Below are 57,281 nucleotides of genomic sequence, written 5' to 3' on the forward strand. Positions count from 1 at the left end.
ACTCGCGAGGAAGCCACCCACGTTGACGATGCCGTTCGCGCCGCCGAGCGAGCGGATGGGGTTGAAGGTCCGCGCGAAGTCGAAGCCGATGAGCGATCCGGGTCCGCCGATGCCGACCACGACGAAGAGGACGATCACGAGCCACATCGGAGGGATGCCCGGCCAGAGCAGCAGTGCGGCCCATGCGACGCCCATGATCGCGACGATGAGCAGCACGAGGTTGCTCCGCCGGTAGGGGAAGCGGGCGGTGAGGATCCCGATGATCGGCCCGGACAACATGCCTGAAACCACGATGACGATCAGCAGCGAGGCGGCGAGCGGTTGGGAGTAGCCGAGGGCGTACACCATGAAGGGGAAGCCCCAGAGGAGGGTGAGGACCGTGCCGGAGGACTGGGTGACGAAGTGCGACCAGAACCCCAGACGGGTACCGGGCCGTCGGAGACTGACGACCACCTCCCGCACGACGTGCCCCCAGGTCTCCGGGCGCGACTGCTCCTCCGACCCCGCTGGGCGGTCCCGTACGACGATGAGCACGCCGATCAGGGCGAGGAGGACGAGGCCTGCCGCGCTGAGGAACGCCTGGGACCAGCCGTAGGCGTGTAGGACGAAGGAGAAGGGTACGGCGGAGAGGATCTGACCGATCTGGCCGATGTTCCCCACCCACTGCGACACGATCGGGACCTGCTTCGTCGGGAACCAGGAGTTCACCAGCCGCAGCACCGAGGTGAACACGGCGGCGTCGCCGAGCCCGACGAGCATGCGGCCGACGATCGCGCCACCGAGCTCGGTGGTCAGACCGAGCCAGATCTGTCCGCCCATCACGACGGCGAGGCCTCCCGCGATGAGCACCCGGGGGCCGAGACGGTCGATCAGCACGCCGACGGGCACCTGCATGACCGCGTACACGATCAGCTGGGCGACGGCCAGCGTGGACAGGGCGGCTGCATCGACCTGGAACCGCTCGGTCGCGTCCACTGCTGCGACACCGAGCGTCGAACGCTGCATGACGGTGATCAGATAGGCGAACACCCCGACGCCGAACACCCACCAGACACGTCGAGATCGCACCGAACCAGCTTAGGTGGTCGATCGATCCTCGTCGCCGTGGCGCCGGCTCGCGAGGAAGTTCTCGAGCTCCGCCGCGATCTCGTCCGCGGAGGGCAGTGCGCCGTCGATGTCGGTCAGTGGAGACCGTGGCGAATTGTCGGCCATGTACGCGTCATACCGCTCTTCGAGCGTCGCCACCAGCTTGCCCAGCTCGTGGTTCGTCGCGACCTGCTCGTCGATCTTGGCGATGAAGTCGCGCCCGTCCTCACGAAGCCGGTCGGTCGGGAAGATCAGACCGGTCGCCGCGCTCAGGCTCTCGATCGACACCACTGCGGCGGACGGGAACTCCGTGTCGGCCAGGTAGTGCGGGATCAGAAGCACGAATGCGGCGACGCTGTCACCGCGCTCGTAGAGGCGGTGTTCGAGCAGGTGCAGGACATTCGACGGCACCTGCGTGTGGGGGCGCCACACCGAGAGGGACTCGATGAGGTCGAAGCGGTTCCCGCTGACGGTGACGCCGATCGGGCGGGTGTGCGGGACGGGCATCGGGATCGCGTGCACCCACGTGGTGTCGCTGACGCGGAACCGGTCGACCAGCTGGAGGACGGCGGTGACGAACCGGTCCCAGAGGAAATCCGGTTCGAATCCGGTCAGCAGCAGGAAGGGCGAGCCGAGTTCGTCGTGGGCGAGCGACAGCGTCAGTCGCGGTGGCCGGTACTCGGTCAGGTGGTCCTGGTCGAAGGAGATGATCGGGCGCCTGGCGCGGTAGTCGAGCAGGACGTCGACGTCGAACTCAGCGACGACCGTGGTGTCGAGGACGTCGTTCAAGTAGGCGTTCAACTGGCCGACGGCACCGCCGGCGTCCGAGAACCCGGTGAGACCCGCGACGAGGTGGAGACCGGCGGGGACATCGATCTCCGGGTGCACCTCGTAGAGGTCGTCAGGCGTAGGCATGCTCCAACTCTAAAGGTGGGCAGTGCGGCCATCGGACTCAGTGCGGTCGCGGGGTGCCGCCGAGAGCGAACACCAGGTGAGGCCGTCTCCTCGCGCCGGGCCGCGTGCCTACGATGGAGACATGACGATCCCAGCACTCTCCGTCCTGTCCGCAGCCGTCGAAGGGATCGAGACCGACCTCGTCGTCCTCGCTGTCCGCAAGGGTGCAGAGGGGCCCGAGCTACTGGCACCGGCGGCGTACTCCGCCCTGCAGGAGGAACTGGCCGCCTCGGGGATCACCGGGGCGCCGGACGAGGTGCGTCGACTCCCCGATCGCTTCGGCGCGGCCGGAGGGCTCGTGCTCGTCGGACTGGGCACGGATGCCGATGCGTCGGCGTTCCGTCGTGCCGCCGGAGCCGTGACGCGTTCCGTGAGCGGTCAGCCGGCCGTGGCGTTCGCCCTCACCGAGCAGACGGCCGAAGCAGCGGAAGCCATCCTCGAGGGTGCGGCGATCGGGGCATACCGGTACACCGCGTCCCGAGGCACCGGCAGCACGCCCGCCCCCGCCTCGGCAGCCCAGGTCTCCGTGGTCATCCCCGCCGAGATCGAGACGAGCGGCGCCGAGGAGGCCGCCGAGCACGCGAGCGCGGTCGCGGAGGCGATCGCACTCGTCAAGGACCTGGTGAACGCTCCCCCGAACGAGCTCTATCCTGCGAGTTTCGCGACGGCCGCGCACGCAGCGGTGGACGGACTCGACGTCACCATCCAGGAGTGGGACGAGACGCAGCTGGCCGCCGACGGGTTCGGCGGCATTCTCGGTGTCGGACAGGGTTCGTCACGGCCGCCCCGCCTCGTCAAGCTCAGCTACTCGCCCCCTGGTGCCACGACGCATCTCGCCCTGGTCGGCAAGGGCATCACCTTCGACAGCGGCGGACTCTCCCTCAAGCCGCCGGCATCCATGGTGGGCATGAAGTACGACATGACCGGTGCGGCGACCGTCCTCGCGGTCCTCGCCGCGGCGGCGCGTCTCGGCGTGGAAACCCGCATCACCGCCTGGCTCTGCCTCGCGGAGAACCTGCCGTCCGGAACCGCCATCCGGCCGAACGACGTCCTCACCATGCGCGGCGGACGTACCGTCGAGGTCACCAACACCGACGCCGAAGGACGCCTCGTGCTCGCGGACGGTCTCGTCGCCGCCGGCGAGGAGGAGCCCGACGCGATCATCGACGTCGCGACCCTCACCGGTGCTGCCGTCGTCGCCCTCGGCAACCGCTACACCGGTGTCATGGGCGACGCCGCGTTCGTCACCGACCTGATCGCCACCGGGTCCGGCACCGACGAACTCTTCTGGCCGATGCCCTTTCCCGCCGAGCTCCGGAAGGTCCTCGACTCCGACGTCGCCGACCTCGCCAATGCGAAGCCCGGGAACACCGCGGGCGGCATGCTCGTCGCAGGGACGTTCCTGCAGGAGTTCATCGCCGAGCGCACCGACGAGGATGGCACGGCCGTCCGGATCCCCTGGGCCCATCTCGACATTGCCGGGAGCGCCATGAACGGCGACGCCCCATACGGCTTCACGGCCAAGGGCCCGACCGGTGTCGCGGTACGCACGCTCCTGGCAATGGCCGAGGAATTTAGCCGCGCGTAGTAAGGTCGATGAGGGCAGCTCGACCTGCCTCGACACCGCCGACCACACCACGACGGTTACCGATCGCCCACGAAGCACACACAAGGAGCAACGGAGTGTCCGAGCAGAATTTTGACCTGGTAGTCCTGGGAGGCGGAAGCGGCGGGTACGCCGCAGCGCTGCGTGCCTCGCAGCTGGGCCTCACCGTCGGCATGATCGAGAAGGACAAGGTCGGTGGCACCTGCTTGCACCGCGGCTGCATCCCGACCAAGGCGCTGCTGCACTCGGCCGAGGTGGCCGACGTCTCCCGCGAGTCCGAGAAGTACGGCGTCAAGACCACCTTCGAGGGCGTCGACATCCAGGGCGTGACCGCGTACCGCGAGGGCATCGTCGCGAAGAAGTACAAGGGCCTTCAGGGGCTCGTCAAGGCTCGTGGCATCACCACGATCGAGGGCGAGGGCCGTCTGGTCTCCCCGACGAGTGTGCAGGTCGGCGACGACCTCATCATCGGCAAGAACGTCATCCTCGCGACCGGTTCGTACAGCCGCTCACTGCCGGGCCTCGAGATCGGTGGCCGCGTCATCACGAGCGAGCAGGCTCTGCAGCTCGACTTCATCCCGAAGAAGGTCGCGGTCCTCGGTGGCGGCGTCATCGGCGTCGAGTTCGCGAGCGTCTGGAAGTCCTTCGGCACCGAAGTGACCATCATCGAAGCCCTGCCGCACCTCGTTCCGAACGAGGACGAGTCGATCAGCAAGGCGCTCGAGCGTGCATTCCGCAAGCGCGGCATCGACTACTCGCTCGGAGTGCGCTTCCAGAGCGTCACGCAGAACGAGGAGGGCGTGCACATCACGCTCGAAGACGGCAAGACCTTCGACGCCGAGCTGCTGCTCGTCGCCGTCGGCCGTGGTCCGTCCACCGCCGGCCTCGGCTTCGAAGAGGTGGGCGTCACGATCGACCGCGGCTTCGTCATCACGAACGACCGGCTCGAGACGAGTGTCCCCGGGCTCTACGCCGTCGGCGACATCGTCCCAGGCCTGCAGCTGGCGCACCGCGGATTCCAGCAGGGCATCTTCGTCGCAGAGGAGATCGCCGGCCTGAAGCCCGTGATCATCGAGGACGTCAACATCCCGAAGGTCACCTACTGCGACCCCGAGATCGCGTCCGTCGGCCTCAGCGAGGCGAAGGCCGCCGAGCAGTACGGCGCCGACAACATCTCGAGCTACGACTTCAACCTCGCCGGTAACGGCAAGAGTGAGATCATCGGCACGAGCGGCAACGTGAAGGTCATCCGTGTCAACGACGGCCCCGTCATCGGTGTGCACATGATCGGCGCCCGCGTCGGTGAGCTCATCGCAGAGGGACAGCTCGCCGTGAACTGGGAGGCCTACCCGGAAGACATCGCGCCGCTCATCCACGCGCACCCCACGCAGAACGAAGCGCTCGGCGAAGCATTCCTGGCGCTTGCAGGCAAGCCCCTGCACGCTCTGTGACGCGCCGCGAACACCCCCATAAGCTAGTGAATACACAACAGGTTTCAAAGGAGACAAGGTCATGAGCGAATCCGTCAGCCTTCCGGCACTCGGCGAGAGTGTCACCGAGGGTACGGTCACCCGCTGGCTGAAGAATGTCGGCGACACCGTGGAGGTCGACGAGCCGCTGCTCGAAGTGTCGACCGACAAGGTCGACACCGAGATCCCTTCACCGATCGCCGGTGTCATCGAGGCGATCCTCGTCCAGGAGGACGAGACGGTCGAAGTCGGCACCGCACTCGTCACCATCGGTGATGGTTCGGCTGCCGCCGCACCGGCCGCGGAAGAGCCCGCTCCGGCTGCCGAGCCCGAGCCGGCCGCAGCACCCGCTGCAGAGCCTGCTCCGGCTCCTGCGGCGCCGACCCCCGAGGATGCCCCTGCCGCTGCTCCAGCGCCCGCTGCTGCTGCCGCACCGGCTCCGGCTGCCGCTCCCGCTCCCGCTCCGGCTGCTGCTGCCGCACCGGCTCCGGCTGCTGCTCCGGCTCCGGCTGCCGCTCCGGCTCCGGCTGAGGCTGCCGCACAGCCGGCCGCCGGCGTCGTGAACTCGGGATACGTCACGCCGCTCGTGCGCCGTCTTGCAAACCAGCACGGCGTCGACCTGACCACCGTCACCGGTACCGGGGTCGGCGGTCGCATCCGCAAGGAGGACGTCCTCAAGGCCCAGACCACCGGTGGCGAAGCGACCGCTGCGGCTCCGGTGGTCGAGGTGTCGGCACTGCGCGGTACGAGCAAGGCCATGTCGCGTCTGCGTAAGGTCGTCGCCGAGCGCGCCGTCGCTTCGATGCAGGGCACCGCCCAGCTGACGAGCGTCGTCGAGGTCGACGTCACGAAGGTCGCCGCGCTCCGCACGGCGGTCAAGGACGAGTTCCTCGCCAAGACGGGCAACAAGCTGTCCTTCCTGCCGTTCTTCGCCCTCGCGGCCAGCGAGGCCCTCCAGACCTACCCGATCATCAACGCCACGGTTGACGGCGATCAGATCGTGTATCCGGAGACCGAGAACCTCGCGATCGCGGTCGACACGGAGCGCGGCCTGCTCACGCCGGTCATCCGCAATTCCGGCTCGAAGTCGATCGCCGAGCTCGGCGCCGAGATCGCGGATCTGGCGCAGCGCACGCGCGACAACAAGCTGCAGCCTGACGAGCTGTCCGGCGGCACCTTCACGCTGACCAACACCGGTTCGCGTGGCGCGCTGTTCGACACCCCGATCGTCTTCCTGCCGCAGTCCGCGATCCTCGGGACGGGCATCGTCACGAAGAAGCCCGTCGTCGTGACCGTCGACGGTGCAGACGCCATCGCGATCCGCTCGACCGTCTACCTGGCGTTGAGCTACGACCACCGCATCATCGACGGTGCGGACGCAGCTCGCTTCCTCGTCCAGGTCAAGAACCGTCTCGAAGCAGGCGACTTCCGCGGCTCGCTCGGGATCTGATCAGGAGCACCACACAGGACGGTCGTCTCGTCGCCCTCATCCGGCAGTGAAGACGTCCCGCAGACGCCAGCCCGTCTCGCCCCTCACCACGAGGAGCGTGACGGGCTGGCGTCGTTCGTCGCCGGGGCCACCCACGGCTCCCGTCCCGAGCGCGCTTCGGAGTACGGCGGCATCCCCCTGCCGGTCGACCAGTACCGGGTCTACGACGTCGATGGACCCGAGCGGCTCACCCGACAGCTCCTGCTCGTGGAAGGGCGAGCCGTGTTCGGCGTAGTCGAGAACACATGCTGACGCTGCTCTCCCGCCTCGGCACGCTTCACGTGCAGCCAGGAGTCCGGCTGTCGCGCCGACCGGATCGACGTCGAGATCCGGCTCCGAGGGCTGCTCCACGGTGTGCTCGGCGCCGGCGGTGGGCGGTGCCTCTGCAGGCCCGGTTGTCCCTGTTGCTGTCAGGGAGGGTTCGACGGCATCGACGGCCTCGGATGGGACGCCCTCGTCGGCGGGTGGGAGCAGGAACATCGCCCCGGTCACGAGTGTCGCCGCGGCAGCGACCGCGCCGAGGATCAGTCTCGGCCGCCTCGAGGGCAGGCTGCGCGGTGACGACGTCCCGGTCGTGCCATCAGCGGATATCGGTGCCTCCGCCCGCCGAGCCGACCGCCGCGTGAGCAATCGTGTGCCGAGTGAACGTGCTGTGCCGGGTGGACGTCGTGTGCCGGGTGGACGTCGTCGACGGTGGGGATTCGTCGCGCGGCGTGTCGTGGGGGTGCTCTCGACTGGCAGGCCAGCGCTGGCGCGGATCATGTCGGCAGGCGACTCGGCAGTGTCCGTCGCACGGTCGAGGAGGACGGGCAACGGCCTCGCCACGGCATGGATCCGTTGCTGGAGTCGATTCGCCAGCTCGTGGTCGGCCAGCACCGACACCGAATCGGTGATCCAGTCCGAGACGATCGCGGTCTCCCCCGAGCTCGTCGCGCGGAGCACACCGTCGATGAGGCGTCCGAGAGCGATCCAGTCCGAGGCGAAGGCCGGGTCTGGCTGCAACGCCCGGCCGCGCTCCCGTGGGCCCGTCTCGACGGCTGCGGCCTCGCACCAACCGGCGAGGACCGGTCTCCCGTCGTCTGCGAGCGAGACGGCCGACGCCGAGATGGCGCCGTGACGGATGTCGGCGAGGTGCGCCGCGCGCACCGCGTCCACGAGCGGGGCCAGGATCGTGACCGCCTCGCCCGGCGCGATCGTCTCACGTCGGCGCAGGAGCTCGGCTAGCGTCCCTCCGGAGAGCCGCTCGACGAGGAGACACGGCGATCCGCCGACGTCCTCGGCCACGTCGAGGAGACGGAGGATGTGCGGGTGGTCGAGCCGCGAGAGGATCGCCGCCCGGCGCCAGAGGCCTCGCTCCGCAGCATCCGATCGTGCACGCAGAAGCACCGCGTCCGGCGAGAGCGTCGAACGGCGTGCAGCAGTGCCGTCCGGGGGCGACGCGGAGTCTCCGGCGAGCACGGTGGTGAACGCGCTCCAGCGGCGTCCGGTTCCGAGTCGTCGCACGAGACGACGGCCTGCCACCTGGGTGTGCGGATCGTGAAGGTCGGGCAGAGGTTCCATGCCTTGATCCTGCGACGGTGCGACGGTGCCCGGCCTGCGCGTGAGCGCCTCTGTGGACAACTGCGGACCGACGGGGGCCTGTGGAGCAGATCCCCGCATCAGGAGGCTGTCGCACCGGCTATCCTTGGAGCATGGCTCAGAAGGACGCGCCCGCGGCGGCGCAGAAGGAACCAGGGCGCCTCAAGCAGCTCTGGCAGGTGTTCCAGCTCACTCGTCGTCACGACAAGGCTGCGCAGTGGCTGATGCTCGGCGGATTCATCCTGCCCGTGCTGATCGGCATCGCGGTCGCGCTGCTGTTCTCGGCTGGCAACGTGTTCGCGCTCGTCATGTGGATCATCGCGGGTGTCCTCGCCGGCATCCTCGCTGCCCTCTTCATCCTCACGCGGCGTGCCGACAAGGTCGTCTACACGCAGATCGAGGGACGTCCGGGGGCCGTCGGCCAGGTGCTCCGCGCCGCACCACGCTCGTGGCAGACGAGCGAGATGCCCGTCGCGGTGAACCCGAAGACGCAGGACGCCATCTACCGCGCAGTCGGTCGTGGCGGCGTCGCGCTCATCGCAGAGGGACCGCGTTCACGCACCGCTCGTCTGCTCGAGGACGAGAAGCGAAAGGTGACCCGGATCCTTCCGAACGTACCCGTCACGGTGTTCCACGTCGGACCGGACGCCGATTCGGTCCAGCTGCGTCAGCTCTCCGGCGCTCTGCGCAAGGTCAAGAAGTCCCTTACCAACCCCGAGGTCCTCGCTGTCAGCAACAGACTGTCGTCCTTCGGCACGCAGTTGCCCATCCCCAAGGGTGTCGACCCCATGAAGGTCCGCCCGCAGCGGGTGCGCTGACCACCCATACACGGAACCGCACAGCCAGCCGCGCGCACGCCGACCCGACAGCAGAACACGACGGCCGCTCTCCTCAGGGAGGGCGGCCGTCGTGTCATCCGGAGACGAGTTCTCAGCGGACCCGGAGAAGTACCGTCCCGGCAACCTTGTCGTGGAAACCGCGCTGGTCGGAATCCCAGACGAGAGCCGGGATGACCACGCAGAGGAGCACGGTGCGCAGCGCCGGACGCCACACGCCGACCCAGCCACCCGTGAGCGGCATCAGTCGCATGCCACAGAGACGATGGCCGACGCTACCGCCGATCGTCGGGATGAACACGAGCTGCATGATTGCGAAGATCACGAGGGTTGCGGTGGCATCGTAGGAGAAGAAGGCGACCGACAGCACGATCGCGAGCGCCCAGTCGATCACCAGAGCCCCGATGCGGCGGCCCACCCGCGCGACTGATCGAGGACCGACTTCGGGAAGTCCGAGTCGCTCACCGGGGAAGGCACTGGGAGGAAGCTCTCCGAACGTCCGTGGATTCTGCGGGGTGTCTGGCACTGTGCCATTCTATTCGGGCGGGGATTCTCGTAACATCCACGAAACATGGGTGTCATGGCGGGGTAACCCCCTCCCCGTAGTCTCACAGATGGCTGCGCTGTGCAGCCTCCCTGTACCAACCCCATTTGGAGCCATTCACATGTTCAGTGATTCTTCCGAAGTGCTCAAGTTCATCAAGGACACCGATGTCAAGTTCCTCGACATCCGCTTCACGGACCTTCCCGGCGTGCAGCAGCACTTCAACATCCCGGCCAACACCGTCGACGAGGAGTTCTTCACCGTCGGCCAGCTGTTCGATGGCTCGTCCATCCGTGGCTTCGCCAACATCCACGAGTCGGACATGCAGCTCATCCCGGATGTCTCCACCGCCTACGTCGACGCCTTCCGCGCTGAGCGCACCCTCATCATGGTGTTCGACATCTACAACCCCCGCAACGGCGAGATCTACTCGAAGGATCCCCGCCAGGTCGCCAAGAAGGCCGAGAAGTACCTCGCGTCGACCGGCATCGCCGACACCGCGTTCTTCGCTCCCGAGGCGGAGTTCTACATCTTCGACGACGTGCGCTACGAGGTCAACCAGCACTCGAGCTTCTACTCGGTCGACTCCGAAGAGGGCGCCTGGAACACCGGTCGCGCTGAAGAAGGCGGAAACCTCGCGAACAAGACCCCGTACAAGGGCGGCTACTTCCCGGTCAGCCCGGTCGACAAGCAGGCCGACCTCCGTGACGACATCTGCCTCAAGCTGATCGACGCGGGACTCATCCTCGAGCGCAGCCACCACGAGGTGGGCACCGGCGGCCAGGCCGAGATCAACTACCGCTTCGACACCATGGTCGCCGCGGCGGACGACATCCTGAAGTTCAAGTACATCGTGAAGAACACGGCCGAGCAGTGGGGCAAGACCGCCACGTTCATGCCGAAGCCCCTCTTCGGCGACAACGGCTCCGGCATGCACACGCACCAGTCGCTGTGGAGCGAAGGCAAGCCGCTCTTCTACGACGAGAACGGCTACGGCGGCCTGTCCGACCTTGCTCGCTGGTACATCGGCGGTCTCCTGAAGCACGCACCCGCGGTGCTCGCCTTCACGAACCCGACGGTGAACTCCTACCACCGCCTGGTCCCCGGCTTCGAGGCTCCGGTCAACCTGGTCTACTCGGCCGGTAACCGCTCCGCGTCGATCCGTATCCCGATCACGGGCACGAACCCGAAGGCCAAGCGCATCGAGTTCCGCGCACCGGACGCCTCCGGCAACCCGTACCTGGCGTTCGCCGCGCAGCTGATGGCTGGCCTCGACGGCATCAAGAACCGCATCGAGCCGCACGAGCCCGTGGACAAGGACCTGTACGAGCTTCCCCCCGAGGAGGCGAAGAACATCCCGCAGGTTCCCGCGTCCCTCGGCGAGGCGTTGACGGCACTCGAGGAGGACCACGAGTTCCTCCTCGCCGGCAACGTCTTCACCCCGGAGCTCATCGAGACCTGGATCCAGTACAAGCGCGAGCAGGAGATCAAGCCGCTCGCCCAGCGTCCGCACCCGTTCGAGTTCGAGCTGTACTACGGCGTCTGATTCGTCCACTGCACGTCGAGCCGCCCCGTCATCCGCTCCGGATGGCGGGGCGGCTCGACGTTGACCGGTGTCGGCGGCGCCGACCGTCCGGCAGCGACAGGAGATTGACACACCGAGTGGGGAGACCCTCAGCGGGCGTTCGTGGTCGAACCCGATTCCGGGGGTTCGATGCCGTAGAAGGCGTGCTCGAACACAGTCCGGGCACGGCGTGTGGCCGCCAGGTAGTCCTGTTCGAGGAGGCTCGCCGAGCCGGGAGGATACTCGAGCAGTCGTGCAACACCTTCGAGCTGCTGTCGGTCGCTCGGCAGAACGTCCTGGGTCTTGTTCAGCCAGAGGGTCATCGCCGAACGCGCCCGGGATGCCAGGATCCAAGCCTCTCTGAGGCGTTCAGCGGCTTCCGCCTCGACCAGGCCCGCGGCGACGGCCGCGTCGAGCGCGCGGAGTGTCGACGTCGTCCGCAGCTCGGGTACTCGTGCGCCATGCTCCAGCTGGAGGAGTTGCACGAACCACTCCACGTCGCTCAAGGAGCCTCGGCCGAGCTTCAGGTGGCGCGTCGGATCGGCGCCCTGCGGCAGTCGTTCGTTCTCCACCCGCGCCTTGATGCGCTTGACCTCGCGTACCGACTGCTCGCTGATCGCGACCGGATACCGAACCGCGTCCGCCACCTCCGTGAACGCGCTGATGAGCTCGGCGTCCCCGACGACGCCGGCCGCCCGCAACAGCGCTTGGGCCTCCCACGTGAGCGACCAGCGGGCGTAATAGTTGCGGTAGGAGTCGAGTGATCGGGTGATCGGACCGTTCTTGCCCTCCGGCCGGAGATCGACGTCGAGGTCGAGCGGCAGCCGAGCGTCGTCGCTCAGCCGTTTCAACTCCGCGGCGATCGATGCCGCCTGGCGCTGGGCGATCTGCGGATCGAGATCGTCGCCGGCACGGTACACGTACATGACGTCCAGGTCGGAGCCGAGGCCAAGCTCGGCACCGCCGTATCTGCCCATGGCGATGATTGCGAACTCGATGTCCACTCCGAGGCCGCCGACGCCTCTGACGGCGCCGAGCAGGCCCGTGAGTGTGGCGTTCGAGATGTCGGTCAGCGCGCTCCCGAGCCCCTGTACGTCGAGGACGCCGACCGTGGAGGACATCGCGACACGGAGCACCTCACGCCGACGGACCGCTCGGATCGCCGCCGCCGCGCTGTCACTGGAGTCGTGTCGACGAAGGAGCGCCGAGACCTCCTCGTCGAGCGCTGCACGCGAACGCGGCCGCAGGTCCTCGTCGCCGGCGAGCCAGGCCGCCGACTCCGGGATCCGGTCCATGAGTTCTCCGATGAACCGGGACCCGGAGAGCACCCTCGTGAGTCGCTCGGCTGCGCCGGACGAGTCGCGCAGCATGCGGAGGAACCAGTGCGATTCGCCGAGCGCCTCGCTGAGTCGACGGAACGCGAGCAGACCGTAGTCGGGATCGGCGCCGTCGGCGAACCAGCCGAGCATCACGGGTAGAAGATGGCGTTGGATGTTCGCCCGGCGGGAGACACCGGCCGTCAAGGCGCCGATGTGAGCGAGTGCGCCGCGCGGGTCGACGAACCCGATCGCCGCGAGTCGAGCCTCGGCCTGTCCGCTGGTGAGGCTGAGTCCGCCCTCGGGCAGCGCGGCCACCGCGGAGAGCAGCGGGCGGTAGAAGAGCCGTTCATGGAGCTGTCGGACCTCGTGCTTGGTTGTCTCCCACCGGGTCACGAGCGCCTGCGCCGTCGTCGCGAGCGTGCTCGACCGGGCGAGCGTCCGAAGCGATGGCTCATCCCTCGGCATCATGTGCGTGCGCTGCAGTCTCGTGAGCTGGAGCCGGTGCTCGAGGACACGCAGTAGGCGGTAGTCGTGGGCGAACTCCTGCGCCTCGGTCCGGCCGATGTAGCCGGCAGTCGCGAGACCGTCGAGCGCAGCGAGCGTGCCGCGCTGGTGGACGGACTCGTCCAACTGTCCGTGGACGAGTTGCAGGAGCTGGACCGTGAACTCGATGTCGCGCAGACCGCCGGGGCCGAGCTTCAGCTGGTAGTGGACATCCGCGGCCGGGATGTGCTCGGTGACCCGTTCCCGCATCCGCTGCACCGACTCGACGAAGCCCTCCCTGGAGGCACTCCCCCACACCTTCGGTTGCACGGCCTCGATGTAGCGCGCTCCGAGGTCGGCATCGCCCGCGAGCGCGCGCGCCTTGAGGAGCGCCTGGAATTCCCAGCTCTTGGCCCACCGGTCGTAGTAGACGAGGTGCGATTCGAGGGTACGCACCAGCGCTCCTGCCTTGCCCTCCGGACGGAGGTTCGCGTCGACCTCCCACAGGCTCGGCTCGAAGCCCGCCTGGCTGAGACCCCGCATGGTCAGGATCGCCAAGCGTGTCGCGATCTCGACGGCTCGCCCGTTCTCCAGCCCTCCCGCTTCGTCCGAGCCTTCTCCGACGAAGATGACGTCGACATCCGAGACGTAGTTGAGCTCGCGGGCGCCGGCCTTGCCCATCCCGATGATCGCGAACCGGGTCGCGGCGACCTCCTCACGTGGGTACACGCCGGGACCGCGCGCACCGCTCGTCTGCGTCCTCGCGACGGCGATCGAAGCCTCCAGGGCGCCGGCCGCGAGATCGGCGAGGGCGCTCGCGACGCGGTCGAGCACGGTGATGGGATCTGGTGCACACAGGTCGAAGAGGGCGACCTCGGCGAGCAGGCGTCGGTAGACGACCCGGATCGCATCCCACGCCGGTTCCTCGACGATCGCAGCGAACCCGTCGACGGCGCCGACGCTCGCGAGGAGTTCGTCCCTGGCCTCCTCCAGCGTCGGCACCCGTGTGACAGGCAGCTCGAAGACGGACAGCTGGTCCGGGTGCCGCAGGAAGAAGTCGATGAACCCCTGCGAGGCTCCGAACAGCGTCAGGAGGCGCTCGGTCCTCGCGGTGTCGGCCAGGAGGGAGGCGAGTTCATCAGGTGACCTGCGCCCGATCATGAGGGCGCCCACCAAAGCGGCATCCGGATCGGCAGCCGCGGTGAAGGACGATGCGAGTTCCGCCGGATCGACGGACACGAGCTCAGCGAGCTCGTCGAGTCGCTGCCGGGCTTCACCGAGACCGGTGAAACCGAGCTTCGCGAGCCGACTGAGGGAGACGTCCCGGACCATGACTGCCCGAGCCCTCGCCTAGAGCATCTCCAGGTTGCTCGACAGCTCGAACGGCGTCACCTGGGCGCGGTACTCATGCCACTCCTGACGCTTGTTCAGCAGCACGTAGTTGAACACCTGCTCGCCGAGCGTCTCGGCGACCAGCTCGGAGCCCTCCATGAGGCTCAGGGCGCGGTCGAGGCTCGCGGGAAGCGCGTTGTACCCGAGGGCGCGGCGCTCGGTGTCCGACAGCGTCCACACGTTGTCCTCGGCCTCTGGTGGGAGCTCATAGCCCTCCTCGATGCCCTTCAGGCCTGCGGCCAGCATGAGCGAGAATGCGAGGTAGGGGTTGGCGGCCGAATCGATCGCTCGGTATTCCACGCGAGCACTCTGGCCCTTGTTGGGCTTGTAGAGCGGGACCCGGACGAGCGCCGAGCGGTTGTTGTGGCCCCAGCAGACGAAGCTCGGAGCCTCGGCGAGCTTGTTCGGCCCGACCCCACCCCAGAGCCTCTTGTAGGAGTTCACGAACTGGTTCGTGACGGCGGTGATCTCGGGGGCGTGTGTGAGCAGACCCGCGATGAATTGGCGACCGGTCTTCGAGAGCTGGTACTGGGCACCCGCCTCGTAGAAGGCGTTGGAGTCGCCTTCGAACAGCGACATGTGCGTGTGCATACCGCTACCGGGCTGGTGCACGAGGGGCTTCGGCATGAAGGTCGCGTACACGCCTTGCTCGATGGCGACCTCCTTGACGACCGTCCGGAAGGTCATGATGTTGTCGGCCGTGGTGAGGGCGTCCGCGTAGCGCAGGTCGATCTCGTTCTGTCCTGGACCGGCCTCGTGGTGGCTGAACTCGACCGAGATGCCGAGGTCCTCGAGCATCCGGACCGAGCGACGGCGGAAGTCGTGCGCCGTGCCGCCCGGCACGTTGTCGAAATACCCGGCGGAATCGACGGGCTCGGGGCCGTTCACGCCGTACTGCGACGACTTCAGCAGGTAGAACTCGATCTCGGGGTGCGTGTAGAACGTGAAGCCCATCTCAGCGGCCTTGGCCAGCGTGCGCTTCAGGACGTTGCGCGGATCTGCGACCGCCGGCTGACCGTCGGGGGTGGTGATGTCGCAGAACATGCGCGCCGTCGGGTCGATCTCGCCCCGCCACGGCAGGATCTGGAAGGTCGTCGGATCCGGGTGGGCCAGCAGGTCGGATTCGTAGGAGCGGCTGAGCCCCTCGATCGCGGAGCCGTCGAATCCAAGGCCTTCGGCGAACGCACCCTCGACCTCGGCCGGCGCGATCGCGACGGACTTCAGCGTGCCCACGACGTCGGTGAACCACAGCCGGACGAACTTGACGCCCCGCTCCTCGATCGTGCGGAGAACGAAGTCGCGCTGCTTATCCATCTGCCCCTCTTTCTTCGGCCGGCGGCCCGGGTCCAGGCTACCGGCTCCGCGACGGTTCGCGCTCATCAGCGCGCGTCTGACTCGGCCGACCCGACGGTCACCACCAGGCGAGGACGAACACGGCCGTCCAGGCCGCGGTCGCCGCCCACAGGACCGAGAGTGCGACGATCCGGAGCCGGGACCCCCGGTGCGCGCCCTGCCAGACCGGGACGAGCCCGATGCAGCTCACGAGCAGCACGATCGAGAGCCACGGCAGAGCAGCCGGAACACCCAGCAGGTGCGTCGCCGGGCTGTAGTCGGCCGAGCGCAGCAGCGTCACCGCGCTGGCGATCGCCCAGCTCGCTCCGAACACCGGGGCGACGCCCAGCCGGAGTCCTGCCTGCACCGGGTCGTGACGCAGCGCCTGCGCGATCAGCCGGTAGGCCCAGGCGATGGACCACGCGAGGGCGACGATGCCGAACACCAGCGGGAGGGCGAGCAACAGCCACAGCCCACCGGTCCCGTCAGTACCCTGCTGGACCCACCGGGGACTCGCGGCGACATCGGCCTGCTGTACGACGCTGACCGCGGCGTCATCGACCGCGCACAGCGCTGCGCGGTATGCCGACGGTTCGGTCAACCAGCCGCGCACGGCGATCACGGCGCACCCGCTGGTCGCCGTCGGTACGGATCCGGCGCCGGGGAACGAGGCTGAGATCGCCCTCGGGAGGATCGAGGTCGCCGCACCATCGGCTGCTGCGTCCTGCTCCGGCGCACTGACGACGAACGCCGGGAGTCCGATGGGGCCGGGTGGCGGTGTCGGCGCGACGCCGAGCGATGTGCAGGCGGTACCGGCCACGTCCTGCAGGAGGGTCGTGGACGGCGGCGCCGCCTCATCCGTGGGTTCCGTGGTGCCCGGCCAACCGGCCGTTGAGCACCCGAGCACCCAGTCCTGCACCGGTTCGCCCTCGACGATCGAATTGACCGACCACGCAGCCAGCGCGTCGAGGGCCTCGCTGTGGCCGGCCGCGACCGAGTCGAGCACGAACGGCAGGGCGGCCTGCGCGGTCGCATCGGACAACGCCCCGGAGACGATCAGGTACAGCGCGTCTGGTCCGATCGTGAGTGTTCGGGCACCGTCGGTCTCGCGAGGATGACGGTCGAGGGTCGCGGAGGCGTCGGCGAGGACGGCCGCAGAGTGCGCTGCTGCGTCGAGCACTGCTGCGCCCGTACCTGCTGCGCCGGACTCGGAGGCTGCAGCGGCGGCTTCCACCGGCCGCGATGCGTGGTCCTCCTCGCCTGGCGCGGTCGCAGCCCCATCTCGAGCGGGGCTCCAACCGCCGGCGGCACCGCGACGAGCATCCACTGAGGCAAGAGCGGCGGCCAATCCGCCCGCAGAAACGATGCCGGGCACGCCGAGGTCAGGACCGTCGAGGACGATTGCGTCCACACCGTCCGGATCGGCTGCCGGCGCCGCGAGCGCGACGTTCGCCGAGGTACCGACCGCCATGATCGTCCAACGCGCGTAGCCGAGCTGTTCTCGGAGCGACCTCAGGTCCGACGCGGACTGCGTGGCACCGAAGTCGTTCGCGCTGAAGCCCTCCTCCTGCCAGGTGGCAGCGCAGGTTCCGAAGGCCTCGCCGATCGCCTCGAGCGCTGCAGCCCGCTCAGCACCGGCACCCAGCGTGTCGGCAAGTGCCTCGACTGCCGCCGGGCATCCGAGCGACGGCTTCGCATCGCCGCCGCCACGTCGTTCGACGAAGATCACGTCCCGGTCAGCGGCAAGTCCGCGGTCGGCGGAGATGGCCCGGACGTCGACGTCGGACAGCGGCACGCCTCCCGCCAGGTAGACGATCGGCGATCGGCCGGTGTCGAGCGCTGCGGGGACGATGGCGTAGGGCAACGTCGCGATCGGCGAGTCGGCCACAGCTCTCGTGATCGGGACCGTCAGTTCACCACAGCGGGCTCCCCCAGGCACGTCCACGACGCACTCGGCCGGCTCCACCGCCGTCCTGACGACGGCTGCGGCCGGCACGACTCCCGGAAGCAGCAGACCGGCGGCGATCGCCGCCACAGCGAGCACCGCGGTGGCAACCGGTCGTCTCCGGTGACGGTCGATCCTCTGCATATTCCCCCCGCTCGAGCTGCACTGCTCGGCCCATCCTGGCTGATGGGGGTCATCTGCGGAAGAGGGCGAGCCCGCAATCGTCGCGCATGGTCACACGCAGTGCCGGACGGTTCAGTCCTCCGCGGCGTCTTCCGCGTCCCATTTCGCGCTGTTCGCGCGCAGGCGTTCGAGTGCGTGGGATGCCTCGGCGGCCGTAGCGAACGGTCCGACGCGATCGACGACGCTCGACTCGTAGCCGAATTCGACCTGTCCGGTCTTCGTGTTGTACCAGTACTGCTCGGATGGTTCCTTCGCCACGATGCGTCTCCCCTGCTTGTTAGGCTCGATCCTATGCCTTTCGATTCCGCAGGTCACCTGATCCCGGGCCGCGTCGGCCGCCAGCGAGCGGTCCCGACCGAGATCATCAGGCCCGAGTACGTCGGTCGCGTCGCGCCGGCGACGGATACCCGGGGAGACCTCTACTCCGCGGAGGAGATCGAGCGCATCCGGAGCGCCGGGACCATCGCCGCCGACGCCATCCAGGCCGTCGGAGCAGCGGTGCGCCCGGGGGTCAGCACCGACGAACTCGACGCGATCGGCCATGCCTACGTCATCTCGCACGGCGCCTATCCGTCGACCCTCGGCTATCGCGGATACCCGAAGTCGATCTGCAGTTCGGTGAACGAAGTCATCTGCCATGGCATCCCCGATGACACGGCGCTCCGCGACGGCGACCTCGTCAACATCGACATCACGGCCTTCGTCGACAGCGTCCACGGCGACAGCAACGTCACCTTCCTCGTCGGCGACCCCGCGGAGGAGACCCGCCTCCTCGTCGAGCGGACGAAGGAGGCGCTCAGGCGAGGTATCACGGCGGTTGCCCCCGGCAGGCAGATCAATGTCATCGGCCGCGCGATCGAGTCCTACGCGAAGCGGTTCGACTACGGTGTCGTCCGCGACTTCACAGGCCACGGCGTCGGCCGGTCGTTCCACTCGGGTCTCATTGTCCCGCACTATGACTCCGCGCCGCTGCACGACACCGTCATGGAGCCGGGCATGGTGTTCACCATCGAACCGATGCTGACGATCGGCAGCCAGGATTGGGACCAGTGGGACGACGACTGGACGGTGGTCACTCGTGACCGCTCACTGACCGCGCAGTTCGAGCACACCCTCGTCGTCACGGAACGCGGTGCCGAGATCCTCACCCTCCCGACGCCGCTCTCCGCCCCGGCCGGCGCTCCGGCGCTCTAGGCTGGTCGCATGACGAACGCAGCTCACCGGTCCGCAGTCGGCATCGATATCGGAGGGACCGGCATCAAAGGCGCGGTCGTCGATCTCACGACGGGCGAACTGCTCACCGACCGTGTGAAGATCCCGACACCGAAGGGTGGAGAACCGAAGGACATCGTCGTCACCGTCCGCGAGGTCCTCGAGAAGTTGTCGCCTGCCTCCGACGGCCTGCCGCTCGGCGTCTGCTTCCCCGCCATCGTGCGGGGTGGCGTGACCATGTCTGCGGCGAACGTCTCCGACGCGTGGATCGGACTCGAAGCCGAGAAGCTGTTCGAGCAGGGCCTCGGTCGCGAGATCACCTTCGTGAACGATGCCGACGCCGCGGGCTACGCCGAGACCGAGTTCGGGGCGGCCAAGGATGCGAAGGGTCTCACGATCCTCACGACGCTCGGCACCGGCATCGGATCGGCGCTGATCTACAACCACACACTCATCCCGAATGCCGAACTCGGCCACCTCGAGATCGACGGTAAGGATGCCGAGACCCGCGCGTCCTACGCAGCCAAGGAGCGCGAGGACCTGAGCTGGGAGAAGTGGGCCAAGCGGCTGCAGAAGTACTACGAGCGCGTGGAGTTCCTCTTCTCACCCGACCAGTTCGTCGTCGGCGGCGGCGTCTCGAAGCACGCAGACCAGTTCCTGCCGCTGCTGAAGCTCAACACGCCGATCATCCCTGCCGTGCACCGGAACAACGCCGGCATCCTGGGGGCGGCAGCCTTGGCCGCCGGACCCGCCGACCGCATCGCCTGAGTGGCGCGTGGCGGGAGAGAGTGGGCTCGGTGCCGGGCGGCTCCGGGTGACAGCCCTCCCCGAAGGGTGTGAACGGGTCGACCGGTACGCCGGGTTCTGTCCCACGCTTGCGCGTATCGACGGCCATCTCTCTCGGGACTGCGTTACCACAGCCCTCTAGCGGTCTACCCGGAAACTCGGCGAGCAGCCTCAGCGTTTCCTGTTGACCTTGCTCCGGACGAGGTTTACCGAGCCGACCGGGTCACCCCGGTCGCTGGTGGGCTCTTACCCCACCGTTTCACCCTGACCGTGGTCGCCCACGGCGGTCTGTTCTCTGTGGCACTGTCTCGCGGGTTGCCCCGGGTGGGTGTTACCCACCGCCCTGCTCTTTGGAGCCCGGACGTTCCTCGGCACCACCACCCGAAGGCGACGGTGACGCGACCGTCTAGCCGGCCCGTTCACGCGGACGAGTCTATCGGTCCTGGCCGATGCGCTCGGACAGCGGTCTAGATCAGACCCGACTCATCGGTGCGGACGATGATCGCCGCGCACTCCGGGCACTGGATGACGTCCTCGGACGGCGCCGAACGGACGGCCTGGAGGTCGTTGCCGGTGAGTGACATCTTGCACGCGCCACACGTACCGGCACGGAAGAGGGCCGCTCCGATGCCGCCACGCGCGCGCCGCTCCTCATAGAGCGCGAGCAGGTCGGCGGGGATGCCGGGGGCCAGGGAGTCGCGGTCGGCAACGAGGCGAGCGCGCTCGGCATCGAGGTCGACGAGTTGGGCGTCGCGCTTGGCGACGACCTCGTCGAGGAGTTCCTGCAGGCCGGTGCGCTCGGTGTCGACCTGCGAGACGGCGTCCTCAGCGTCCTCGACGCGCTGCATCACGTTGAGCTCGATCTCCTCGAGGTTGTTCTGGCGCGTCTGCAGCGAGGTCATCTCGCTCTGCAGCGCTTCGACGTCCTTCACGGACGTGGACTGCTGGAGACGGTCTGCGTCGCGCTTGATGCGCGCCTCGACGACCGCGACATCGGACTCGATGCGTCCGAGCTCGGTGCGTGCGTCGTCGCGGACGCCGACACGCTCGAGCCGACGCAGCCGCACACCCTCGATCTCGCTCTGGAGCTCCGCGATGCGCACGGCCTCGGCGAGGTTCGCTGCACGGTGGGCGGTGCGCTGCACGCCCGTGTCGATGCTCTGCAGGGTGAGCAACGTCTTCTGTTCTGCTGGGCTGGCTTTCACGTCTGTTCCAAACTCTCGACTCATCACCCTACCGGCCACGCAGGTCACTGGGTGACGACGAAATCCCACGGGTCGGTGCGCAGTTCGCTGACCCGGACGTCGAGATCCGGGAACGCAGCGCGCAGGGCCATTGCAGCGCCATCGAGCCACAGCCACTCGCTCGCCCAGTGCGAGACGTCGATGAGGGCCGGCCCGCCACCGAGGAGTGCCTGCTCGCGAGCCTCCGACGCAGGGTGGTGGCGAAGATCCGCGGTGATGTACAGGTCTGCGGCGCGCACCTCCGGGTGCGACAGGAGCGAATCGCCGGCGCCACCGCAGACGGCGATCCTCCGGACGAGGTGCCCGTAGTCGCCAGACCCCCTGATGCCTGTCGCGGTTGCAGGCAGGATCTCGGCGAGGGTCCGAGCCACGGCACCGAGCGATGCCGGTTCGGGCAGGTCGCCGACGCGGCCGAGGCCGGTGAGGCCGCCCGGCGCCGGGACGATCGGGGTGACGCGCTGCAGTCCGAGGCGCTGCGCGAGCACGTCGGATGTGCCGTCCTGCACGACGTCGGCGTTGGTGTGCGCGGCGACGAGCGCGGCACCGCCGCGGATCAGTCGGGCGATGAGCGCACCTTTGTACCGGTCCTCTGCGACGCTCGTGACGCCGCGCATGAGCAACGGGTGGTGGACGAGCAGGAGGCCTGCCGGCCGGACGAGCACCTCGTCGATCGTGTCCCTGACGGCGTCGACCGCCAGCAGGACGTGTTCGACTGGCTGGTCAGCGGCACCGACGAGCAGGCCGGGGGCATCCCAGTCCTCGGCTCCGGACAGCGGCCACAGCCGTTCGATGACCTCATTGACCTCGCGCAGTGTTGTCGTCACGTCACCAGCCTATCCACGCCGGACGCAGGGCAACGCGACGACGATCCGTCGTTCACTCGCGGACGAGGAGCAGGACAGCGAGGGTGACCATCACGACGGCGATCGACGCATCGAGGATCCGCCACGCGCGGGGTTTCGCAAAGAGCCCGCCGAGCAGACGCGCACCGAAGCCGAGCGCCGTGAACCAGACGAAGCTGCCGACGACGGCGCCCACGGCGAACCACCACCGCCCGTCGCCGCCATGTGTGTTCGCGATCGAGCCGAGCAACAGGACGGTGTCCAGGTACACGTGTGGATTGAGCCAGGTGAGGCCGACGACCGTGAGCACGGCGGTGCTGAGGGACGACCCGCCGCCGGTGCCGTCCGCGGTGAGCTCTCCCGGTGCGAAGGCGCGCTTCGCCGCCAGGATGCCGTACCCCAGCAGGAATGCGGCTCCCGCCCATTTCAGGATGATCAGCACCACCGGGAAGCGCTCGATGACGAAGCCGATGCCGCTCACGCCCGCGATGATCAGCACGGCGTCTGAGAGCGCGCACACGAGGACGACAGAGAGGACGTGCTCTCGACGGATGCCCTGCCTGAGCACGAACGCGTTCTGCGCGCCGATCGCCACGATCAGCGACAGACCAAGCCCGAAGCCCGCGATCGCGGCGTTGAGGAGGGGAGGCATGGTCTGAAGGTACGGAACCTGTCGTCATCAATCCAGTTCAGGTTTGTGATGAATCATGAGATTCTCTGATGATGGACCTGCAACTGGATCAGCTCGACGCCTTCGTCACCGCCGTCGACCGTGGCACCTTCGAGGCAGCAGCACGTGAACTCTCGGTGACGCCGTCGGCGATCAGCCAGCGGATCAAGGCCCTCGAGCAGGGTGTCGGCCGGGTGCTGCTCCTGCGGACGAAACCGATCACGACCACGACGTCCGGGGAGACGATCCTCCGGCTGGCTCGGGCGATCCGGCTCCTCGAGCACGGGGCAGCGCTCGAGCTGCACGCCGACGACGGCCTCGAACCGACCGCGCCCGCCGTCATCCCGATCGTGGTCAACGCCGACTCCTTGGCGACCTGGATCCTGCCGGTGCTCGCCGACATCGCAGCAGTCCACCCGATCGGATTCGACCTCTCTCGGGAGGACCAGGACCACTCGACAGAACTCCTGCGCAACGGCAGCGTCATGGCTGCGGTGACGTCGAGCAGGGAGGCGGTGCAGGGATGCACGGTGCAGCTCCTCGGGAGCATGCGATACCGCCCGGCGGCCTCCCCCGCCTTCGTCTCCAGGTGGTTCACCGACGGCGTGACACCGGAAGCGCTCGCCGCCGCCCCGGTGGTCGTCTTCGATCGGAAGGACGACCTGCAGGACGCCTACCTGCGTCGCCGCGGCATCGAGCCGGCCCGACCGCCGCGTCATCATGTGCCCGCGTCGGCGGACTTCGCGGTGGCGGTCCGTCTGGGACTCGGGTGGGGCATGCTGCCTGACGCCCAATCGGGCGATTGGAGGACGTCCGGTGAGGTGGTGTCCCTCGACGACGCAGGCCTGCTCGACGTGCCGTTGTTCTGGCAGCAGTGGCGCCTGCACTCACCGCTGCTCGATGTGGTGGCGTCGGCGGTCGTGGACGGCGCGCGCGGCGTCCTGCGCTGAGCGAGGACCGGGAACCTGCGCTCCCAGGTGCTCCCGGCTACTCGGACGGTGCGAGGATGGAGCAATGGATATCGCGTACACAGCAGTTGCCCATGCCACCGGAGGCGGCCGAGACGGACATGTCCGCAGCGAGGACGACCTCCTCGACTTCGACACCCGCCCCCCCCCCCCCCCGAAGGAACTCGGCGGCAGCGGCGAGGGGACGAACCCCGAGCAGCTCTTCGCCGCAGGCTTCGCGGCCTGTTTCCTGAGTGCGTTGCACGTCGTCGGTCGCACCGCGAAGCTCGACACCACCGACGCGGCCGTCTCGGCGAGCGTCGGCATCGGCTCCAATGGTGAGGGCGGATTCGGGCTGGCCGTCGAACTCGACGTCTACGTGCCGAACGTCACCCACGATGAGGCCCAGCAGCTCGCCGACCAGGCGCACCAGGTGTGCCCGTACTCGAACGCCACCCGGGGCAACATCGAGGTCACGGTCTCGATCGTCGACTGACACCCGAGCGGCCGTGAGGCCGCAACCCCTGTCGTTCGTCGTGCGCGCTCAGTACGCTGACGCGCACGACGAACGAGAGGAACGCACCATGTCGAATTTCGGAGCAGTCGAGGGTCTGCGCGACGAGGGGGCCGCAGCGATGCTGCAGGGTCTCCCAGACGACTACGTCGATGAGGAGAACGGCCTCGAGGAGGACACCGACATCATCGCGGACGAGGATCGAGACGCGTGACCCGGTGGCGCTGAACGCTTCAGCGCAGCATCGCGGCGACCACGACGCCCACGAGCCCGAGCTGCACGGCCAGCAGTAGGCCGACGGCGATCGACATCGTGCTCCACAGCACGATGTTGCCGATCAGCACACCGATGAACGCCGCAAGACGGCCGCTCCCCGAGGTCCGCTTCCGCGCGACCGAAGAGGACCGTGCGTCGTCGGTGCGCAGTGCGGTGAGGCTGAAGAGCGTCGGGTTCGTTGCCGGGTGTGTGGTCATACCCTCAGTCTCGGTCGCGCGTCCACCCGGACACATCGGACGAGGGGTGGATCATCGACGGGGTCGTGTCATCCTGTGAGCTGACGTCGTTCGGCGGCTCGAGGCAGCCGGGCCGATCAGGAGCGTCCGGTTCGGATCCCCCACGACAGGGTCCAGTGTTCTTCCGGCTCCAGCCAGCGCAGCCCCGTTCCACTGTTGAGCGCGTCAGCAGGAGCCGTCATGGGTTCGATCGCGACCGCGACTCCCGGTCCGCCGGCCTTCGGGAACTCCGCCGGCGTGTACACCTGCACGAATCGGAAGACCTCGTCGGCCCAGAGTTCGACGAAGTCGCCGTCGGGTGCGGTCAACCGGTGTCGGCGCGCCCGATCCACACTCCGTAGCCCGCCGAGGCCGACGTCGAGGGCGAGCTCGCCGACGCCCCTGCCCGACCGGAGGTCGTACTGCGTCCCTGTGACGTCGTGCTCCGCGATCGGGACACGACGGTCGTCGGTCTCGAACCAGGTGTCGGCAGCAACTGTCAGGACCAGGTCCTCGGACGGCACCCCGCCGAGCGCCAGATATGGATGCGCTCCGACGGCTACCGGCGCCGGAGCGACGGACCGGTTCACGATCCGGTGCGTCACGCGGAGCCCGTCGTCCACCAGCTCGTAGTGCACGGACGTGTCGAGGCGGAACGGGTAGCCGTGCTGCGGGAAGACTGATGCCGTGAGGGTCACGGCCGCTTCCGAGGACGAGGCGGCGTGATAGCCGGTGTTGCGGAGCAGGCCGTGAGAGGCGTTGCCCGTCGCCGCCTCGGTGACGTCGAGCTGCTGGGTCGTGCCGTCGAGCGTCCAGCGTGCGTCACGGACGCGGTTCGGCCATGGGACGAGCACCATGCCGCACCCCATCGGCGCGACGACGTCCTCTCCGAAGGACTCGACGAGCGTCCGGCCGGCGACGGTCAGTTCGCGCAGGCCGGCGGCCAACTCGGTGACCGTCGCACGGACCTCGCCGTTCGGTCCAGAACGATTGAGACGGTGCTGGACTCCGGAAGCGGCAGGCATGGGACAAGCCTACGGCCGTCCGCTCCGCCGGGGGCAGTGCTGTGCATCAGACGCCGGCCCGGTCCAGTTCCACAGCGATCTCCTCGAGTCCTCGTTCCAGTTCGGCGAAACTCGAGCTGAGTGGCGAGATGCCGATGCGAAGCCCGTCCGGGCGTCGGAAGTCCGGTATCACACCGTGTTCCCAGAGCTCGGCGATCACCGATTCGAACGACGGGTGTGCAAGGGTCACGTGCCCGCCCCGTCGCGCCGGTTCCCGGGGCGTCACGACGGAGACGCCGCGAGGCGCAAGATGCTCGTCCGCCCAGGAGATGGCGAAGTCGGTGAGCCGTGCCGACTTCTCTCGGATCGCCGGAAGACCGACCACTTCGATGAGCGTGAGGGACTCCTCGAGGGGCAGCATGCCCACGATCGGTGGTGTTCCGCTGAGGAAGCGGCGCATTCCGGTCGTCGGCCGGTAGGCGTCGGCCATCGCGAAGACGTCGGCCGCACCCATCCACCCCCTGGATCGGCTGCAGCAGGCGGTCCTGGTGCGCCTCGGCGACGTAGGCGAACGCCGGCGCGCCCGGCCCACCGCCCAGGTACTTGTACGAACAGCCCACCGCGAGATCCACGCCCCAGGCGTCGAGCTCGATCGGCAGGACGCCTGCCGAGTGGCACAGGTCCCAGACGACCAGTGCGCCGACCGCGTGAGCGATGGAGGTGTAGGACGCGACATCGATGAGCGCTCCCGATCGATAGTCGACCTGGCTGAGCACGACGAGCGCGGTCCCCTCGTGCACAGCCTCCGCGAGCTGCTCCGAAGAGACGCCGTGCACCGGATCGCCGGCGATCCACCGAACTGTGAGTCCGCGCTCCGCAGCGATCCCCTCGACGACGAAACGATCGGTCGGGAAGTTGCCCGCATCGATGACGATCTCGTCGCGCCTGGCCCGATCGCTGCCGGAGGTGCCGCCGTCCACCGCTGCCCTGATCAGCTTGTAGAGCAGGACCGTGGTCGAATCGGCCACCACCGTCTGACCCGCGGCGGCGCCGAGCACGGCCGCACCGAGCCGGTCCCCGAGGGTGAGCGGCAGGTCGAACCAACGTTCGTCCCACGAACGGATGAGGCGCGTGCCCCATTCCTCGGCCATGAACGTCTGCAGACGAGCCGCGGTCGCTCGCAGCGGACGACCGAGCGAATTGCCGTCCAGATAGGCGACGACATCCTGTGCAGGGACGAATGCGTCGACGTGTTCCGCCAACGGATCCATCCGATCCAGGAGTCGGGCTGCGGGACGGGCGGACCGTGTCGGATCAGGAGCGTTGACCATGGAGCGACGGTAACCGTGCGCGGCCGCGCGCCGCAAGGAGACGGCTCCCGGGCGATTGCTAGCGTGGACCCCATGCCGACACTCCTGCACCTGGACTCCTCCGCTGACCTCGTCTCCTCCCGATCACGCCGCTTGTCCCAGGCCGTCGTCGACGCGTGGCTGAACGCAGACCCGTCCGGAGTCGTCGTCCGCCGCGACCTGCATCGCACACCGGTACCGCACCTCGCCGATTCGAGCCTGCACTGGGCTCCGGCCGATCGAGTGCCCGGTTCCAACCCGCCGGCAGCAGCCGAAGCGCTCCAGCGTGCCCTGCTTGACGAGCTGCTCGCCGCGGACATCGTCGTCATCGGCGCGCCGCTCTACAACTTCTCGATCCCGTCGTCGCTCAAGGCCTGGATCGACCACATCCACGTCCCGGGAGTCACCTCGGCCGATACGGGTGCGCTGGCCGGACGACCAGTCGTCATCACGACCAGCCGCGGGATCGCCTACGACATCGGCAGTCCGACAGAAGGGTGGGACCACGAGGTGCCTGCTCTCCGGACCCTGTTCGGCAGCGCGCTCGGGATGGACGTGCACGTCATCACGACCAGCCTCACGCTCGCCGCACAGGATCCGTCCCTCTCGTCCCAGATCGGCCGCAGCGAACAGGAGCTCGACGAAGCGCTCACGTTGGCGACGGAGACCGGCATGCGTCTGGCACTCGCGACAGCCTGACTCGTCGACACGCGACCCATCGGCTGATCACGAACCCGACCCGTCTGATGTGATGAGCGCTCCGAACTCCTGTCGAACCACGATCAGGGAGTTTCGAATGCCAACCACGCAGGCCACCGGCACCACACGCACCGGGCGACGTCTCGTCTGGGTCGCCGCAGCACTCTCAGGCGTCGTCGCGGCGGCGGTGTTCCTCGCGATCGCCGAACTGGCGGCACTCGTCTTCGCCCGTGGGAGCAGCCCACTGCTGACCGTCGGGTCGTTCGTGATCGACATCGTCCCCCGCTGGGCGAAGGAGTTCGCGATCGAGACGTTCGGCGCCAACGACAAGCTGTTCCTGCTGATCAGCCTCGGCATCGCCGTGCTCGTCGCAGCACTCGTCGCCGGCGTCCTGCAGTACCTCCGGCCGCCGCTCGGAGTCATCCTGCTCGTCGCCGCCGGCGTCTTCGCCGGCGCGACGACCATCACCCGTGCCGGGGCGACACCGCTCGCAGTCATCCCGGTGATCCTGGGGCTCGCCGCAGGAGTCACGATCCTCATCCTGCTGAGCCGGCGCCTGCCGCGCCGCCAACGAACCGTCGACACGGACGGCGACGATGCCCCCGCCGCGTTCGATCGTCGCGGGTTCTTCCGCATCGCAGGGATATCCGCGGCCGGCGCGATCGTCGTCGGTGTCGGTGCTCGCATCGTCAACGTCACCACCTCGTCCATCACGGCCATCCGCGAGGCCCTGAAGCTGCCGGCCCCGAAGTCGACGGTCACGATCCCGGACGGCGCGGAGGTCGCTGTCGACGGCATCAGCCCGCTGTTCACCCCCAACGACAAGTTCTATCGCGTCGACACCGCGCTGACGGTGCCATCGGTCGACCCCGATACGTGGACCCTCACCGTCGACGGCATGGTCGGCGAGCAGGTCACGATCACCTTCGACGAACTCCTCGCCATGGGACTCGACGAGTACGTGATCACGATGACGTGCGTCTCGAACGAGGTCGGCGGCAGCCTGCTCGGCAACGCGAAGTGGCTCGGCATCCCCGTCCGGGACGTCCTGAAGCGCGCGATGCCGGACTCGGACGCCGACATGGTGCTCTCGACGAGCGTGGACGGGTTCACCGCGAGCACACCGATCGAATCGCTGACGGACCCGAACCTCGACGCCATCCTCGCCGTCGCCATGAACGGCGAGCCCCTTCCCCTCGAGCACGGCTTCCCGGTCCGTATGGTCGTCCCGGGCTTGTACGGCTACGTGTCGGCGACGAAGTGGCTCACGAAGCTCACGGTGACCACCTTCGACAAGGACGAGGCCTATTGGACGCCGCGAGGGTACGACGCCAAGGCACCGATCAAACTCTCGTCGCGCATCGACACCCCGCGGATCGACAAGCAGGTGCCCACCGGCCCGACGAAGATCGCCGGAGTCGCCTGGGCACAGACCGTCGGCGTCGAGAAGGTGGAGGTCAGCATCGACAACGGTGACTGGCAGAGCGTGAACCTCTCGACGGCCATCAACGACGACACCTGGGTGCAGTGGTGGTTGGACTGGGACGCGACGTCCGGCACGCACTACGTCGCCGTCCGCGCGACCGACAAGGCGGGCAACCTCCAGATCGAGGAGCAGGCGCCGATCGCACCGAACGGTTCCTCCGGGTGGCAGCGGACCTTGATCCGCGTCGGCTGAACCGATCAGGTCGCTCCGCGCTCAGCCGCGCGGGTCGACCGGCTGGAGTGATCCGATCTTCGCCTCACGGCCGTCTCCCGAGGAGCGGCCGGTCAGGCGTCGTCCGACCCACGGCAGGACATGCTCCCGGTAGTACGAGGCCGTTCGGCGTTGGCGCGGTCCTGGCGGGGCCGCCGCGACCTCGTCGATGCCCCACTCCTCCGGGACGGCCACGCCGAGCGCGGCGAGCACGTTGCTCGCGACACGCGCGTGGCCGAGCGCGTTCAGGTGCAGACGGTCCACGGACCAATAGCGCAGGTCACCGAGCGGCCGATCAGCCCAGTTGTCGACGAAGGTGACCCCCTCGCGCGGATACCGGACACGGACCGCATTCGCGAGCTGCTCACCGCGACGCTCGAGGAGTGAGCCGAACGGGATGTGCGCTGAGGGGTTCGCGCCACTCAGCAGCAGCACGTGCGCTCCGCCCGCGCGAAGACGGTCGACGGCGCCATCGAGCTGATCGGCGACGCCGTCGATCGACACGCGAGGGCGCATGATGTCGTTCCCGCCGCCGTTGAAGCTCACGAGGTCCGGCCCCATGGCGATGGCGCGTTCGAGCTGCTCGTCGAGGATGGGGGCGAGTTTCCGACCACGGATCGCAAGGTTGGCGTAGCTGACGGGCGACTCGGATGCTCGAGCGAGCCCGAGTGCGACGAAGTCGGCCCAGCCTCGCAGCGAACCGTCCTCCCGGACGTCGCCGTATCCCTCGCTGAAGCTGTCGCCGATGGCCACGTACCGTTCGAACCCGCTCTGCGCCATCCCCCAACTGTACGCGCGGTGTGTCAGTGCCCGGGCGGGCCCGCACGACGCGCGCTGGTCACGCCGGTCGAACCTCGGCCGGATCCGACGGCCGCCAGCCGAGCGCCGGCCCGAGCGCACCGGCCATGTCGGTCAGCAGCTGCGTGTAGTCGTCGGGTTCCAGTGTGAACGGCAGCGCGAAGGCGACCTCGTCGACCTCGCGGAAGCCGGCGTCGTCGTACAGCCTTTCGGCGATCTCAGCGCTGCTGCCGACGAGGTCTTCGGCGAAGAGCATGCGGCGCGGTCCGTGGGCGACCCCGATCCGGTGACGGCGTGAGGCGACGTAATCGCGGTACCTCTCACGTTGGGTCGACGTGGCCGAATCAGTCGGGATCACCACGAGGCCCTGTGACACGCGTGCGCGTGCGCCCTGCGGATGACGCTCGCGGAACAGACGCACCTGTGCTGCCTGGTTCGCAGCGAAATCGGCCGTGCCGTCCTCCGAGGCGATGACACTGCTCGTCAGCAGGTTGAACCCGTGCTCACCGGCCCATCTCGCGGACCGGACACTTCCCGCACCGTACCAGAGCCGGTCAGCGAGACCGGCGGAGTGCGGTTCGACCCGGGAGGAGTAGTCTTCCTGCCCCTCCCGTCCCGCGTCGGTGCTGACCTCGTCACCGCGGATGAACGAGCGCAGGCGCAGCACACGGTCGTAGCCCAGGTCCTCCAGTTCGAGGGTGTTCGGGTAGATCGCCTGCTTGAACGCGTCGAACCGCATCGGCTCACCAGTACTGAAGCCCGGAAGCAACCGGCCTCCCGTCAGGACATCGACCGTCCCCAGGTCCTCCGCCAGACGGAACGGGTTCTCTGCTCCGAGCGGCGTGACGGCCGTCCCGAGCGCGATGCGCTGCGTCCGCTGTGATGCTGCCGCGAGGACGGCGACCGGCGACGAGATACCGAACTGCAGGTGGCGGTGCCGCAGCCACGCACTGTCGAACCCCAACCGCTCCCCCAGTTCGATCAACCGGAGTGTCGCCTCGTGTCCGGCCGCTGGAGCCTCCGGGTCGAACAAGCCCATCGTGAGGAAACCGAGTCTGCGGAGCGGTTCAGAGGGTGCAGGCATGTCTCGACCCTAGCTGGGCGCTCCGAGGAGGACGACGAACATCGCTCCGGCACCGCCGAGGATGAACAGCATCGTGCCGAGCTGCATCGTCCAGGATTTGTTCCGCGCTGCGGTCGGGACGTCTATCTCGAGGACCGGGCAGCCCGACCATCCGAGCAGGCCGATGCTCAGGACGACAATCGTGGCGCAACACCACCACACCACGCGGAGCCCCGCTGTCAGCACTGTCGGACGCCAACCGGACGCCAGCAGGAGGCCGAGGGTGATGGCCGAGCTGCCGACGGCGACGCCGAACCAGACGGTTCCGGTGCGCATGATGCGCTTGACGATGCTCTCTGGAGACATGAGGTCTTGGGTCACGTGACGAAGCTTTCTCGCGATTCCGATTCCTGGAACGGGACTGTTCGACCCTTGTGGCGGGTCGACGCCCCGCTTCGGAGCCTAGACCCGCTTCCGCCGCCCAGGCCCACTTAGCACCCAGAATGCACAGCTCGGTGGCAGGTGAAGTGCGATGCCGGACGGTGACCCGTGACGGATCATGCGGCCCCGCGCGGTTCGGTTACCCACTGGGCCAGCTGCGCGATGAGGGCGCGATGCCCGGCGGATTCGTAGGAGCGCTCGTCGTGCCCGAGTGCATCGACCGCCACTCGGGACGCCTCGTGTTCGCGCACCCACGCAGCCGGAAAGCGCTCGCCATCGATCTCGTGTTCGGCGACCACGCCGCTTGGACCGAGACGCTGCAGCCGAAGGTACTGCTCGTCGTCGACCTCCAGGTCGTGGACCGGAGCACCGTCCGGGAAGCGGAGGCCTCGGATGACGGTCCGTCCGCTCGGCGGATGCCAGGAGACACCTGGGAGCCACACCGCACCGATCGCGGGGGCCCATTCCGGGTAGTCGCGAAGGGAGGCGAGGGCGGCATGGAACGCGATGACGCCGACACCCCGCTCGAGAGCTGCGGCCAGCCCGTCGATCGCCGCGCATGGAGCGTCACCGGGCTGATCCGACCGCCACGGGTCGCCAGCGTTCACGATGAGGAGGTCGACGCCGTCCAGTCGGGTCATCGCCTGGTCGACATCGTCATCGATGGTGGTCTCGAACCCGGCCGTCGAGAGCACTTCGGCGATGAGCGGGCTCGTCCGATCGTACGGATGCCACGGATCGGCGTATCGTCCGGAACCCGAGGCGATGAGTGTCTTCATGCTGGACACCTTTCCGTCGTCCCACCGAGCGATGCAACCGCAGGGAAGCGGGACAACGCTTTCCACCCTACCCGCCAGTCGAAACGCGACCCCGCGGTCCGGAAGAGATGCACAGCTCGACGATGTCGATGTAAGTCGCCGGTTGCCCGGTGGCGCCGTCTGCGTTGGTGCGTCCGCGGCCTCAGAGCACAAAGCGAGCCGAGCCGTGGCCCGCGTACCGACGTGGACGGCATTGTGACCCAGCGTGTCGGTCGACCGGGCACCACCGCCCCGAGATCCGTAAGGTACCCGTAACCCGGCCGACCGGACGACGTGCATGCGTCGCGCCGGCGACGGGCCGACACCGCAGAGAGGAACCACGCGATGAACGGGACTCCGGACGACGTACCACGCCTGGGCTTCACGACGCAGCAGCTGCATGCAGGCTCGACGGTCGCCTCCGCCCCGCATGCGCGCGCGCTGCCGATCTTCGCGAGCGCAGGTTTCACCTTCGCCGACTTCGACGAGGCAGAGCAGCGCTTCGGTCCCGATCCCGACGGTTACAGCTACACCCGCGTCGGCAACCCGACGGTCGATGCAGTCGAGCGAAGGCTCGCAGCGCTCGAGGGCGGCGTCGCGGCGATCCTCCTCGGTTCCGGCCAGGCTGCGGTGAACGTCGCCCTGCTCGCACTGTTGCAGGCGGGCGACCATCTGCTGATCGCACCGAGCATCTACGAGGGCTCACGCGGGCTGTTCACCGACAATTACAGTCGCCTCGGCATCACCGTCAGCGAGGTCGTGGATCCGCTCGACGTCGCCTCCTGGACCGCAGCGATCCGGCCGGACACGCGTGCGATCTTCATCGAGTCGATCCCGAACCCGCGGAACGACCTCGCCGACCTGCGACTCGTCGCCGACGTCGCCCATGCGCACGGCATCCCACTCGTCGTCGACAACACGTTCGCGACGCCATACCTGCTCCGTCCGATCGAGCACGGAGCAGACATCGTCGTGCACTCGGCCAGCAAGTTCCTCGCCGGGCACGGCACGGTGCTCGGTGGAGTGATCGTCGACGGAGGCACCTTCGACTGGGCCGCGGACACCGCACGGTACCGCGAGCTGCACACACCCAACGCTGGTCTCGGCGGGCGGAGCTACCTGGAGCACGCCGGACGAGGGGCCTTCTCCGCCTATGCGCGGAACGCGGTCGCGATGCGCTTCGGCCCCACGCCGTCGCCGTTCAACGCCTTCCTCATCAACCAGGGCATCGAGACGCTGTCGCTCCGCGTCCAGCGGCAGAGCGAGAATGCGCTCGCACTCGCGACGTGGCTCGACGGCCGACCGGAGATCGAGTCGGTGGACTACTCGGGGCTGCCCGGCAGTCCGTATCGCGCGCTGGCCGACCGCTACCTGCCACGGGGTCAGGGTGCGGTGTTCTCGTTCACGCTGCGCGGCGGTCGTCCCGCTGCCAGGACCGTCGTGGATGCCGTCGAACTCTTCACCCGCATGACGAACCTCGGAGACGTCCGGTCGCTGATCATCCACCCGTCGTCCACCACGCACGTCCAGAGGACACCCGAGCAGCTCGCGGCAAGCGGCATCGGCGAGGGCATGCTGCGGGTGTCCGTCGGAATCGAGGACGTCGCCGATCTCATCGGCGACCTCGAGCGGGCGTTCGCGAAACTCGACCTGTACATCGACACACCCGACACCGTCGGTGCGCGGATACTCGACCGCGAGGAGGTCGCGGCATGACCAGGCAGCAGCACTTCGGCTGGTTCCTGTCCCGCGGCTTCGGTCCGCACGGCTGGGGGCATCCGTACCTCGACTGGGACTACGCCTGGCAGGAGCCAGGTCTCTACCAGCAGGCGGTCCGGGAGCTCGAGCAGGCTGGTCTCGACCTCGTCATCATCGAGGACGCACTGTCCCTCGGGAACCCGCAGACCCTCGACCTCCGGATCCGAGGTGCCTACGGCGGACCGAAGCACGACCCGCTGAGCCTCGCCCCGTTCCTGTTCGGTGCGACCGAGCACATCGGCATCGTACCGACCGTCAATCCGCTCCAGTTCCCGCCGTACCAGGCGGCTCGCCAGTTCGCGAGCCTCCAGCATCTCAGTCGCGGACGACTCGGGCTGAACGTCGTCACCGACGTCGGGAGTAGTCGGCACTTCGGGCAGGCGCCGGTCGCCCACGACGTCGCCTATGACCGCGCAGAGGAGTGGCTCGGCGGTGTGACCGAGCTCTGGCGGAGCTGGGGGCCGGGCGCATACGTGGGCGACCGGTCGACCGGGGTCTTCGCGGACGGCGGACGGCTCGAACCGCTCGAGCACCGAGGTGCCCACTTCACGTTCGACGGTCCGCTCAACGCGCTCCCGTTCGACGACGGTCTCGGGGGTGAACCGATCATCGTCTCCCCCGGCTCCTCGCCCCGCGGACTCGCGTTCACCGGCCGGCACTCGGAGATCCAATTGGCGCTCGCGCCGCTCGACCTCGACAGCCTCGCCGCGTACCGGGCCCGTGTGCTGGCCGCCGCCGACGACGTCGGTCGAACGATCCCACCGAAGATCCTGTTCGTCTTCAAACCGGTCATCGTCTCCAGCCGAGAAGAGGCGGACCGACTGGTGCGCGCTTCGGACGTACCAGACGATGCGACCTTCCGGGCCGTGGCGCTCGGCTGGTCGAGTGATCTCGAGACCGACCTCACTGCCCTCGATCCCGACCGCCCCGTGGACCCCGCCATCTTCGGCGACCACGTGTCGAGAGGGAGCCTCGGCGCATTGCTCGGCGGATTCGAGGACTTCTCGTCCGCGACGCTCCGAGAGTTGCTGACCCCGAAAGCCCGCCTCGGGCGCATCACCGATGGCACGGGTGGAGTGGGCACCGCCGAGGAGATCGCCGACTACATCGAACGAGCCGGGGACGATGCGGACAACGACGGATTCATCTTCTCGGGTGATCTGCACCCCGTCACCGTGCATCGGATGCTGGACGAGCTCGTCCCGATCCTCCGACGACGCGGCATCCTCCGACGCGCATACCCCGGTGGGGGGCTCCGCGGGAACCTGCGCGACTTCTGAGGTCGTCCCACCCGTTGTGTCGCTGCTGCTGCGCGGAACCGCGCGCCCGCGGTGCGAGCTCCAGCACTCAGCGGGAGGTGCGGAGCGCGTCGACGGCAGCACCCATCCGCCGAACGGTCTCCTCGAGCAGAGGCGTCGGCATCGCGAAGACGAGACGGACGAAGCCCTCGGAGCCGACTCCACACAGTGCGCCGTCGGTGACCGTCACTCCGGCATGCTCACGGAAGAACGACGCAGCGGAGCCCTCGATCGGCAGATCGCGACAATCGAGCCACGCAAGGTAGGTCGCCTGAGGGGCGACGTACCGGATGGATGGCAGAGATGTCGTGAGGAGATCGCCGAGGAGACGACGGTTGCGGTCGAGATAGTCGACGACCGCCTCGAGCCACGGTTTCCCATCCCGGTACGCGGCGGTCGTCGCGATCACGCCAGGGGTCGACGCTCCGTGCACGACGGCGAACCCGAAGCGGCTGTAGGCGGCCTCGTCGTCGTCGTTCGATGTGATGAGCTGCGCGGCTTTGAGCCCCGGGATGTTCCAGGCCTTCGATGCGCTCGTTCCGGTGATGGTGTGACGCGCGGTCGTTTCGGACAGCGAGGCGTACGGGATGTGGGCGATTGGGCCGTACCGCACGGGCGCATGGATCTCGTCGGCGAACACACGTCCACCGTGACGTTCGACGATGACCGAGATGGCTTCGAGTTCCTCACGGGTGAGGACGGCTCCGGTCGGGTTGTGCGGATTGCACAGGACCAGGGTTCCAGCACCCGCTGCGAACGCGGCGTCGATGCCCTCGAGATCGTGTCGCCACCGGCCGTCCTCCTCGGTGCCCGGCACCTGCACGACCTCTCTGCCGAGCGTCGGCGGGTACGTGTGGAACGGCATGTACGCCGGTGTCGGGATGATGACCGCCGACCCCGGACGGCTGAAGTGCTCGACGGCGACACCGAGCGCCGCGACCACGTCGGAGACCGGATGGATCCGTTCCGGAGGGACCGCCCAGCCGTACTCGGCTGCGAGCCAGACCGCGGTCGCATCGGCCATGTCGGCTGCGGTGCTCGGCGAGAGGTAGCCGAGCACTCCGTCGTCGACGGCAGTGTGCAGTGCGTCTCGGATGGCTGGGGCCGTGCCGAAATCCATCTCGGCCACCCACGCGCCGATGGTCTCCGGATGCAGGCTCCACTTCCGACTGGACGGGACGGTGAGCTGCTCCCGACCGATCCCGTCGAGCTGATCCGCCAGGCGACTCAGCTCGGACATCGGTTCGATCGGGGTGTGTCGTTCGTCATACCGGGAGGCTAATCGGCTCCTGACGGCAGGCGGGTGTCGCGAGTAACACGGCGACGCGGAACGCGGTCGGTCGGCTACTCGTCTCTCGGGCGTCGCCGCTGCTGCTTCGTCGCGGAGCGCTGCTGCTTCGCAGCCGAATGACGACGGGCCGAGCCGCGCGTCGGTCGGGTCGCGCGTCTGGCCGGTGCCGGTGGTGCGAACGCCTCACGCACCAGGGCGGCGAGGGCGTCGAGCGCGATCTCACGATTGCGGAGTTGGGAGCGTTCTTGCGACACCGTCACGGTGATCGCGCCGGCGACGAGCCGCCGACCGAGCGCGGTGAGCAACACAGCGCGTTGATCGTCGTCCAAGGCGGTCGACTCAGCCACGTTCCACGTCAACTGCACACGGCTGTCGGACGTGTTGACATGCTGCCCGCCGGGGCCGGATGATCGCGAGAACTTCCACTGGAGTTCCGAGGCGGGGATCGTCAGCTGAGCCGACACCTCGAGATCCATGCACTCAGCGTCTCACGGATCCTGCACCCGCGCAGTGACAGGCCGTCGTGCCCGTCGCGGACTCCCACCGTCTCACAGCTGGGATCCACCGGGCATCCAGCCACTCGGCGGACGATGAGCGGACGCACCACGCAGCAGCGTTCGAGGGGAAGCCATGACTGCGACGATCACCGCCCCGTCCGCACGCTCCCGGCTGCCGTTGCAGACCGTCCTGTCCACTGTCACCGGGCGCGCTGCCGCACCGCTCGTCGGGGTCCTTGCCGCGATCATCTCCGCCGTCGGCGCCGGCAACCCGTCGTACTGGGGCGATGAGGCAGCCAGCGTGCTCGCCGCCCAGCGCCCGATTCCGATCCTGATCGGCATGCTCGGGCACATCGACGCGGTCCACGGCCTCTACTACCTGTTCCTCCATGTCTGGGTCGCCGCGTTCGGGAGCGCCGAGGCCCTCGTGCGGTTTCCGAGCGCGATCGCGATCGGCGTGGCAGCTGCTGGCACCGTCGTGCTGGCCCGAGGGCTCTTCGGGAGGTCGACGGGTATCACGGCCGGACTCGTGTTCGCGCTCATCCCGCAGGTCACGAGGATGGGAGCCGAAGCGCGGTCGTACGCGTTCGGCATGGCCGCGGCCGTCTGGCTGACCGTCTGGTTCGTGGCGCTCGTCCGGCGTCGAGACACGACCCGGCGGAGTTGGGTCCTGTACGCTGTCGCCTCGGCGGCAGCCCTGTACCTGTTCCTCTACCTCGGGATGCTGCTCGTGGTGCACGCCGTGTGGATGCTCGGGCAACGCCCGGGCAAAGCGGTCGTCCGGGCCTGGATCCTGTCACTCCTCGGGGCGCTCGTGCTCGCCGCACCGATCATGGTCGCAGCGATCGGGCAACGTGAGCAGATCGCGTTCCTTGCCAGGCGCGACTATACGACACTGCAATCCGTCACGGTCAGTCAGTGGTTCGCCTCGCCGTCGTTCGCGGTGCTCGCCTGGGGCCTCATCGTGCTCGCGCCGATCGGCGTACTGGTGGCGCGCGGAGCCCACTTGCGCTCAGCGGCCGCGGAACGCCGCGGCCTCGCGATGGTCGTCACGTGGCTGGTGGCTCCGACCGCTCTGCTCATCGCTGGGAACGCGCTCGTCACGCCGATGTACAACCTGCGCTACGTCGCCTTCTGCACCCCGGCGGTCGCCGTCATGATGGCGCTCGGTCTCCGGACCGCGGTGCGCGCCCTCGCCGGTTCGTCGCGGGCGGCGCGCGGGATCGACCGCACGGTGGCGACCGTCATCGGCGTGATCATCATCGCCGTCGTCGCCGCACCGAGCATCATCGAACAGCGTGGCCCGTTCGGAAAAGACGGCGGTAGCGACCTTCGGCAGACCGCCGAGGTGATCGAAGCGCACGCCTCCCCCGGAGATGCGATCGTGTTCGACCAGTCGGTGAAGCCGTCCCGACGATCCCGCCTCGCCCTCGACCTCTATCCGGGCGCGTTCGCGGGCCTCGACGATGTCGCACTCGCGACGAGCTATCGAGATCGCCCGGCGCTCTGGGATCGCGTCGCGCCGCTGTCCGAGCTGCATCAGCAGCTCGCCTCGCACACGGTCGTCTGGGTCATCGAGGGTTCGACGGCGACGCCTGATGTCACAGCGCTCCGCGCTCTGGGCTACGAGGTCGAACGATCGATACCCGTGCACCGGAGCGTCGTGTTCGAACTGATCAAGGGCTGACGTGATGATGGACCGCTCCGTGCTCCGACAGCCTGTGGTGCGGGAACTCGCCGCGTTCGCAGCGATCGGCGGTGCCGGGTTCCTCGTCGACGTGGGCGTGTTCAACATCCTGGTGTTCACGGTGTTCGCGCATGCTGGGACCTCCGGAATCCTCCTCGCGAAGGGGATCTCCACCACGCTCGCGATCGTGGCGAACTGGGTGGGCAACCGGCTCATCACCTTCCGTCGGCATCGACGGCCGGATGTCCTGCGGGAGGCGCTGGAGTTCGGACTCGTCAGCGTCGCCGGGGGCGCCATCGCTCTCCTCTGCCTTTGGATCTCGCACGACGCCATGCACCTCACGACACCGCTGGAGGACAACCTCTCGGGCAACGTCGTCGGGCTCTCACTCGGGTCGGCGTTCCGCTACGCGCTGTACCGGGTATGGGTCTTCGGCCCTCGTGGAGGAGACCGGCGCACGAGCCGCTCGGTCGCCGACCGCCCCGGACGCGTTCCCGATGGGCCCGACCTCGCTGACCAGCTGCCGTGAAGCGACGGCTCGATGCGGGTGTGGGGATGTCGCTCCATGGGGCAGCCGCTCAGCGGGTGGGGGCCGCCCGGTGGTCGATGTCGGCGGCGAGACGGTCCAGTCTGGCAAGAGCGTCCTCGAAGACCGGGACGAGACGCCAGAGTTCGGACTGCTCGCCGTGGATCTCGTCGAGGGACTCGTGCGCGCTGCGGATCGAGCCCAGGTCGAAGCTCACGTTCGTGCGCGCTCCCGTGAGTGCCGCTCGCAGAGCACCGATCGCCACAGCGACATCGGCGATGAGCGCGGGGTTGCCGTGTCCGGCGAGCCACGCGAGGTCGTCGATCGCATCGATCGCGTGTCGCCCGAGCTCTGCTGAAGCGGTGGCCGCCTGGACCGACGCCGTTCGGATCGCGGCGTCCCGCTCAGGTCCAGCCGCCAGGTGGAACGCCTGTCCGAACGCCCGAGACGCCTGCGCATCCTCGTCCGTCACGCGCAGCGCCATGCGGGCGCGCTCCCCTGCCCGCTCTCGGACTGCCTCGGACGTCGTCGCTGGTTCGTCTCCGGAATGCGACGGGCCCGTGCGATCGTCGGTGTACCCGGCGACCATCGCCGTGAGCCCGGCGGCGATCGAGAGCATCAGACCGGATGCTGCACCGCCCCCGGGGTTCCCGTTCGCCGCGGCGAGGGCGCGTACCCAATCGGCGACAGTCGAGCTGGAGGTCGACACCTCGGAGAACTGCTCTGCCGGTGATTCACCCATGAGCACCTCTCGGCCGGGTTTCCCCCGAACCGTCCAGCTCGAGGCGATCCGAGGCTACCTCATTCGCGGCCCCGCCCTCGATCGCCGGTGGTACCATGCCAGCACAGATCGTATACGACGTCGTGTCCACGATCACCGCCTCCAGGAGCCACCCGTGTCGAATCCTGTCTTCCGCGCCGTACGCGAGCGCTCGAGCCCAGCGCCCAACGATTTCGCGAGTTTCCAGCGTGCCGTCTCCGAGTCGTTCGTCCCGTTGCACGTGACCACCGCTCACCCCGAGACGTTCCGTGGTGTCGTTCGCGGTGCGACCGTCGACGACGTCTCGCTCTGCGAGGTGCACGCGACGGCGCACACGGTGGAACGCACACCGGCTCTCATCGCGCGCAGCGAACGTGCGCACATGAAGCTCAGCCTGATGCTCTCCGGGTCCGCACTCCTCGTCCAAGACGGTCGCGAAGCGGTCCTGCGCCCCGGCGATGTCGCGGTCTACGACACGGAGCGTCCGTACACGCTCATGTTCGACGAGCAGTTCCGAACGCTCGTGGTGATGTTCCCCAAACGGCTCATCGACGTTCCGACCGACCTCATGAGTCAGCTGAACGCCGTCCGCATGGACGGCACGCACGGCGTCGTACCCCTCGTATCCGCCTACCTCGGGCAGCTGGCGACGGCGATGCCCGAACTGCACGGATCGACGGGCGTCCGGCTCATGCACAACACGCTCGACCTCGTGACGACGATGTTCGCCGACGAGCTCGACGTCGAGGCAGCCGCACAAGACCCGAGGCAGACGCTCATCCGGGAGATCCGTGCCCATATCGAACAGCGTCTCGCCGAGCCCGAGCTGTGCCCGGACTCCATCGCGGCGGCGCACTTCATCTCCACACGCCACCTCCACGGCCTGTTCAAGGCGCAGGGTTCGACCGTCTCAACCTGGATCCGGGAGCGCCGCCTCGAGCAGTGCCGTCGCGAGTTGATGGATCCGTTGCATCTGGACCGGCCCGTCGGTGCGGTCGCAGCTCGCTGGGGGTTCACCGATGCAGCGCATTTCAGTCGTGCGTTCAAGACGCAGTACGGTGTCGCCCCCAGCGAGGCGCGAGCCGCCGGCACGGGTTCCTGACGCGACCGACGACCCGCCCCGCGCACTGCCGCCACGGACCGGCCCGCCATCGATCGCGCTCAGCCGTCGGAGTGTTCTCCGGCCCCGCCGTCCTGGGCCCCGAGCTCGTCGGTGGGCGTGACCCCGTGACCGATCTGCCGGTACACCTCCGGGCGCGTCCGACGCAGGCGTCGGCCCCAGACGACGCCGATGATCCCTGGAACGACGACGAGCACCGGGAGGATGACGGTCGTCGCATCGGCCCTCGACTGTCCCAGCAGCACCGGGAAGTTCACGATGATCAGCACGAAGACGATCAGGAGCAGCACCGTCGCGATCGCTGGCGCCACAAGGCGTGAGCCGATGCCGACACCCCGATGGTCCCGCCTGAAGTAGCCGATGACGGCGACGGAGACCACCGCCATGAGGAGCACCAGCCCGAAGGCACCTGCGTTCGTCAGCCAGGTGAAGAGCGTCAGCACAGCGAACGGCCCGTTCTCCGGGTTCCAGCCGAGTTCACCGATCGCGAAGCCGATGACGATGACGACCGCGACGACCGTCTGGAAGATCGATCCTGCCCACGGAGCACCCGAGTCGCGACGGACCGCTGCGAGCCCGCGTGGGAGCACGCCCTCGCGACCGAGCGAGAACGCGTAGCGCGCGACGGCGTTATGGAACGAGACGAGCGCGGCGAACAGACTCGTGATGAACAGGATCGACATGATGTCGACCCAGACGACCCCCAGCCGGTCGGCGACGAAGCCGAAGAACAGCGGCGGCCCAGCCTCCTCCGGCCCGATCCCCGCCGGATCGGTGATCTTCTCCACGCCGATGCCGAGCGCGAGCGCCCACGCGGAGATCGCATAGAAGACGCCGATCACGGCAACGGCGAGGAACGTCGCGCGCGGGATCGTCCGGCGCGGATCCTTCGACTCCTCGCCGTAGATCGCCGCGCCCTCGAAACCCATGAACGCGGCGATACCGAACGCGAGGACCGCACCGACGCCCGGCACGAACAGGGACGACGGCGAGATGGGTTGTGCCGAGAAGCCGTCCGCACTCTGCGTGAACGCGACCACGTCGAAGACGATCACGACCACGAACTCGGCAGCGACCAGCACCCCGAGCACTTTCGCCGACAGGTCCACCCGGTTGACGCCCATCCACCCGACGACGACGATGCCGACGAGCACTCCGACCCACCATGGGATCTGCGCGCCCGTCTTGTCGGCGATGAAGGACGAGACCTGGAAACCGAACATGCCCCAGATGCCGACCTGCATCAGGTTGTACGAGATGAGTGCCAGCATGGAGGCCCCCACCCCGACGGGACGCCCGATGCCCTGGGCGACGTACGCGTAGAACGCTCCGGCGTTGTTGATGAAGCGGCTCATCGCGGCGTACCCGATCGCGAAGATCGCGAGTGTCGCGGCGAGGATCACGAAACCGACGGGCACGCCTGCGACGTGGGTGACGGAGAAGGTCGAGGTCACACCGCCGGCGATCACGGTGAGCGGTGCAGATGCTGCGACGATCAGGAAGGCGACGGCGAAGACGCCGAGACGCCGCCGGTCCGGCGGTGCCTGACTCGTGGCGATGGCGGGAGCTGTGCGGGTCATGTCTCTCCTTCGAAACAGAAGCCGTGCCACTCGGGGGCGGACGGCGGATCGTCGATAGCCCGATTCTGATCACCGGACAGGGGCCAGGCTGTGCCTCCAGCGCACGATCCTTGACTGCGCGTGAACCGTTCGCTCATGGTCAAGACCTCCGCACGCGCGGTCAATCCCCCGCGAGCCTTCCTGACCAGACTTGGATCGACCCCCTGCAGATCGAGGACGAACGATGACGCACCACGAACACCCCAGTGCACCGTTGCACACCCACGGCTCCCGCACGACGACACCGGAACGGGCGGTGCACCCGCTCGACCCCCTCACGGCGGACGAGATCGCCACGGCACGGCGCACCCTCGTCGATGTCGGGCTCCTCGGCGAGCACTGCCGCATCGCCCAGTTGCTCCCGGTGGAGCCGTCGAAGGAGACGGTCGCTGCGTGGCGGTCTGGAGCAGCGCTCGACCGGCGCGTCATCGTCACCCTGCTCGACGTGTCGACAGGAGCCGCGTCGGAGGCCGTCGTGTCTCTCGCCCGGGCCTCGGTCGAATCGCACACCCGGCTCGCGACAGACCAGCCGCCCTACGGCCAGCCGCAGTACCTCTTCGAGGAGTACGACCTGGCGGCCGAGATCGCGAAGGGATCTCCGGAATGGCAGGCCGCCATGCTGCGCCGCGGCTTGGAGGATCGGATCGAGCTCGCGTTCTGTGCGCCGCTTGCGCCGGGCTTCTTCGGTCGAGCCGATGAAGTCGGTCGGCGCATCATCCGCTCGCTGACGTTCCTCCGGGATCACGAGCACGACAGTCCGTGGGCGCATCCGGTCGAGGGCCTGATCGTGCACATCGACCTCACCGAACGGCGTGTCATCCGCATCGAGGACGAGGGCGACGTGCCGGTCCCGTCCGGGCACGGCGACTACGGTCTGGGTGCGCAGGGGCCCGCGAGGACCACCCTCAAGCCGATCGAGATCACACAGCCGGAAGGTCCGAGTTTCACGGTGGAGGGTTCACTCGTCGAATGGCAGGGGTGGCGGTTCCGCATCGGGTTCAACGCGCGTGAAGGACTCGTGCTCAACACCGTCTCGTTCCGTGACGGCGACGAGGATCGCCAGGTACTGCACCGCGCCAGCATCCCCGAGATGGTCGTCCCCTATGGTGACACCACGTCGACCCGATTCTGGATCAGCTACTTCGACGCCGGCGAGTACCTGCTCGGCAAGAACGCGAACTCGCTCTCGCTCGGCTGCGACTGCCTCGGAGTCATCCACTACTTCGACGGATACGTCGCCGACGACCACGGGCATCCCGTCAAGATCCCGCAGGTCGTGTGCATGCACGAGGAGGATGACGGCGTGCTCTGGAAGCACACCGAGCCTGGCGGTCCGAGCGAGGTCCGACGAGGCCGGCGGCTCGTCGTCAGCTACTTCGCAACGATCGGCAACTACGACTACGGCTTCTTCTGGTACTTCTCCCTCGATGGAACCATCCAGGTCGAGGCCAAAGCGACCGGGATCGTGTTCGCCGGGGCCGGCTCGCCGGGAACCGTCGATCCGCATGCGCCGGAGATCGCTCCCGGCATCTTCGCGCCGGTGCATCAGCATCTCTTCTGCGCTCGTCTCGACGCAGCGATCGACGGCGTCGACAACACCCTGCACGAGATCGATGTCGTCGGCGTGCCCACCGGGGAACACAATCCGTACGGCAACGCGTTCACCTGGGAGCGCCGACAGCTGACTCGCGAGTCGGAGGCGCAGCGCATGGCGAACCCGGCCGCATCCCGAGTGTGGGAGGTGGCGAGCGCCCATCGGCTGAACCGGGTCGGCAAGCCGACGGCGTACCGCCTGATCCCCGAGGGGCGATCGACGTTGATGGCTCAACCCGAGTCGTCCGTCTACGGTCGGGCCACATTCGCGAGCAGGCACCTGTGGGGCACTGCCTTCGATCCAGCCGAACGGTTCCCTGCCGGTGACTACCCGAATGCGCATGCCGGCGGTGGCGGACTGCCGAGCTGGACCTCCGAGGATCGCGATCTCGACGGCACCGACATCGTGTTGTGGCACGTCTTCGGCCCGACGCACGTCCCGAGGCCTGAAGACTGGCCGATCATGCCGGTCGACCGCTCCGGATTCCTGTTCAAGCCGAGCGGGTTCTTCGACGAGAACCCGGCGATGGACCTCCCGGACGGCCGCGGCGGTCACGACGACCAATGCGCGCACCATGCAGCGGGCGGGATGGATGATGGCGCGATCGTCGGGCACCAGGAACAGGGCGTCGGTGACGACCATGGCCACGATCACCGGCGGTGGGACGAGCAGCACGTGGACTGATCCGGCCCGGCGCAGCGCACCCGTTCGGCATCGTCCGTGCGCGCTGCGTCAAGTCGCGAGCGCCTGTCGTCAATCCAGCACCCGATCGCGCTCGTAGCGTGGAGGCAGACCAGCGGTGCTCGCCCGAGCCTCGCCTTCCTGGAGGAACCATGCCCGCCTACGACAGCCTGCTCGCCTCGATCACCACCGATGCGGTGTCCGCCCGGGATGTCTTCGATCCCGCGACCGGCGAACTCATCGGTCGTGCACCGCTGCTGACCTCCGCGGAGGCTGACGCAGCTGTCGACCGTGCGGCCGACGCCCAGGCTGCATGGGCCGCACTCGGTCACGAGGAGCGCAGCGCGGTGCTGCATCGTGCAGCCGACGCCGTGGAGGCGCAGAGCGAGGCGCTCGCGCAGATCCTGTCGCGTGAGCAGGGGAAGCCGTTGAACGGGCCGAACGCGCGCTTCGAGGTCGGTGCGTGCGTGTCGTGGCTCAGGGTCACCGCAGACACCCCGACCCCGACCCAGGTGGTCGTCGACGACGGCTCCGACTACGCGGAACTGCACTACCGGCCGATCGGCGTGGTCGGCGCCATCACCCCCTGGAACTGGCCGATGATGATCGCGATCTGGCAGATCGCCCCGGCGCTTCGCATGGGCAACACCGTCGTCGCGAAACCGAGCGAGTACACGCTCCTGTCCGGGCTCGCGCTCATCGCCGTCCTCAACGAGGCGCTGCCATCTGGCGTACTCATCGCGGCTCCCGGAGACGGAGGGATCGGGGCGGGTCTCGTCGCGAACGCCGCCGTCGGCAAGATCATGTTCACCGGGTCAACGGCCACTGGGAAGAAGATCATCGAAGCCTCCGCCGGCAACGTGACGCGTCTGACGCTCGAACTCGGCGGCAACGACGCCGGGATCGTCCTACCGGACGTCGACCCGGAGGCCATCGCCGAGCAGCTGTTCTGGGGCGCCTTCATCAACACCGGACAGACCTGTGCGGCGCTGAAACGTCTCTACGTGCACGACGACGTGTACGAGGCGGTGTGTGACGCCCTGGTCGAGGTCGCGTCGTCGATGCCGATGGGGATCGGCCTCGACGAGGCGAACGTCCTCGGCCCATTGCAGAACGCGATGCAGTTCGACGTCGTCGACCGTCTCGTCGAGGCCGCACGCCGATCAGGAGCTCGTGTGCTTCTCGGCGGGGACCCGAAGCGAGATCAGCCGGGTCACTTCTACCCCGCGACGCTGATCGCCGACATCGATCCGACGAACGACCTCGTCGTCGAGGAGCAGTTCGGACCGGTACTGCCGATCGTCCGCTACACCGACCTCGACGAGGCCATCACCCTTGCGAACGGGCTGGACGTCGGCCTGGGGGCCTCGGTCTGGTCGGCGGACCGTGATCGTGCACGCGACGTCGCGGCACGCATCGAGGCCGGGACCGTGTGGATCAACTCACACGGCGGCGTCCACCCCATGATCCCGTTCGGCGGGGTGAAGCAGTCCGGCTACGGCCTCGAATTCGGGGTCGACGGGCTGAAGGCGGCCTCGGTCCCCCAGGTGATCAACGGCTGATCGAACGTCGTCAGGCCACCACTGTGTCGCCCGGACATGCACGCATGCTTCCGCTCATCGCTGAGCATGTCCGGGCGACACAGAGCGTCCTCACGGGTAGAGGCCACGCAGACGGTGCGCCTCGTACACTCGCCGGACCGCGAGCGTGGTTGCGGCCTCCCGCATCGTCGTCGACAGCTCCACAGCAGCCTCACTGACCGCTTCCCACGCGGCCAGCATGCGCTCACGGAGCCGGTCCTCGATGTCCTGTGCACTCCACCAGTACGACTGGTTCCCCTGGACCCACTCGAAGTACGACACGATCACACCGCCGGCATTCGCCAGGATGTCCGGAACGACGAGCACACCACGCCGCGCCAGGATCCGGTCGGCTTCGCCGGTGGTGGGGCCGTTCGCACCCTCGACGATCACCCTCGCCCTGATGTCCTCCGCATTGTCTGCCGTGATGACGCCCTCGACCGCCGCAGGGACGAGCAGATCGACGTCGAGCAGGAGCACCGCTTCACCCGCGAGCGGCTCACCACCGTCGAATCCGACGACCGAGCCGGTGTCGTCGACGTGCCGGCAGAGGGCTTCGACGTCCAGACCCTCACGCCGCAGGACGGCACCGTACTGGTCGCTGATCGCTACGACGCCGACGCCGGCCGCGTCCAGGAAGCGCGCTGTGTCGCGGCCCACCTTGCCGAAACCCTGGACAGCCGCAGTCGCTTCGAATGGCTGTACACCGATGGACTCGAGGGAGGCGAGCGCGATGTGCGTCACCCCGCGTGAGGTCGCGCTGGCACGGCCGAGCGAGCCGCCGAGGCTGAGCGGCTTCCCCGTGACCACCCCGGGCACCGTATGCCCGACGCTGGTCGAGTAGGTGTCCATGATCCATGCCATCGTCTGCTCGTCCGTGCCGACGTCCGGTGCCGGGATGTCCTGGGACGGGCCGATCAGCGGAAGGATCTCGCTCGTGTACCGACGGGTGACCCGTTCGAGCTCGGCCATGCTGTACTGGCGCGGATCGATCGTGATGCCACCCTTCGCTCCGCCGTACGGCACGTCCAGGAGGGCGCATTTCCACGTCATCCACATGGCGAGCGCTCGCACTTCCTCCGCCGTCACGTGCGGACTATAGCGCAGTCCGCCCTTGGCTGGACCACGAGAGACGTTGTGCTGCGTCCGGTACCCGACGAAGGTCTCGATCGTCCCGTCATCCCTGCGGAGGGGCACGCTCACACGCAGCTCACGGCGCGGAGAGGCCAACATCTGGTGGACGCCGTCGGAGTACCCGAGACGTTCCACGGCGGACGCGAGCTGCGCCAATGCATCGGCGAGCGGATCCGAACGGGTGGCGGGGGTGGTGGCGAGCAGGGACTCTGGCATCGGTGTGATCCTCACAATCGGCGTTGGTTGCCCGATCACCCTAGGCGGGCTCCGAGCGCACAGCGGTGGACAGTTCGTCCACCGCTCCGACGATCACTGCCAGTGTGTCCACCAGCCCCGAGGAGACCTCAGTCCCAGCGCGGGTCGTCCGGGTCCGGGGAATCGACGCAGTCAGCGTCGGTCATCGGGCGGGCTGCGTCGATCCAGGTGGTGAGCGCCTCGCCGTGCACGATGTGCGGGAGGGGCTCTCCGAGGAGTTCTGGATGCGCGGCGATGTCCAATGGGCGGTTGCTCGCGAACACGAGGACGTTGCCGAGCGGGCCTTCGTCGTCTTCGGGCTCGGCGTCGAGCACGACGGCGATGTGCTCAAACACCGTGGCGAGCGTCGCCGCCTGCCTGCGCGAATAGTCGAACGGATGCCCGTCGAGCAGGTTCACCGCGACGACACCGTCTGCGGTGGAACGTGCAGCCACGCGGGTGTAGAACTCCTGGCTCGCGACACGTCGGTGGATGACGGCGGCGTCCCAGAGGTCGACGACCGTGAAGTGAGCCCCCACCCAGTCGGCAGCACCGGCGGTGCGGATGGATGACGTGGTGTCGTCCGACTCGCGTGCGTGCGGCCGAGCTGCGCGAGCGTCGCCACCGAGGGGAGGCGCTCCCGCGCCGGCAGGCTCCTCGTCGCGAGGCAGCGCAGCGTCTGCGACGGCGCGGGCATCACCGAAGATCGCACGCACCTGGTGGCCTGCTGCCAGCGGGAGGGCTGTCACGACGGCCGCATACAGGGCCGGCTCGAACTCGACGACGAGTTGCGGCGATCCTGGGCGGGTCGCTTCCACATACCGCGCGAGGGTCAGCGCCCCGGCACCCAGATGCACCGTGAACAGCGAGGAGTCTGCTGGCGCCGCGGCATCGATGGCTCGAGCGATGTGCCGGATGTAGGCGTATTCGAGGTCTGTGGGCTCGATCATCGAGACGACCGACTGGGGAACGCCGTTCACCTTCAACTCGTACTGCCCGGCTCGTCGTTTCGACGCTGTCAGCGTGGACTTGCGAGTGTCGAGTTCCAACGTGAGTATCCTGCGACGCTTAGGCACCCACACAGTTTATGGGCCGCTCGAGCTCCACGTCGCCGAGCCGCTCCCCCGCGATGACCGCGGGTCCTCGTAGGCTTGCACCGTGAAACTCGTAGCGATCGTCCGTCCGTCCTCAACCGTGACGCTGGAGGGTGCCGGCATCGGGGTCGAGGAACTCCGTACCGCGGTGCTCGACCAGGCTCCGGTCGACCACGAACTTGCGCAGCTGTTGGTGAGCGCTGGGCGCGTGGACGGCAACCTGGTCGGGACGGGCATCTTCCGACCGACCACGACGACGACGCTCGAATCCCAGGGCGCGGACTACCCGGCGGCGCTCGCAGCGCTCAACACGCTGGTGCCGGCGGGGCACGTCGTGCTCTCCGTACACGTCGTCGACGAGGCTTGAGGGGCTCCGCCTTGGGTCGAGGTGGTCGTTCGGCGAGCGCATCTTCTGCGGCCGGCGTCGAGGTCAAGCCGTGGGCGCAGAATTCCGCAAGCGCTACCGTGATCGCATGGCCATCACGGAACTGATCCTCGTCCGGCACGGCGAGAGCGCCGGGAACGTCGCCGCCTTCGAGGCGGATCGGCTCGGCGCCGACCGGGTCGCGATCCCCTCTCGGGACGCCGACGTCCCGCTCACCCCCCTCGGCCTTCAGCAAGCCGCGGCAGTCGGCGCACGCCTGGCATCGTTGTCGCCGACAGAACGTCCCGACATCGTGCTCAGCTCGCCATACCGCCGCGCGCACCAGACCGCGCTCGTCGCCATGGCCACCGCGGATCCGTCAGGTTCCACGCGAATCATCGTGGACGAGCGTCTTCGCGACCGTGAGCTCGGCGTCCTCGACACCTACACTTCTCGCGGCGTCGACGAACACTTCCCAGAGGAGGCCGCCCGGCGTCGATTCCTCGGCAAGTTCTTCTACCGGCCCCCGGGGGGCGAAGCCTGGACGGATGTCGCGCTCCGCGTACGGTCGTTCGTGCGCGACCTCGATCGCTTTCCCGAGAACACGCGGGCCCTCGTCGTCTGCCATGACGCCGTCGTGTCACTCTTCCGCTACGTGTGCGAAGGCTGGGACGAGCACCGGGTCCTCGAGGAGGCCGCGTTGCGCCCGACCCCGAACGCCTCGTTCACCCATCTCGTGTCCGACGGACGCTCGTGGACGTCGCTCACCGCGAACGCGACAGCACACCTCGACGAGCAGAGTGTCGTGGTGACCACGCACTCAGGAGAACCCGATGCCGAACGCTGACGCCACGGAACTCTCACCGGCTGAGCTCGCCGCGTGGCCGTTGCCCGACCCCGGTTCATCGAAGGACGACCGCGGTTCGGTCCTCGTCATCGGTGGGGCACGGCGCACCCCGGGGGCGGTCGTGCTCGCCGGCGGAGCAGCCCTCCGCGTCGGCGCTGGCCGGGTGACTCTTGCGGTCGCGGAATCGGCGGCTCCGTCGCTCGCGATCGCATTTCCCGAGGCTGCTGTCATCGGGCTTCGAGAGACGCCTGAAGGCGCTGTCGTCGGCACGGATGTCGAACGTCTGCGAGGCTCGATCGACGTCGACTGCGTCCTCATCGGCCCCGGGCTCGACGACGCTCAGGAGGCGACGTCCTTGCTGCTGAGCCTCAGACCCCTCCTCGGCGACACGTCGGTGGTCGTCCTCGACGCGTTCGCGCTCGGAGCACTCCCAGACGCGCACGCGTTCACCGACGGTCTCGGCGGACGACTGGTCTTCACGCCCAACCTCACCGAGGCGGCGATCCTTCTCGGCACGGATGAGGCGGATTCCGAGTCGGCGGCGTTCGACGTCGCCGCTCGGTACGACGCCACGGTGACCTGTCAGGGACGCATCTCGGATGGAGCCGAGCAGTACGTCGTCTCCGGAGGCGGGCCGATGCTGGGCACTGCCGGCAGCGGCGACGTTCTGGCGGGCGCGATCGCGGGCCTGGCCGCCCGGGGGCTCCCTCCTCTCGGAGCCTGCGCGTGGGGCACGCTTCTGCACGCGGCATCGGGCGATCGCCTGGCCGAGCGCACAGGTCCACTGGGCGCTCTGGCTCGTGAATTCGCCGACGAGTTCCCTCGCCTGCTCCGCGGCTACGAAGCATCCATCCGCCATGCCCTGGGATCGCCGGACGAGGCTCCCGACGATTTCGAACGGCCGGCTTCGGCCACCTGACCTCGGGCTCGCGCTCGGCGGATCACCAGCCGCCGAGATACGCCTCCAGGTCGACGTCGTCATCGAGCGGCTGCAACCACGGCGCGACCAGCTCCTCGGTCGGGAACAGGTCGAAGCGGCCCCATCGCGTCGAGCGGGCGTCGGCACGCCGCGACCGGATCCTGAGCAGCGGGACACCGAGAGCATCCGTGAGGACAAGTGACCCCAGTCCGGCGGTTGAGACGCGGAGCACGGCCTGGGCGAGACCGTCGCCCATGACGCGAAGCGGTGACAGCACCTCGATCTCGAGCCGCACACGATCGAACCGTGGGGATGTCTCGGCACCGTGGACCAGCTGTTCTGCTCCGGGTACACCCGCGACGCAGGCGTCGATGCTGACGAACCGGGCTGCGTCCGAATGTCCTTCGATGCGGTCGCAGACGACGATGTCGGCCTTCCGCGGGCGAAGGCCACGGGGTCGCGATCCTGGCACTGGGATGAGGTCGGCCAATCGCATCGTCTCGGCGTTCTTGCCGGCTCGTCTCCCGGCCGACCGAACGCCTGCATCGGGGCCGTGGTGCCAGGCGACCGCGGTCGGTTCATGTGCGAGCATCGCACCTCGGGTCCAGGCCCGATACGCCCACTCCCAGTCCTCTCCGCCGTACTCGGTGAACGACTCATCGAAGCCACCGACCTCGTCGAACAGATGTCGAGAGCACGCCAGAACCGCACCGATCACGAACCGATAGCTTCGATCGTCCGCCTCGAGCAGGTTTTTCGACTCGGCGTAGGCACGGACGAGCCAGGCTGGTTCCGGGAGCACACGGCCGTGCACCGCAGCTTCGATGCCGACGTCGACGGGGAGACCGTCGAGGTCGGCATGACGGCGACGACCCACCGTGACGCAGTCGGGTGCCAACGCCGGCAGGCGGGTGAGGGCCCGGACGAATCCCGGTTCCGGAACGGTGTCGGCATCCAGAAACACGAGGACGTCCCCTGCCTCGTGAGCAGCGCCCAGGTTCCGCGCAGCGGCGAGCCGGAATCCTGCATCGACTTGGGAGACCAGCACGACGTCGTCGGGCACCTCCGGCAGTTCCGGTGAACCGTCGTCGGTCACGATGATCTGCAATCGGTCTCTCTCGTAGTCTTGCCTCGCGAGCGCGATCAGGGTCCGAGCGAGCTCGACGGGTTGTCGGTAGTGCGCGACGATCACCGACACCATCGGCAGCTCACGTGGTTCGACGCCGTCGAGAAGATCCCAACGGTTGCCGGGCACGATCGAATCGTCCGTCCACGGCGTCGCCATCAACGCGAAGTCCTGCCGCAGGGATCGGGTGTCGTGCGCCACCACTCGAGGTAAGCCCCTGCAGCATCCCGGATCGTCGGGCGCAGGGAGAGGCCGCTCTGCAGGCGGGTCAGTCCAGGATCGTGCCACGCATCGACGAGACGGTCTGCGAGCGCCGCCGGTTCATACCGAAGGAGTGTCCCGGGCCGGAGGGCTTCCATCTCGCCCGCATATCGGGAGTCGACGACGAGCGGGCGCCGTCCGTTTTCGACCCAGTCCAGCATCGAACGTGACGCGGACACATGACTGTGCGCGGCCACCGGGATACCGTCGGCGCGGACACGGCCGACGAATGCGGCATCGTCGAGGTACCCCGTCACCTGCAGCTCGACTCCAGACTGAGCCGCCAGCGAGACGAGCACGTCAACGTCTTGCTCGTGGCCCTGCGAGGGTCCGCCGATTGCCTGGACCACAACCCGTCCGAGCGGGGCTCCAGCGCCTCTCAGCGTCTCGGCGGCTGCAGCTGCGGCTGCGATCACCTCGGTGTGCCCTTTCCCCGGATAGATGTATCCGCCGATCAGTACCACCAGGTCTCGAGGCGACGCGTCCGACGGGTCGGACGGGTCATCCTCCGTCGCGCCGTCGCGCGCGCGGACCGCTCCGGTCCGGGCGCCGAGGGTGATGGCCTGCGGCACCCGTGCGTTCGGGATGAACTCGCGAACCAGGTCCTGTTCGTGCTCGCTGTTGACGACCGACGCGCGAGCGGCTGCGATGCAGCGACCATAGGCTTCGATGCGTCGAGCGAGCATCCGTCCATCAGAAGACTGGGGTACATCGTGGAGCGTGATGGTCAGTGAGGTGGACGCTGCGAGTGCTTCAACAGCCACCGCAGCCTCCTCAGGGGTCCGCCCGAACAGGCGATCGGTGACGTGGACATGAGCACGTTCGAGGCGCTGCATCTCGATGAGCGCCGCGGCGGGGTCCGTCGCACGGATCGTCGTGGCCCGCTCGTCGGCAGCCTCCACTTCGGCCGCGACGTCTGCGGCGTACTGGACGACGCCATGGGTGGCTGGACCGACGAGGAGCTGCGAAGGAGGCGCATCAGACATTGTCGCCATCGTGGCTCAGCGGAGGTCTCAGGTCAAGGGTGGTCAGTGTGCTCGTCTCTGCGCGTACGGTCGAGTCAGCGGCCTCTGTCATCGTCACCCGACGGCCGCTCTCAAGCGCAAGGAAGCCGAACGCATGCTGCCCCGAATCATCACTCCCGGCGACTCCAGGACGCCCTCGACGCGACCGATGCGCCTCGTGAGCATCCCGGCCGGGCACCCGTACATCGAACGGGCGACCGCAGCAGCCGAGATCAATCTGCTGCCCGACCCACCTGTTCCAGGCGCCGCCGATGGAGTCTGGTGGCCGCCTGCCGCGCTCGACCCGACGTGGCTTCGCGTCAACGGGGCCGACATCGACGTACTGCACATTCACTTCGGGACGGAATCGTTCCCTCCGTCGCACCTGAGCGCCTGCATCGACGCCGCCCGCGACACGGCGACGCCCGTCATCTTCACCGTGCACGACCTGGAGCATCCCCAGCTCGGTGACCAGGGGTCCTATGCCCGTCAACTGGACGAACTCGTGCCGGCAGTCGACGCACTCGTCACCCTCACCGAGGGTGCCTCCGAGATGATCCGCGCCAGGTGGGGTCGCGAAGCGACGGTCATCCCGCACCCGTCGGTCCTCGCTCCCGACGCCGTCGTGCCGTCGGTGCTACCGTCGCGCGACCTCACGATCGGCGTCATGTTGAAGGACCTCCGCCCCAATGTCGACGCCGTCGGCACGGTGTCGGCGATCCGCGAGGTGATTGCCGGTCTCCACGGGCAGGGCGTCCGCGTGACCGCTGAGGTCCGCATGCATCATCAGGTTCGGGACGCCGCCGCTCGTGACGAGATCCGGTCCCTGTGCTCCGACACCGACCAGGTCACGCTCGTCGAACACGAGCGTCTGGACGACCGCGAACTCGTGACCGCCATCAGCCGACTCGACGTGTGCGTCTTGCCCTACCGACACGGTACGCACAGCGGGTGGCTCGAGCTGTGCTGGGATCTCGCTGTCCCGGTCGCCGCTCCCTCGATCGGGTATTACGCCGAGCAGCACGTCGACGACACTGTCGCCGCCTACACCCGCGGCGACGCGGCCTCCCTCGAACGAGCCGTCCTGGCGCTGTTCGACACGTCCAGCGGACGGCCCGGTTCAGCTGGACGGACGGCCCTCGTCGCTCTCCGCCGAACGCACCGCGCGATCACCGATGAACTGGTCGCGTCGGCTCACGCTGCGCTGTACCGGCGTGTGATCTCCGAGTATCGCTCGTGAGCGCCCGGCGACTCCGCATCGTCGTCATCTCGCCGCTGCGGTTCCCGATCCGACGTCCACACGCCGGCGGCCTCGAGTCCGCCGTCTGGGCCGAGGTCGACGGTCTCCGACGGCGCGGGCACGAGGTCACGATGATCGCCGTGCGCGACTCGGACTTCCTCGGCGCCGATGACATCTTCGCGATGCCGCCGCTGCACTGGGACGGTGCCTCACCCAGCGATCAGTGCTACCCGCCGAGCTACGTCGACCAGTCCCTCCCCGCCCTGGCTCGTGCCCTCGATGCGATCGCTGAACACCATGACCGGTACGACGTGATCTCGAACCACTGCCTCGATCCCCTTCCGGTCCGTCGTGCCGCCAGCCTCGGTGTCCCGATGGTCACGACACTCCACACGCCGATCGACAGTGGGTTCGCCGCGGCCGGTGCACGGTCCGGCGGAACAGGCAGCCGATTCCTGGCGGTCAGCGAATACACCCGTGACATCTGGTCTTCGGCCGGGATCTCGGCCCAGGTGCTTCCCAACGCCGTCGACCCACGGGCGTGGCCGGCTGGGCCGGGAGGGGACGACCTCGTGTGGTTCGGCCGCGTCGTTCCGGAGAAGGCGCCGCACCTCGCCGTCGACGTCGCGCGGCGGCTTCGCAGGCGACTCGTGATCGCCGGACGTGTTGGAGACGAGCGCTACGAGCGCGAAGTCCTCCGGCCGATGCTCGGCCCGGACGTCATGTGCGTCGGCGAGCTCGACCCTGTGCGTCTGGCCGACCTCGTGGGGAACAGCGCCGCGTCGATCGCGACTCCGGTGTGGGACGAGCCCTTCGGTCTCGTGGCGCCGGAGTCGCTCATGTGCGGCACCCCGATGGTCAGCTTCGCCGTCGGCGGCGTCCCCGAGATCGCCCGTGACAGCGTCGGCATGGCGACCGTGCCGCCAGGCGACACAGCGGCAATGGCCGATCACACGCGGCGATTCATCGCCCGTTCCGATGAGGACAGCGGATTCCGCGCAGCGATTCGCGCATGCGCCCTGCGGCGATTCGCGCTCGACGTCCGTCTCGCCGCCCTGGAGCAGGTCCTGACCTCCCTGGCGGATGCCACCATGGACGCAGCCGGGCCCCTCGTTCGTGAGCTGGCGCGATGACGATGCACCTCGGCTGGTACGTCCACCACCACGGTCGCGGTCATCTGACCCGCATGCGCGCGATCGCAGCGCACCTGGACGCGGACATCACCTGCTTCAGCACGCTGCCCGCTCCTCCCGGCCTTCCCACCCGGTGCGCGTGGATCCGCCTGCAGCGCGACGATGAGCCACTCGCCGACGATTCATCACCTGCCGAACGCGACCCGAGCGCTCGCGGCCTGCTCCACTGGGCCCCGCTCGGTCACCAGGGGCACCGAGACCGCCTCGCGGTCATCGCCAGCACGCTCTCGACGGACGGCATCGACGCCATGGTCGTCGATGTCTCAGTCGAAGTCACCCTCCTCGCCAGGCTGCTCGGAGTACGGACCGTCGTCCTGGCACAACCCGGAGTCCGCACCGACGCCGCACATCAGCTCGGTTTCCGGGCGGCCACGGCGATCATCGCCCCATGGCCTCAGCGACTGTTGCGGCCTGCGCACCTCGAGGAGGTCGGCGACCGGGTCGTGTACGTCGGTGGGATCAGCCGCTTCGACGGACGCGAGCGCCCCCGCGCGGCCGAGAGGTCCGGCGTGGTCGTCCTCGGCGGCGCGGGCGGGTCCGCCGTCACCGAGGACGAGGTCGCATCGGCTGCTGCGGCGTCCGGACGTCCTTGGACGACGCTCGGCGCGACACCCGGCGCCGCGTGGTCGGCTGATCCCTGGAGCAGACTGTGCTCCGCCGCGGTCGTCGTCTCCTGGGCCGGGCAGAACGCCATCGCGGACCTGGCTGCCGCCGGCGCGCGGGCCGTGGTCATCCCACAGTCGCGACCATTCGAAGAGCAGGACGCGACCGCTCGCGTGCTCGATGCGAGCGGGCTCGCCATCGTCCGCTCAGACTGGCCAGCGGCCGACGGCTGGGCGGCGACGCTCGACGAGGCTTCGTCGCTCGAGCCGGACTGGTCGCTCTGGGAGGTTCGAGGTGCGGCCGAACGCGCTGCCGCAGCCATCATGAGTGCGGCGAGCGGACACCTCAGATGACCGTCTCCGGTACCTCATCGTCTGCACCGATCCAGGGTCGTACCGCGGTCATCGCCCTCTGTTCGACCCCGCGATTGACGCACCTGCGAAACCAACTGGCAGCCGTTGCACGATGGAGCCTCGCTGATGACGATACGGTTCGTATCGTCGTGTGGCTCGGAGAGG

51 protein-coding genes, 1 other RNA gene and 1 pseudogene (2 of these 53 running past the window's edge) are annotated in these 57,281 nt (G+C 68.3%); 26 read left to right on the forward strand and 27 right to left on the reverse strand.

The annotated features are described in order from the left end of the window. Together ABMA10_RS11975 and ABMA10_RS11980 are read right to left on the reverse strand one after the other, a co-directional pair. A protein-coding gene (locus ABMA10_RS11975; protein ID WP_347867232.1) for an MFS transporter crosses the window boundary here: on the reverse strand, nt 1–1,068 show its 5' portion. 240 nt of this gene lie to the left of the window's left edge; only the first 1,068 of its 1,308 coding nucleotides appear in the window; its start codon is at nt 1,066–1,068; its stop codon lies off the left edge, out of view. A 9-nt stretch (nt 1,069–1,077) separates the two neighbouring features. Further along, nucleotides 1,078–2,001: a proteasome assembly chaperone family protein gene (locus tag ABMA10_RS11980; RefSeq protein WP_347867231.1), complete on the reverse strand. Its 924-nt coding sequence runs from the start codon at nt 1,999–2,001 to the stop codon at nt 1,078–1,080. Between the two features lie 121 nt (nt 2,002–2,122). On the opposite strand from ABMA10_RS11980, the gene ABMA10_RS11985 reads away from it, so the two are divergent. From ABMA10_RS11985 to ABMA10_RS11995, 3 genes are all read left to right on the forward strand, one after another. Further along, nucleotides 2,123–3,628, forward strand: coding sequence for a leucyl aminopeptidase (locus ABMA10_RS11985; RefSeq protein WP_347867230.1), 1,506 nt, complete (start codon nt 2,123–2,125; stop codon nt 3,626–3,628). A gap of 95 nt (nt 3,629–3,723) precedes the next feature. Next, nucleotides 3,724–5,097, forward strand: coding sequence for a dihydrolipoyl dehydrogenase (gene lpdA, locus ABMA10_RS11990; protein ID WP_347867229.1), 1,374 nt, complete (start codon nt 3,724–3,726; stop codon nt 5,095–5,097). Between the two features lie 61 nt (nt 5,098–5,158). After that, nucleotides 5,159–6,565, forward strand: a complete 1,407-nt coding sequence (locus ABMA10_RS11995; RefSeq protein ID WP_347867228.1) for a 2-oxo acid dehydrogenase subunit E2 — start codon at nt 5,159–5,161, stop codon at nt 6,563–6,565. Nucleotides 6,566–6,601: 36 nt separating this feature from the next. Here ABMA10_RS11995 and ABMA10_RS12000 read toward each other — a convergent pair whose 3' ends face one another. Continuing rightward, a complete protein-coding gene (locus ABMA10_RS12000; protein ID WP_347867227.1) occupies nt 6,602–8,164 on the reverse strand; it encodes a hypothetical protein in 1,563 nt (520 codons plus the stop codon). Nucleotides 8,165–8,295: 131 nt separating this feature from the next. On the opposite strand from ABMA10_RS12000, the gene ABMA10_RS12005 reads away from it, so the two are divergent. Then, complete coding sequence (locus ABMA10_RS12005; RefSeq protein WP_431030579.1) at nt 8,296–9,000, forward strand: DUF4191 domain-containing protein; 705 nt, start codon at nt 8,296–8,298, stop codon at nt 8,998–9,000. Nucleotides 9,001–9,112: 112 nt separating this feature from the next. Here ABMA10_RS12005 and ABMA10_RS12010 read toward each other — a convergent pair whose 3' ends face one another. Further along, nucleotides 9,113–9,544: an RDD family protein gene (locus tag ABMA10_RS12010; protein WP_347867225.1), complete on the reverse strand. Its 432-nt coding sequence runs from the start codon at nt 9,542–9,544 to the stop codon at nt 9,113–9,115. A 139-nt stretch (nt 9,545–9,683) separates the two neighbouring features. Here ABMA10_RS12010 and glnA point away from each other — a divergent pair, with 139 nt between their 5' ends. Continuing rightward, nucleotides 9,684–11,108 carry a type I glutamate--ammonia ligase gene (glnA, locus tag ABMA10_RS12015; protein WP_347867224.1) on the forward strand — a complete coding sequence of 475 codons (1,425 nt, stop codon included), beginning with the start codon at nt 9,684–9,686 and terminating at the stop codon, nt 11,106–11,108. Nucleotides 11,109–11,236: 128 nt separating this feature from the next. On the opposite strand, the gene ABMA10_RS12020 is transcribed toward glnA, so the two are convergent. The 4 genes from ABMA10_RS12020 to ABMA10_RS12035 form a co-directional block, all read right to left on the reverse strand. After that, nucleotides 11,237–14,260, reverse strand: coding sequence for a bifunctional [glutamine synthetase] adenylyltransferase/[glutamine synthetase]-adenylyl-L-tyrosine phosphorylase (locus ABMA10_RS12020; protein ID WP_347867223.1), 3,024 nt, complete (start codon nt 14,258–14,260; stop codon nt 11,237–11,239). An 18-nt stretch (nt 14,261–14,278) separates the two neighbouring features. Then, on the reverse strand, nt 14,279–15,634 hold the full coding sequence (locus ABMA10_RS12025) for a glutamine synthetase family protein (RefSeq protein ID WP_347867222.1): 1,356 nt from the start codon (nt 15,632–15,634) through the stop codon (nt 14,279–14,281). Nucleotides 15,635–15,731: 97 nt separating this feature from the next. After that, on the reverse strand, nt 15,732–17,741 hold the full coding sequence (locus tag ABMA10_RS12030) for a hypothetical protein (RefSeq protein WP_431030580.1): 2,010 nt from the start codon (nt 17,739–17,741) through the stop codon (nt 15,732–15,734). A gap of 111 nt (nt 17,742–17,852) precedes the next feature. Beyond that, the gene (locus tag ABMA10_RS12035) at nt 17,853–18,038 is read right to left on the reverse strand and encodes an SPOR domain-containing protein (protein WP_347867220.1); all 186 of its coding nucleotides are present in this window, start codon (nt 18,036–18,038) and stop codon (nt 17,853–17,855) included. Between the two features lie 33 nt (nt 18,039–18,071). On the opposite strand from ABMA10_RS12035, the gene map reads away from it, so the two are divergent. Together map and ppgK are read left to right on the forward strand one after the other, a co-directional pair. After that, entirely contained in the window at nt 18,072–18,974 is a 903-nt protein-coding gene (gene map, locus ABMA10_RS12040) for a type I methionyl aminopeptidase (RefSeq protein ID WP_347867219.1), read from the forward strand. Between the two features lie 9 nt (nt 18,975–18,983). Beyond that, complete coding sequence (gene ppgK, locus ABMA10_RS12045; RefSeq protein WP_347867218.1) at nt 18,984–19,760, forward strand: polyphosphate--glucose phosphotransferase; 777 nt, start codon at nt 18,984–18,986, stop codon at nt 19,758–19,760. Nucleotides 19,761–19,829: 69 nt separating this feature from the next. Here ppgK and rnpB read toward each other — a convergent pair. From rnpB to ABMA10_RS12065, 4 genes are all read right to left on the reverse strand, one after another. Further along, nucleotides 19,830–20,196: RNase P RNA component class A (gene rnpB, locus ABMA10_RS12050), an RNA gene on the reverse strand. Between the two features lie 49 nt (nt 20,197–20,245). Beyond that, nucleotides 20,246–20,983 (reverse strand): zinc ribbon domain-containing protein, encoded by a 738-nt coding sequence (locus ABMA10_RS12055; protein ID WP_347867217.1) that lies wholly within the window; start codon nt 20,981–20,983, stop codon nt 20,246–20,248. 44 nt (nt 20,984–21,027) lie between these two features. Continuing rightward, nucleotides 21,028–21,846, reverse strand: coding sequence for a Nif3-like dinuclear metal center hexameric protein (locus tag ABMA10_RS12060; protein WP_347867216.1), 819 nt, complete (start codon nt 21,844–21,846; stop codon nt 21,028–21,030). A 52-nt stretch (nt 21,847–21,898) separates the two neighbouring features. Beyond that, a complete protein-coding gene (locus tag ABMA10_RS12065; protein WP_347867215.1) occupies nt 21,899–22,516 on the reverse strand; it encodes a LysE/ArgO family amino acid transporter in 618 nt (205 codons plus the stop codon). A 68-nt stretch (nt 22,517–22,584) separates the two neighbouring features. Here ABMA10_RS12065 and ABMA10_RS12070 point away from each other — a divergent pair, with 68 nt between their 5' ends. The 3 genes from ABMA10_RS12070 to ABMA10_RS12080 all read left to right on the forward strand — a co-directional run bounded on the left by ABMA10_RS12070 (nt 22,585) and on the right by ABMA10_RS12080 (nt 24,209). Continuing rightward, a complete protein-coding gene (locus ABMA10_RS12070; RefSeq protein ID WP_347867214.1) occupies nt 22,585–23,484 on the forward strand; it encodes a LysR family transcriptional regulator ArgP in 900 nt (299 codons plus the stop codon). Between the two features lie 64 nt (nt 23,485–23,548). Then, on the forward strand, nt 23,549–23,977 hold the full coding sequence (locus tag ABMA10_RS12075; protein WP_431030581.1) for an organic hydroperoxide resistance protein: 429 nt from the start codon (nt 23,549–23,551) through the stop codon (nt 23,975–23,977). A gap of 88 nt (nt 23,978–24,065) precedes the next feature. Beyond that, nucleotides 24,066–24,209, forward strand: coding sequence for a hypothetical protein (locus ABMA10_RS12080; protein WP_431030582.1), 144 nt, complete (start codon nt 24,066–24,068; stop codon nt 24,207–24,209). Between the two features lie 19 nt (nt 24,210–24,228). On the opposite strand, the gene ABMA10_RS12085 is transcribed toward ABMA10_RS12080, so the two are convergent. The 3 genes and pseudogenes from ABMA10_RS12085 to ABMA10_RS12095 all read right to left on the reverse strand — a co-directional run bounded on the left by ABMA10_RS12085 (nt 24,229) and on the right by ABMA10_RS12095 (nt 26,821). Beyond that, nucleotides 24,229–24,468 (reverse strand): hypothetical protein, encoded by a 240-nt coding sequence (locus tag ABMA10_RS12085; protein ID WP_431030583.1) that lies wholly within the window; start codon nt 24,466–24,468, stop codon nt 24,229–24,231. A 116-nt stretch (nt 24,469–24,584) separates the two neighbouring features. Next, on the reverse strand, nt 24,585–25,511 hold the full coding sequence (locus ABMA10_RS12090) for an aldose 1-epimerase family protein (protein ID WP_431030584.1): 927 nt from the start codon (nt 25,509–25,511) through the stop codon (nt 24,585–24,587). A 46-nt stretch (nt 25,512–25,557) separates the two neighbouring features. Next, a pseudogene (locus ABMA10_RS12095) lies at nt 25,558–26,821 on the reverse strand (kynureninase). A gap of 72 nt (nt 26,822–26,893) precedes the next feature. On the opposite strand from ABMA10_RS12095, the gene ABMA10_RS12100 reads away from it, so the two are divergent. Beyond that, nucleotides 26,894–27,538 (forward strand): FMN-dependent NADH-azoreductase, encoded by a 645-nt coding sequence (locus ABMA10_RS12100; protein WP_431030585.1) that lies wholly within the window; start codon nt 26,894–26,896, stop codon nt 27,536–27,538. 97 nt (nt 27,539–27,635) lie between these two features. After that, entirely contained in the window at nt 27,636–29,216 is a 1,581-nt protein-coding gene (locus ABMA10_RS12105; protein ID WP_431030586.1) for a molybdopterin-dependent oxidoreductase, read from the forward strand. Nucleotides 29,217–29,237: 21 nt separating this feature from the next. Here the strand turns inward: ABMA10_RS12105 and ABMA10_RS12110 are convergent, their stop codons facing one another. From ABMA10_RS12110 to ABMA10_RS12125, 4 genes are all read right to left on the reverse strand, one after another. Beyond that, nucleotides 29,238–30,014: an SGNH/GDSL hydrolase family protein gene (locus ABMA10_RS12110; RefSeq protein ID WP_431030587.1), complete on the reverse strand. Its 777-nt coding sequence runs from the start codon at nt 30,012–30,014 to the stop codon at nt 29,238–29,240. Nucleotides 30,015–30,072: 58 nt separating this feature from the next. After that, nucleotides 30,073–31,116, reverse strand: a complete 1,044-nt coding sequence (locus ABMA10_RS12115; protein ID WP_431030588.1) for an LLM class flavin-dependent oxidoreductase — start codon at nt 31,114–31,116, stop codon at nt 30,073–30,075. Nucleotides 31,117–31,125: 9 nt separating this feature from the next. Then, nucleotides 31,126–31,461 (reverse strand): hypothetical protein, encoded by a 336-nt coding sequence (locus ABMA10_RS12120; protein ID WP_431030589.1) that lies wholly within the window; start codon nt 31,459–31,461, stop codon nt 31,126–31,128. A 191-nt stretch (nt 31,462–31,652) separates the two neighbouring features. Further along, nucleotides 31,653–32,315: a ThuA domain-containing protein gene (locus tag ABMA10_RS12125; RefSeq protein ID WP_431030590.1), complete on the reverse strand. Its 663-nt coding sequence runs from the start codon at nt 32,313–32,315 to the stop codon at nt 31,653–31,655. A gap of 363 nt (nt 32,316–32,678) precedes the next feature. Between ABMA10_RS12125 and ABMA10_RS12130 the strand changes: the two genes are divergently transcribed. Continuing rightward, nucleotides 32,679–34,049 (forward strand): O-acetylhomoserine aminocarboxypropyltransferase/cysteine synthase family protein, encoded by a 1,371-nt coding sequence (locus ABMA10_RS12130; protein ID WP_347867212.1) that lies wholly within the window; start codon nt 32,679–32,681, stop codon nt 34,047–34,049. Continuing rightward, complete coding sequence (locus ABMA10_RS12135; RefSeq protein WP_347867211.1) at nt 34,046–35,371, forward strand: LLM class flavin-dependent oxidoreductase; 1,326 nt, start codon at nt 34,046–34,048, stop codon at nt 35,369–35,371. Before ABMA10_RS12130 ends, ABMA10_RS12135 begins: the two co-directional genes overlap by 4 nt. 67 nt (nt 35,372–35,438) lie before the next feature. On the opposite strand, the gene ABMA10_RS12140 is transcribed toward ABMA10_RS12135, so the two are convergent. Next, nucleotides 35,439–36,629: a MalY/PatB family protein gene (locus ABMA10_RS12140; protein WP_431030591.1), complete on the reverse strand. Its 1,191-nt coding sequence runs from the start codon at nt 36,627–36,629 to the stop codon at nt 35,439–35,441. 104 nt (nt 36,630–36,733) lie between these two features. Next, entirely contained in the window at nt 36,734–37,156 is a 423-nt protein-coding gene (gene arfB / locus ABMA10_RS12145) for an alternative ribosome rescue aminoacyl-tRNA hydrolase ArfB (RefSeq protein WP_347867209.1), read from the reverse strand. A 154-nt stretch (nt 37,157–37,310) separates the two neighbouring features. Here arfB and ABMA10_RS12150 point away from each other — a divergent pair, with 154 nt between their 5' ends. Beyond that, entirely contained in the window at nt 37,311–38,864 is a 1,554-nt protein-coding gene (locus ABMA10_RS12150; protein WP_347867208.1) for a glycosyltransferase family 39 protein, read from the forward strand. Nucleotides 38,865–38,883: 19 nt separating this feature from the next. Beyond that, on the forward strand, nt 38,884–39,393 hold the full coding sequence (locus ABMA10_RS12155) for a GtrA family protein (RefSeq protein ID WP_431030592.1): 510 nt from the start codon (nt 38,884–38,886) through the stop codon (nt 39,391–39,393). A 49-nt stretch (nt 39,394–39,442) separates the two neighbouring features. Here the strand turns inward: ABMA10_RS12155 and ABMA10_RS12160 are convergent, their stop codons facing one another. Further along, the gene (locus ABMA10_RS12160) at nt 39,443–40,132 is read right to left on the reverse strand and encodes a cyclodeaminase/cyclohydrolase family protein (protein ID WP_347867206.1); all 690 of its coding nucleotides are present in this window, start codon (nt 40,130–40,132) and stop codon (nt 39,443–39,445) included. A gap of 154 nt (nt 40,133–40,286) precedes the next feature. Between ABMA10_RS12160 and ABMA10_RS12165 the strand changes: the two genes are divergently transcribed. Next, nucleotides 40,287–41,252 carry a helix-turn-helix domain-containing protein gene (locus ABMA10_RS12165; RefSeq protein ID WP_347867205.1) on the forward strand — a complete coding sequence of 322 codons (966 nt, stop codon included), beginning with the start codon at nt 40,287–40,289 and terminating at the stop codon, nt 41,250–41,252. A gap of 59 nt (nt 41,253–41,311) precedes the next feature. Here the strand turns inward: ABMA10_RS12165 and ABMA10_RS12170 are convergent, their stop codons facing one another. Further along, the gene (locus ABMA10_RS12170; protein ID WP_347867204.1) at nt 41,312–42,850 is read right to left on the reverse strand and encodes an APC family permease; all 1,539 of its coding nucleotides are present in this window, start codon (nt 42,848–42,850) and stop codon (nt 41,312–41,314) included. A 223-nt stretch (nt 42,851–43,073) separates the two neighbouring features. Between ABMA10_RS12170 and ABMA10_RS12175 the strand changes: the two genes are divergently transcribed. Both ABMA10_RS12175 and ABMA10_RS12180 read left to right on the forward strand, forming a co-directional pair. Next, on the forward strand, nt 43,074–45,167 hold the full coding sequence (locus tag ABMA10_RS12175; RefSeq protein WP_347867203.1) for a primary-amine oxidase: 2,094 nt from the start codon (nt 43,074–43,076) through the stop codon (nt 45,165–45,167). Nucleotides 45,168–45,316: 149 nt separating this feature from the next. Then, the gene (locus ABMA10_RS12180; protein WP_431030593.1) at nt 45,317–46,726 is read left to right on the forward strand and encodes an aldehyde dehydrogenase family protein; all 1,410 of its coding nucleotides are present in this window, start codon (nt 45,317–45,319) and stop codon (nt 46,724–46,726) included. Nucleotides 46,727–46,816: 90 nt separating this feature from the next. On the opposite strand, the gene ABMA10_RS12185 is transcribed toward ABMA10_RS12180, so the two are convergent. Both ABMA10_RS12185 and ABMA10_RS12190 read right to left on the reverse strand, forming a co-directional pair. Further along, nucleotides 46,817–48,094 carry a Glu/Leu/Phe/Val family dehydrogenase gene (locus tag ABMA10_RS12185; protein ID WP_347867201.1) on the reverse strand — a complete coding sequence of 426 codons (1,278 nt, stop codon included), beginning with the start codon at nt 48,092–48,094 and terminating at the stop codon, nt 46,817–46,819. A gap of 128 nt (nt 48,095–48,222) precedes the next feature. Beyond that, a complete protein-coding gene (locus ABMA10_RS12190; RefSeq protein WP_347867200.1) occupies nt 48,223–49,161 on the reverse strand; it encodes a spermidine synthase in 939 nt (312 codons plus the stop codon). A 109-nt stretch (nt 49,162–49,270) separates the two neighbouring features. Here ABMA10_RS12190 and ABMA10_RS12195 point away from each other — a divergent pair, with 109 nt between their 5' ends. From ABMA10_RS12195 to ABMA10_RS12205, 3 genes are all read left to right on the forward strand, one after another. After that, complete coding sequence (locus ABMA10_RS12195) at nt 49,271–49,573, forward strand: hypothetical protein (protein WP_347867199.1); 303 nt, start codon at nt 49,271–49,273, stop codon at nt 49,571–49,573. A gap of 106 nt (nt 49,574–49,679) precedes the next feature. Then, nucleotides 49,680–50,417 carry a histidine phosphatase family protein gene (locus ABMA10_RS12200; RefSeq protein ID WP_347867198.1) on the forward strand — a complete coding sequence of 246 codons (738 nt, stop codon included), beginning with the start codon at nt 49,680–49,682 and terminating at the stop codon, nt 50,415–50,417. Beyond that, nucleotides 50,404–51,336: an ADP-dependent NAD(P)H-hydrate dehydratase gene (locus tag ABMA10_RS12205; protein ID WP_347867197.1), complete on the forward strand. Its 933-nt coding sequence runs from the start codon at nt 50,404–50,406 to the stop codon at nt 51,334–51,336. Before ABMA10_RS12200 ends, ABMA10_RS12205 begins: the two co-directional genes overlap by 14 nt. A 22-nt stretch (nt 51,337–51,358) precedes the next feature. Here ABMA10_RS12205 and ABMA10_RS12210 read toward each other — a convergent pair whose 3' ends face one another. Both ABMA10_RS12210 and ABMA10_RS12215 read right to left on the reverse strand, forming a co-directional pair. After that, nucleotides 51,359–52,663: a glycosyltransferase family 2 protein gene (locus tag ABMA10_RS12210; protein WP_431030594.1), complete on the reverse strand. Its 1,305-nt coding sequence runs from the start codon at nt 52,661–52,663 to the stop codon at nt 51,359–51,361. Beyond that, nucleotides 52,621–53,709, reverse strand: a complete 1,089-nt coding sequence (locus ABMA10_RS12215; RefSeq protein WP_347867196.1) for a hypothetical protein — start codon at nt 53,707–53,709, stop codon at nt 52,621–52,623. The genes ABMA10_RS12210 and ABMA10_RS12215 overlap by 43 nt, the downstream gene beginning before the upstream one ends. A 133-nt stretch (nt 53,710–53,842) precedes the next feature. Between ABMA10_RS12215 and ABMA10_RS12220 the strand changes: the two genes are divergently transcribed. The 4 genes from ABMA10_RS12220 to ABMA10_RS12235 form a co-directional block, all read left to right on the forward strand. Beyond that, nucleotides 53,843–54,967, forward strand: coding sequence for a glycosyltransferase (locus ABMA10_RS12220; protein WP_347867195.1), 1,125 nt, complete (start codon nt 53,843–53,845; stop codon nt 54,965–54,967). Continuing rightward, nucleotides 54,964–56,100, forward strand: coding sequence for a glycosyltransferase (locus tag ABMA10_RS12225; protein WP_347867194.1), 1,137 nt, complete (start codon nt 54,964–54,966; stop codon nt 56,098–56,100). Before ABMA10_RS12220 ends, ABMA10_RS12225 begins: the two co-directional genes overlap by 4 nt. After that, entirely contained in the window at nt 56,097–57,116 is a 1,020-nt protein-coding gene (locus ABMA10_RS12230) for a glycosyltransferase (RefSeq protein ID WP_347867193.1), read from the forward strand. The genes ABMA10_RS12225 and ABMA10_RS12230 overlap by 4 nt, the downstream gene beginning before the upstream one ends. A gap of 149 nt (nt 57,117–57,265) precedes the next feature. Next, on the forward strand, nt 57,266–57,281 hold the beginning of the coding sequence (locus ABMA10_RS12235) for a glycosyltransferase family 2 protein (RefSeq protein ID WP_347867192.1). 755 nt of this gene lie beyond the right edge of the window; the window shows 16 of its 771 coding nt (coding positions 1–16); the start codon lies at nt 57,266–57,268; its stop codon lies off the right edge, out of view.

This window comes from Plantibacter sp. RU18, from assembly GCF_050613355.1.
Classification (GTDB): Bacteria; Actinomycetota; Actinomycetes; order Actinomycetales; family Microbacteriaceae; genus Plantibacter.

Coding starts and splice junctions, on each gene's coding strand:
- ABMA10_RS12140 (WP_431030591.1), bottom strand. CDS start 36,629: ATGTCCGAGCTGAGTCGCCTGGCGGATCAGCTCGACGGGATCGGTCGG.
- ABMA10_RS12070 (WP_347867214.1), top strand. CDS start 22,585: ATGATGGACCTGCAACTGGATCAGCTCGACGCCTTCGTCACCGCCGTC.
- ABMA10_RS12180 (WP_431030593.1), top strand. CDS start 45,317: ATGCCCGCCTACGACAGCCTGCTCGCCTCGATCACCACCGATGCGGTG.
- ABMA10_RS12090 (WP_431030584.1), bottom strand. CDS start 25,511: ATGCCTGCCGCTTCCGGAGTCCAGCACCGTCTCAATCGTTCTGGACCG.
- glnA (WP_347867224.1), top strand. CDS start 9,684: ATGTTCAGTGATTCTTCCGAAGTGCTCAAGTTCATCAAGGACACCGAT.
- ABMA10_RS12130 (WP_347867212.1), top strand. CDS start 32,679: ATGAACGGGACTCCGGACGACGTACCACGCCTGGGCTTCACGACGCAG.
- ABMA10_RS12150 (WP_347867208.1), top strand. CDS start 37,311: ATGACTGCGACGATCACCGCCCCGTCCGCACGCTCCCGGCTGCCGTTG.
- ABMA10_RS11985 (WP_347867230.1), top strand. CDS start 2,123: ATGACGATCCCAGCACTCTCCGTCCTGTCCGCAGCCGTCGAAGGGATC.
- ABMA10_RS12120 (WP_431030589.1), bottom strand. CDS start 31,461: ATGTCTCCAGAGAGCATCGTCAAGCGCATCATGCGCACCGGAACCGTC.
- ABMA10_RS12025 (WP_347867222.1), bottom strand. CDS start 15,634: ATGGATAAGCAGCGCGACTTCGTTCTCCGCACGATCGAGGAGCGGGGC.
- ABMA10_RS11980 (WP_347867231.1), bottom strand. CDS start 2,001: ATGCCTACGCCTGACGACCTCTACGAGGTGCACCCGGAGATCGATGTC.
- ABMA10_RS12125 (WP_431030590.1), bottom strand. CDS start 32,315: ATGAAGACACTCATCGCCTCGGGTTCCGGACGATACGCCGATCCGTGG.
- ABMA10_RS12030 (WP_431030580.1), bottom strand. CDS start 17,741: ATGCAGAGGATCGACCGTCACCGGAGACGACCGGTTGCCACCGCGGTG.
- ABMA10_RS12005 (WP_431030579.1), top strand. CDS start 8,296: ATGGCTCAGAAGGACGCGCCCGCGGCGGCGCAGAAGGAACCAGGGCGC.
- ABMA10_RS12075 (WP_431030581.1), top strand. CDS start 23,549: ATGGATATCGCGTACACAGCAGTTGCCCATGCCACCGGAGGCGGCCGA.
- ABMA10_RS12185 (WP_347867201.1), bottom strand. CDS start 48,094: ATGCCAGAGTCCCTGCTCGCCACCACCCCCGCCACCCGTTCGGATCCG.
- ABMA10_RS12020 (WP_347867223.1), bottom strand. CDS start 14,260: ATGGTCCGGGACGTCTCCCTCAGTCGGCTCGCGAAGCTCGGTTTCACC.
- ABMA10_RS12215 (WP_347867196.1), bottom strand. CDS start 53,709: ATGTCTGATGCGCCTCCTTCGCAGCTCCTCGTCGGTCCAGCCACCCAT.
- arfB (WP_347867209.1), bottom strand. CDS start 37,156: ATGGATCTCGAGGTGTCGGCTCAGCTGACGATCCCCGCCTCGGAACTC.
- ABMA10_RS12000 (WP_347867227.1), bottom strand. CDS start 8,164: ATGGAACCTCTGCCCGACCTTCACGATCCGCACACCCAGGTGGCAGGC.
- ABMA10_RS12110 (WP_431030587.1), bottom strand. CDS start 30,014: ATGGCGCAGAGCGGGTTCGAACGGTACGTGGCCATCGGCGACAGCTTC.
- ABMA10_RS12175 (WP_347867203.1), top strand. CDS start 43,074: ATGACGCACCACGAACACCCCAGTGCACCGTTGCACACCCACGGCTCC.
- ABMA10_RS12115 (WP_431030588.1), bottom strand. CDS start 31,116: ATGCCTGCACCCTCTGAACCGCTCCGCAGACTCGGTTTCCTCACGATG.
- ABMA10_RS12160 (WP_347867206.1), bottom strand. CDS start 40,132: ATGGGTGAATCACCGGCAGAGCAGTTCTCCGAGGTGTCGACCTCCAGC.
- ABMA10_RS12065 (WP_347867215.1), bottom strand. CDS start 22,516: ATGCCTCCCCTCCTCAACGCCGCGATCGCGGGCTTCGGGCTTGGTCTG.
- ABMA10_RS12220 (WP_347867195.1), top strand. CDS start 53,843: ATGCTGCCCCGAATCATCACTCCCGGCGACTCCAGGACGCCCTCGACG.
- map (WP_347867219.1), top strand. CDS start 18,072: ATGCCTTTCGATTCCGCAGGTCACCTGATCCCGGGCCGCGTCGGCCGC.
- ABMA10_RS12135 (WP_347867211.1), top strand. CDS start 34,046: ATGACCAGGCAGCAGCACTTCGGCTGGTTCCTGTCCCGCGGCTTCGGT.
- ABMA10_RS12230 (WP_347867193.1), top strand. CDS start 56,097: ATGACGATGCACCTCGGCTGGTACGTCCACCACCACGGTCGCGGTCAT.
- ABMA10_RS12080 (WP_431030582.1), top strand. CDS start 24,066: ATGTCGAATTTCGGAGCAGTCGAGGGTCTGCGCGACGAGGGGGCCGCA.
- ABMA10_RS12105 (WP_431030586.1), top strand. CDS start 27,636: ATGCCAACCACGCAGGCCACCGGCACCACACGCACCGGGCGACGTCTC.
- ABMA10_RS12200 (WP_347867198.1), top strand. CDS start 49,680: ATGGCCATCACGGAACTGATCCTCGTCCGGCACGGCGAGAGCGCCGGG.
- ABMA10_RS12085 (WP_431030583.1), bottom strand. CDS start 24,468: ATGACCACACACCCGGCAACGAACCCGACGCTCTTCAGCCTCACCGCA.
- ABMA10_RS12205 (WP_347867197.1), top strand. CDS start 50,404: ATGCCGAACGCTGACGCCACGGAACTCTCACCGGCTGAGCTCGCCGCG.
- ABMA10_RS12100 (WP_431030585.1), top strand. CDS start 26,894: ATGCCGACACTCCTGCACCTGGACTCCTCCGCTGACCTCGTCTCCTCC.
- ppgK (WP_347867218.1), top strand. CDS start 18,984: ATGACGAACGCAGCTCACCGGTCCGCAGTCGGCATCGATATCGGAGGG.
- ABMA10_RS12170 (WP_347867204.1), bottom strand. CDS start 42,850: ATGACCCGCACAGCTCCCGCCATCGCCACGAGTCAGGCACCGCCGGAC.
- ABMA10_RS11995 (WP_347867228.1), top strand. CDS start 5,159: ATGAGCGAATCCGTCAGCCTTCCGGCACTCGGCGAGAGTGTCACCGAG.